This window comes from Paraburkholderia sp. JHI2823, from assembly GCF_038900695.1.
GTDB classification, from domain to species: Bacteria; Pseudomonadota; Gammaproteobacteria; order Burkholderiales; family Burkholderiaceae; genus Paraburkholderia; species Paraburkholderia mimosarum.
The window spans coordinates 1-55,699 of record NZ_JAYMRY010000038.1; the positions used below are offsets into that span (position 1 = coordinate 1).

At 62.7% G+C, this 55,699-nt stretch carries 57 protein-coding genes and 1 pseudogene (1 of these 58 cut by a window edge); 48 read left to right on the plus strand and 10 right to left on the minus strand.

Annotated features, from left to right (window positions below; genetic code table 11):
* The first annotated feature begins 1,006 nt into the window (after positions 1-1,006).
* From VSR34_RS29675 to VSR34_RS29710, 8 genes and pseudogenes are all read left to right on the plus strand, one after another.
* Positions 1,007-1,987, plus strand: a complete 981-nt coding sequence (locus tag VSR34_RS29675; RefSeq protein ID WP_342964239.1) for a hypothetical protein — start codon at positions 1,007-1,009, stop codon at positions 1,985-1,987.
* A gap of 167 nt (positions 1,988-2,154) precedes the next feature.
* On the plus strand, positions 2,155-4,332 hold the full coding sequence (locus VSR34_RS29680) for an iron-containing redox enzyme family protein (protein ID WP_342964240.1): 2,178 nt from the start codon (positions 2,155-2,157) through the stop codon (positions 4,330-4,332).
* Positions 4,254-5,417 carry an inosamine-phosphate amidinotransferase 1 gene (locus tag VSR34_RS29685; RefSeq protein ID WP_342964241.1) on the plus strand — a complete coding sequence of 388 codons (1,164 nt, stop codon included), beginning with the start codon at positions 4,254-4,256 and terminating at the stop codon, positions 5,415-5,417. The genes VSR34_RS29680 and VSR34_RS29685 overlap by 79 nt, the downstream gene beginning before the upstream one ends.
* Before the next feature lie 19 nt (positions 5,418-5,436).
* Positions 5,437-6,126: a LysE family translocator gene (locus VSR34_RS29690; RefSeq protein ID WP_342964242.1), complete on the plus strand. Its 690-nt coding sequence runs from the start codon at positions 5,437-5,439 to the stop codon at positions 6,124-6,126.
* Positions 6,127-6,180: 54 nt separating this feature from the next.
* Complete coding sequence (locus tag VSR34_RS29695; protein WP_342964243.1) at positions 6,181-8,022, plus strand: carbamoyltransferase; 1,842 nt, start codon at positions 6,181-6,183, stop codon at positions 8,020-8,022.
* A 31-nt stretch (positions 8,023-8,053) separates the two neighbouring features.
* Positions 8,054-8,254, plus strand: coding sequence for a hypothetical protein (locus VSR34_RS29700; RefSeq protein ID WP_342964244.1), 201 nt, complete (start codon positions 8,054-8,056; stop codon positions 8,252-8,254).
* The gene (locus tag VSR34_RS29705; RefSeq protein ID WP_342964245.1) at positions 8,227-9,603 is read left to right on the plus strand and encodes an aspartate aminotransferase family protein; all 1,377 of its coding nucleotides are present in this window, start codon (positions 8,227-8,229) and stop codon (positions 9,601-9,603) included. The genes VSR34_RS29700 and VSR34_RS29705 overlap by 28 nt, the downstream gene beginning before the upstream one ends.
* Positions 9,604-9,647: 44 nt before the next feature.
* Positions 9,648-9,866, plus strand: a pseudogene (locus VSR34_RS29710) (IS6 family transposase); the annotation flags it as partial.
* Positions 9,867-9,961: 95 nt separating this feature from the next.
* Here the strand turns inward: VSR34_RS29710 and fabF are convergent.
* Complete coding sequence (gene fabF, locus VSR34_RS29715; protein WP_342964306.1) at positions 9,962-11,203, minus strand: beta-ketoacyl-ACP synthase II; 1,242 nt, start codon at positions 11,201-11,203, stop codon at positions 9,962-9,964.
* Positions 11,204-11,556: 353 nt separating this feature from the next.
* Positions 11,557-11,913, minus strand: a complete 357-nt coding sequence (locus tag VSR34_RS29720) for a hypothetical protein (protein WP_342964246.1) — start codon at positions 11,911-11,913, stop codon at positions 11,557-11,559.
* Between the two features lie 764 nt (positions 11,914-12,677).
* Here VSR34_RS29720 and VSR34_RS29725 point away from each other — a divergent pair.
* Entirely contained in the window at positions 12,678-13,826 is a 1,149-nt protein-coding gene (locus VSR34_RS29725; RefSeq protein ID WP_342964247.1) for an IS110 family transposase, read from the plus strand.
* Positions 13,827-13,956: 130 nt separating this feature from the next.
* Positions 13,957-14,714 (plus strand): IS5 family transposase gene (locus VSR34_RS29730; RefSeq protein ID WP_342964248.1). Its coding sequence is split into 2 segments (ribosomal slippage): positions 13,957-14,272 and positions 14,272-14,714, totalling 759 coding nucleotides; the frame shifts between segments, so codons are not numbered across the junction.
* Positions 14,715-14,760: 46 nt separating this feature from the next.
* Here VSR34_RS29730 and VSR34_RS29735 read toward each other — a convergent pair.
* Positions 14,761-15,447 (minus strand): hypothetical protein, encoded by a 687-nt coding sequence (locus VSR34_RS29735; protein WP_342964249.1) that lies wholly within the window; start codon positions 15,445-15,447, stop codon positions 14,761-14,763.
* Positions 15,448-15,475: 28 nt separating this feature from the next.
* The gene (locus VSR34_RS29740; RefSeq protein WP_342964250.1) at positions 15,476-16,477 is read right to left on the minus strand and encodes a phage Gp37/Gp68 family protein; all 1,002 of its coding nucleotides are present in this window, start codon (positions 16,475-16,477) and stop codon (positions 15,476-15,478) included.
* Positions 16,478-16,942: 465 nt separating this feature from the next.
* Between VSR34_RS29740 and VSR34_RS29745 the strand changes: the two genes are divergently transcribed.
* From VSR34_RS29745 to VSR34_RS29765, 5 genes are all read left to right on the plus strand, one after another.
* The gene (locus VSR34_RS29745; RefSeq protein WP_342964251.1) at positions 16,943-17,434 is read left to right on the plus strand and encodes a hypothetical protein; all 492 of its coding nucleotides are present in this window, start codon (positions 16,943-16,945) and stop codon (positions 17,432-17,434) included.
* Between the two features lie 68 nt (positions 17,435-17,502).
* Positions 17,503-18,060, plus strand: a complete 558-nt coding sequence (locus tag VSR34_RS29750) for a hypothetical protein (protein WP_342964252.1) — start codon at positions 17,503-17,505, stop codon at positions 18,058-18,060.
* A 15-nt stretch (positions 18,061-18,075) separates the two neighbouring features.
* On the plus strand, positions 18,076-19,305 hold the full coding sequence (locus tag VSR34_RS29755) for a hypothetical protein (protein ID WP_342964253.1): 1,230 nt from the start codon (positions 18,076-18,078) through the stop codon (positions 19,303-19,305).
* A 71-nt stretch (positions 19,306-19,376) separates the two neighbouring features.
* The gene (locus VSR34_RS29760; RefSeq protein WP_342964254.1) at positions 19,377-19,826 is read left to right on the plus strand and encodes a hypothetical protein; all 450 of its coding nucleotides are present in this window, start codon (positions 19,377-19,379) and stop codon (positions 19,824-19,826) included.
* Positions 19,774-20,355 (plus strand): hypothetical protein, encoded by a 582-nt coding sequence (locus tag VSR34_RS29765; RefSeq protein WP_342964255.1) that lies wholly within the window; start codon positions 19,774-19,776, stop codon positions 20,353-20,355. The genes VSR34_RS29760 and VSR34_RS29765 overlap by 53 nt, the downstream gene beginning before the upstream one ends.
* A gap of 61 nt (positions 20,356-20,416) precedes the next feature.
* Here VSR34_RS29765 and VSR34_RS29770 read toward each other — a convergent pair whose 3' ends face one another.
* The 3 genes from VSR34_RS29770 to VSR34_RS29780 form a co-directional block, all read right to left on the minus strand.
* On the minus strand, positions 20,417-21,661 hold the full coding sequence (locus VSR34_RS29770) for a DUF1173 family protein (RefSeq protein WP_342964256.1): 1,245 nt from the start codon (positions 21,659-21,661) through the stop codon (positions 20,417-20,419).
* A 51-nt stretch (positions 21,662-21,712) separates the two neighbouring features.
* On the minus strand, positions 21,713-21,910 hold the full coding sequence (locus VSR34_RS29775; protein WP_342964257.1) for a hypothetical protein: 198 nt from the start codon (positions 21,908-21,910) through the stop codon (positions 21,713-21,715).
* 168 nt (positions 21,911-22,078) lie between these two features.
* On the minus strand, positions 22,079-22,798 hold the full coding sequence (locus tag VSR34_RS29780) for a hypothetical protein (protein ID WP_342964258.1): 720 nt from the start codon (positions 22,796-22,798) through the stop codon (positions 22,079-22,081).
* A gap of 363 nt (positions 22,799-23,161) precedes the next feature.
* Between VSR34_RS29780 and VSR34_RS29785 the strand changes: the two genes are divergently transcribed.
* The 10 genes from VSR34_RS29785 to VSR34_RS29830 all read left to right on the plus strand — a co-directional run bounded on the left by VSR34_RS29785 (position 23,162) and on the right by VSR34_RS29830 (position 31,731).
* Positions 23,162-24,184: an N-6 DNA methylase gene (locus VSR34_RS29785; RefSeq protein ID WP_342964259.1), complete on the plus strand. Its 1,023-nt coding sequence runs from the start codon at positions 23,162-23,164 to the stop codon at positions 24,182-24,184.
* A 224-nt stretch (positions 24,185-24,408) separates the two neighbouring features.
* Positions 24,409-24,918, plus strand: a complete 510-nt coding sequence (locus VSR34_RS29790; RefSeq protein ID WP_342964260.1) for a hypothetical protein — start codon at positions 24,409-24,411, stop codon at positions 24,916-24,918.
* Between the two features lie 322 nt (positions 24,919-25,240).
* Entirely contained in the window at positions 25,241-26,926 is a 1,686-nt protein-coding gene (locus VSR34_RS29795; RefSeq protein ID WP_342964261.1) for a PRTRC system ParB family protein, read from the plus strand.
* An 85-nt stretch (positions 26,927-27,011) separates the two neighbouring features.
* Positions 27,012-27,479, plus strand: a complete 468-nt coding sequence (locus VSR34_RS29800; RefSeq protein ID WP_342964262.1) for a PRTRC system protein E — start codon at positions 27,012-27,014, stop codon at positions 27,477-27,479.
* A gap of 10 nt (positions 27,480-27,489) precedes the next feature.
* Positions 27,490-27,708, plus strand: coding sequence for a PRTRC system protein C (locus VSR34_RS29805; RefSeq protein ID WP_028231608.1), 219 nt, complete (start codon positions 27,490-27,492; stop codon positions 27,706-27,708).
* Positions 27,709-27,808: 100 nt separating this feature from the next.
* A complete protein-coding gene (locus VSR34_RS29810; RefSeq protein ID WP_342964263.1) occupies positions 27,809-28,951 on the plus strand; it encodes a PRTRC system protein F in 1,143 nt (380 codons plus the stop codon).
* 14 nt (positions 28,952-28,965) lie between these two features.
* Positions 28,966-29,694, plus strand: coding sequence for a PRTRC system protein B (locus tag VSR34_RS29815; protein ID WP_342964264.1), 729 nt, complete (start codon positions 28,966-28,968; stop codon positions 29,692-29,694).
* Entirely contained in the window at positions 29,691-30,326 is a 636-nt protein-coding gene (locus tag VSR34_RS29820) for a PRTRC system protein A (protein ID WP_342964265.1), read from the plus strand. The genes VSR34_RS29815 and VSR34_RS29820 overlap by 4 nt, the downstream gene beginning before the upstream one ends.
* Complete coding sequence (locus tag VSR34_RS29825; protein WP_342964266.1) at positions 30,323-31,135, plus strand: PRTRC system ThiF family protein; 813 nt, start codon at positions 30,323-30,325, stop codon at positions 31,133-31,135. The genes VSR34_RS29820 and VSR34_RS29825 overlap by 4 nt, the downstream gene beginning before the upstream one ends.
* Positions 31,136-31,266: 131 nt before the next feature.
* Positions 31,267-31,731 carry a hypothetical protein gene (locus VSR34_RS29830; protein WP_342964267.1) on the plus strand — a complete coding sequence of 155 codons (465 nt, stop codon included), beginning with the start codon at positions 31,267-31,269 and terminating at the stop codon, positions 31,729-31,731.
* Between the two features lie 106 nt (positions 31,732-31,837).
* Here the strand turns inward: VSR34_RS29830 and VSR34_RS29835 are convergent, their stop codons facing one another.
* Positions 31,838-32,539 carry an A24 family peptidase gene (locus VSR34_RS29835; protein WP_342964268.1) on the minus strand — a complete coding sequence of 234 codons (702 nt, stop codon included), beginning with the start codon at positions 32,537-32,539 and terminating at the stop codon, positions 31,838-31,840.
* 326 nt (positions 32,540-32,865) lie between these two features.
* Between VSR34_RS29835 and VSR34_RS29840 the strand changes: the two genes are divergently transcribed.
* The 23 genes from VSR34_RS29840 to VSR34_RS29950 all read left to right on the plus strand — a co-directional run bounded on the left by VSR34_RS29840 (position 32,866) and on the right by VSR34_RS29950 (position 54,410).
* On the plus strand, positions 32,866-33,111 hold the full coding sequence (locus VSR34_RS29840) for a hypothetical protein (protein WP_342964269.1): 246 nt from the start codon (positions 32,866-32,868) through the stop codon (positions 33,109-33,111).
* A gap of 114 nt (positions 33,112-33,225) precedes the next feature.
* A complete protein-coding gene (locus tag VSR34_RS29845) occupies positions 33,226-33,690 on the plus strand; it encodes a hypothetical protein (protein WP_342964270.1) in 465 nt (154 codons plus the stop codon).
* 104 nt (positions 33,691-33,794) lie between these two features.
* Positions 33,795-34,187 carry a hypothetical protein gene (locus VSR34_RS29850; protein ID WP_342964271.1) on the plus strand — a complete coding sequence of 131 codons (393 nt, stop codon included), beginning with the start codon at positions 33,795-33,797 and terminating at the stop codon, positions 34,185-34,187.
* 11 nt (positions 34,188-34,198) lie between these two features.
* A complete protein-coding gene (locus VSR34_RS29855; protein ID WP_342964272.1) occupies positions 34,199-34,360 on the plus strand; it encodes a hypothetical protein in 162 nt (53 codons plus the stop codon).
* An 83-nt stretch (positions 34,361-34,443) separates the two neighbouring features.
* Entirely contained in the window at positions 34,444-35,964 is a 1,521-nt protein-coding gene (locus VSR34_RS29860) for a hypothetical protein (protein ID WP_342964273.1), read from the plus strand.
* A 266-nt stretch (positions 35,965-36,230) separates the two neighbouring features.
* On the plus strand, positions 36,231-36,455 hold the full coding sequence (locus VSR34_RS29865) for a DUF3717 domain-containing protein (RefSeq protein WP_028231619.1): 225 nt from the start codon (positions 36,231-36,233) through the stop codon (positions 36,453-36,455).
* Positions 36,456-36,581: 126 nt separating this feature from the next.
* Complete coding sequence (locus tag VSR34_RS29870; protein ID WP_342964274.1) at positions 36,582-37,607, plus strand: ATP-binding protein; 1,026 nt, start codon at positions 36,582-36,584, stop codon at positions 37,605-37,607.
* Between the two features lie 107 nt (positions 37,608-37,714).
* Positions 37,715-38,629 (plus strand): hypothetical protein, encoded by a 915-nt coding sequence (locus VSR34_RS29875; protein WP_342964275.1) that lies wholly within the window; start codon positions 37,715-37,717, stop codon positions 38,627-38,629.
* A 7-nt stretch (positions 38,630-38,636) separates the two neighbouring features.
* Positions 38,637-39,830, plus strand: a complete 1,194-nt coding sequence (locus tag VSR34_RS29880; RefSeq protein ID WP_342964276.1) for a VWA-like domain-containing protein — start codon at positions 38,637-38,639, stop codon at positions 39,828-39,830.
* A 246-nt stretch (positions 39,831-40,076) separates the two neighbouring features.
* Entirely contained in the window at positions 40,077-41,123 is a 1,047-nt protein-coding gene (locus VSR34_RS29885) for an ATPase, T2SS/T4P/T4SS family (RefSeq protein WP_342964277.1), read from the plus strand.
* Positions 41,124-41,144: 21 nt separating this feature from the next.
* Positions 41,145-41,531 carry a conjugal transfer protein TrbC gene (locus VSR34_RS29890; protein WP_342964278.1) on the plus strand — a complete coding sequence of 129 codons (387 nt, stop codon included), beginning with the start codon at positions 41,145-41,147 and terminating at the stop codon, positions 41,529-41,531.
* On the plus strand, positions 41,518-41,862 hold the full coding sequence (locus tag VSR34_RS29895; protein WP_342964279.1) for a VirB3 family type IV secretion system protein: 345 nt from the start codon (positions 41,518-41,520) through the stop codon (positions 41,860-41,862). The genes VSR34_RS29890 and VSR34_RS29895 overlap by 14 nt, the downstream gene beginning before the upstream one ends.
* Positions 41,856-44,339: a type IV secretion system protein VirB4 gene (locus VSR34_RS29900; protein ID WP_342964280.1), complete on the plus strand. Its 2,484-nt coding sequence runs from the start codon at positions 41,856-41,858 to the stop codon at positions 44,337-44,339. The genes VSR34_RS29895 and VSR34_RS29900 overlap by 7 nt, the downstream gene beginning before the upstream one ends.
* 19 nt (positions 44,340-44,358) lie before the next feature.
* Positions 44,359-45,096: a type VI secretion protein gene (locus VSR34_RS29905; protein WP_342964307.1), complete on the plus strand. Its 738-nt coding sequence runs from the start codon at positions 44,359-44,361 to the stop codon at positions 45,094-45,096.
* A gap of 8 nt (positions 45,097-45,104) precedes the next feature.
* On the plus strand, positions 45,105-46,151 hold the full coding sequence (locus tag VSR34_RS29910) for a type IV secretion system protein (protein WP_342964281.1): 1,047 nt from the start codon (positions 45,105-45,107) through the stop codon (positions 46,149-46,151).
* A 62-nt stretch (positions 46,152-46,213) separates the two neighbouring features.
* Positions 46,214-47,521 (plus strand): TraI domain-containing protein, encoded by a 1,308-nt coding sequence (locus VSR34_RS29915; RefSeq protein WP_342964282.1) that lies wholly within the window; start codon positions 46,214-46,216, stop codon positions 47,519-47,521.
* Positions 47,518-49,398 (plus strand): conjugative transfer system coupling protein TraD, encoded by a 1,881-nt coding sequence (traD, locus tag VSR34_RS29920; RefSeq protein WP_342964283.1) that lies wholly within the window; start codon positions 47,518-47,520, stop codon positions 49,396-49,398. The genes VSR34_RS29915 and traD overlap by 4 nt, the downstream gene beginning before the upstream one ends.
* Before the next feature lie 10 nt (positions 49,399-49,408).
* A complete protein-coding gene (locus VSR34_RS29925; protein ID WP_342964284.1) occupies positions 49,409-49,930 on the plus strand; it encodes a hypothetical protein in 522 nt (173 codons plus the stop codon).
* The gene (locus VSR34_RS29930) at positions 49,887-50,147 is read left to right on the plus strand and encodes a hypothetical protein (RefSeq protein WP_342964285.1); all 261 of its coding nucleotides are present in this window, start codon (positions 49,887-49,889) and stop codon (positions 50,145-50,147) included. Before VSR34_RS29925 ends, VSR34_RS29930 begins: the two co-directional genes overlap by 44 nt.
* Positions 50,140-50,742: a DUF4400 domain-containing protein gene (locus tag VSR34_RS29935; RefSeq protein WP_342964286.1), complete on the plus strand. Its 603-nt coding sequence runs from the start codon at positions 50,140-50,142 to the stop codon at positions 50,740-50,742. Before VSR34_RS29930 ends, VSR34_RS29935 begins: the two co-directional genes overlap by 8 nt.
* 233 nt (positions 50,743-50,975) lie before the next feature.
* The gene (locus VSR34_RS29940) at positions 50,976-51,866 is read left to right on the plus strand and encodes an ATPase (protein ID WP_342964308.1); all 891 of its coding nucleotides are present in this window, start codon (positions 50,976-50,978) and stop codon (positions 51,864-51,866) included.
* 10 nt (positions 51,867-51,876) lie between these two features.
* Positions 51,877-53,589 (plus strand): ATP-dependent helicase, encoded by a 1,713-nt coding sequence (locus VSR34_RS29945; protein ID WP_342964287.1) that lies wholly within the window; start codon positions 51,877-51,879, stop codon positions 53,587-53,589.
* A gap of 434 nt (positions 53,590-54,023) precedes the next feature.
* Positions 54,024-54,410, plus strand: coding sequence for a hypothetical protein (locus VSR34_RS29950; protein ID WP_342964288.1), 387 nt, complete (start codon positions 54,024-54,026; stop codon positions 54,408-54,410).
* Positions 54,411-54,921: 511 nt separating this feature from the next.
* Here VSR34_RS29950 and VSR34_RS29955 read toward each other — a convergent pair.
* Both VSR34_RS29955 and VSR34_RS29960 read right to left on the minus strand, forming a co-directional pair.
* Entirely contained in the window at positions 54,922-55,353 is a 432-nt protein-coding gene (locus VSR34_RS29955) for a hypothetical protein (protein WP_342964289.1), read from the minus strand.
* A gap of 82 nt (positions 55,354-55,435) precedes the next feature.
* Positions 55,436-55,699, minus strand: the 3' portion of a protein-coding gene (locus VSR34_RS29960; RefSeq protein WP_342964290.1) for a hypothetical protein. Its footprint extends 147 nt past the window's final position; the window shows 264 of its 411 coding nt (coding positions 148-411); the start codon falls outside the window, past its right edge; its stop codon occupies positions 55,436-55,438.

Consider the following 55,699-nt stretch of genomic DNA (forward strand, 5'->3'; position numbering starts at 1 on the left):
CCTCCGTCTCGGAAATCGCCGGGTGTGGGCCCTGTCCACACCGTGCGGCTCTGGCAGTCATGCTAACCCGCGTTTGACTTCCTACGGCAGGCCAGCCTCCGCCTCACGGAAAATCATTCTGACTTACCACGTTCCCGATTCTGCCGACCCGAATGCCCCCGGGCCTATCCGTTTAGCGCCCGTCTATTCCCTGGCAGCGTTATGACGGCGTACCCCCAAATACAAGTGGAGCAACCGGCTGCATACCTTTTGGTTTGGGCCCATTAGCCGCTTCGGCCCATCATCCGTCACGAGGTTTATCGACGATTCACATTTGTTGCGCATGCGGAACTTGCCTAGTCTCGACGCCGCATTGCGGCTCGCAGCGTCACCACATATCGTCGCCGAGCGTGGTGTCTTTCGACGAGTACATTGTCCTTGGAGCTTCAGACCCGGCAGTCCGGCCCGGTTGAGAATCAACGCGGGTCGAAACCGCTTTCGGAAGCGCGCAAGCGGGCACGTGCAATAGCTCGGCAAGTTCCAACGCAGGCCTGCATCAACGGTCGGTGCGCACACGGCAGGCTACCGCGCATCAACGAATGCTGGGCTTCATGTCACCCTTCGAAGCCCGTCAGGCACGGATGTTTAAACAGGCCGCCTGAGTCCCAAAACCGTGTCCAAACAATCCGGGCTCGTCCCTGTAACGCAAAAATCGCGTGTTTTGAACTACGCCCGGCCGGGCATGGGTAGATTAGGGGGGGGGGCGTCGATTTTTTTGATAGAACACCACGAAATAATTAATTGGACAAGTTGATCGATGTCCTCCAAATTTAGATCAACGGAACTAAGCGTACGCGTGCTCTCCACGCTGCCCTGAAGTGTTTGACGATTAAGACTGACTTGACGGTATTTGACGTCGGTGAAATTGCGTTATCCAATTTATTTTCTGTGCAACTTGTGGTTTGATTGATGGTCTATCGATCGCCGGCCTGCGCATGAACCTGAGAGAGCGTCAATGAGTGCAAGATTGGAGCTGACGCCGCAAATGGCGGATTACGAGAGGAAATTCACCGACGCGGGCGAGGTACGGTGGCTGCCGTACATGATGTACTTCCATCCGGTCAATTACCGTTCCACAGTGGTCAATACGGACTGTAGCGGATTTCGTTACTCTGATCGCGGCGGCATCCGCTATTCGGTTTCTGATCGCGCGGGCATGCACTCGGGGCGCCTGCTTGTTGGCAGCTCGACGGTGTTCGGCATCGGTGCGAGCGCCGATCGTTGGACGTTGTCGTCGCGGCTCTCTGAGAACGATCTGCGCGCCACCCCGTGGCTCAACTTTGGCGGGCGCAGCTTCAACTCAGCGCAGGAGGTGATCCTTCTCGCGCTCTATCGGCACTTGTTGCCGAAAATCGAGGAGATCGTGCTGTTCTCTGGGTTTAATAACCTCGGGCTCGCACGGCAGCCTGCCCGCAACCGTCTCGAGCACGGAGCATTTTTCAACTGCGGCCAGTTCTTCAACGTGTTCAGTTCTGGGCCCGTGGCTGGCAAGCGCAAGGGGTGGCCGCTCTTCGGTCGCGCCCGCGATGCCGGGCCGCCGCCCCCGATGGCCGACCAGATTGATTTCGCTGCGGACCTGACGCTGCGTCACCTCGACGTGTGGCGCGCGATCGCGGTAGATCTCGGCGCGAAGCTCACCTTCATCCTGCAGCCGCTGGCGGGCTGGGTACGTGCGAAGGGTTGCCCGCAGGAGGAGGCTCTCTTTGCAGAGCTTGATCGTGTTGGCCGCTTCAGCGACGCCTACGGCGATATCCTGCATCGCGATGTCTGCGCCGCCTACGCGGCGAAACTCGAAGAAGGTGCGAAGAAGCTCAACGTAAATTTCGTCAACATCACGCCAATCATTTCGGAAATGCTTCAGCCCGATCAATGGCTCTTTGTCGATCGTATCCACTTTACGGATTGGGGGCACGAGTTCGTTTCGAAGCTCATTCTTGACGTCATTTGAAAGGAGGAGTTATGCGTCTCATCAAACGTTTGTTGGCTCATTGGTTCTACAAGAAAAAGAAGAAGGCCGATTCGTCGATCTATCCGATGTTTTAACCGCTCGAGCGGTCCCCGAGAAACGCGGCTCTCGGGTTGCCGTCTGGACCGTTGCATCCTCAAGAGGCAAATATGTGGCGAGAGATTTATCGACGGGCGATGGATCCGGAGTCGTTCCTGGATAGCGACGGCATCCGTGCGCTAACGAAGTTAGACGGATTGGCCGACGCGCCGAGCGGGGCGGATTGGCGTTCTCTCGCCGGGAATATCGGCGCTTGGAGCACTACGCGGCCCGCCGACTATCTGCGGATTTACGACGAGGCTCTGCGCACGGCCGGTATTGAAGTGTTCGTCGGCGCGCTGCTCGTTCAGTCGACGCCGCTCGCCTCGTCGCTCGGCTGCTGGCTCCAGGGAATGAGCGCGCCAGGCGTGTTTGAGGACGAAGTGCATCTACGCATGATGGCGCTGTTTGCGGGCGACGTCGGTGTCGGCCTTCCGGAGGCGTCGCGCTACGACCACTTTAAGGCGTTGCTGCGGCAAGCCGGTCACTCGCGCTTCGCGCTTGAGCCCTTCGAGTTGTCAACACTGCCGGCGATTCCCGACGAGGCGTTTCGATTGCCAGCTCTCCTGCTTGCGATGAGCCGTCGAAGCGACGCGTTCGGGCCAGAACTCGCCGGCATCGATCTCGCATTTCGCGCGATGGGGCTAGCGCCTTGCTGGACTGCGCTGCGCGATGCGCCGGAGGTCCTATTCGATTCACACGGGCTAGATTTGCGCACGTTCGTCGGTCTCATGGACGAGACAGCGCCGCAGTCGATCTCGCAATGGGTCGTCGAACGGTTCGTCGCGCGAAGCGAGAAGTGGCGCCAGCGCATTGAGCGCGCGATCGCGTGGGCGGGCGTTGCACTGCGCGAGTGGGACGAAGTCGTGATCGAGGCTGCGCGACGCGCAGTGTCGCCGCGCGCGGCGATGGCCCAGCTAATGCGGGCGAAGGCGCGCGAAGGCGCCGTCTATCATCACGAGTACCGGCTTGAGGGCCGCGCATTGGCCGAGTGGTTCGAGGAAGCGATGCGTAATCCGCTACCGCTCGTCGATGCGCTCGCGAGAAGCCGACTTGTCGTGCCGGGGTTTGCCGACCGCAGCCTTCTCGTCACAACGCTGATTGGTCCAAGCGGCCGAATGTTCCGTGTGTTCAGCGACGACGACCTGGCGATCATCAGGCGCTGGATCAACTGTTTGCCCGAGTCGCGGCTTGGGTCTCCAGAAGCCGTGCCCGACGCACAACCGGCCCTCGCAGGCGCCGGCCCCGGCACCCCGGCTATCGCTTACCGCGTCGATGACATGGCGCGCAGCCCCGCGCCCTCGAATTTGCGCGACCTCTACTTCGCACTGCAAGGCCGCGCGCTCGCGCCTCACATGCAGCGGCTTGCGATCGACTATGCCAACCGCTGGATCGCCCGCGCGCGGCGCTCCCTCAATCGTTCGCAACGCGGCTTGCCGCGCGCTTGGCGCGTCGGCGCGCTGCGCGAATGGCTGCTCGATCAGCACGACTGGCAGGGACTCGCGTTCGAGCGGAGCGACCCTGAGGACATGCCGTCGCGCGAAGCGGTGGTCGACGCCACATTACAGCTCGCGCCACTTACGCTGATCGACGGCTCGTGGCTGCAGGGCTTCAGCGATTGGCGCCTCGCCGCGTCGCAGGTCGGCTTCGCGTTGTTTCAAACGTACTGGGACGAGCTCGGCAACGGCTGCTATCAACTGAACCATCCGAGGATCTTCCGCGACGGCCTGCGCGAAATGGGTATTGAGCTACCGCCGACGGGCACGCGTGCGTTCGCATGCGATCCTCGCTTGTTGGACGAGTCGTTCCGGTTGCCCGTCTACTGGCTCTGTCTCGGCAAGCTGCCACGCAGATTCATGCCGGAAATCGTCGGTATGAACCTCGCGATGGAACTTTCCGGCGTCGGCGGCAGCTATCGCTCCGCGCGGCGTTTTCTCCAACACTACGGCTTCAGCACTGACTTCGTCGACATTCACAACTCGATCGACAACGTGTCGACTGGACATTCGGCGTGGGCTGTCGACGCGATAGACGTGTACATGCGACAGGCCGCTTCGGTTGAGACGGGGGCGGCGCGTGCGAGCTGGGAAAGGATCCGCGTCGGCTACGAATCGCTTGCGCCGTTGCCGAGCCGCGGCGAACGGATGCTCGGCGCGCTGGGGCTGCGGCCTTGGATGCGCATCGCGCCCGATGCCGGCAGGGCGCCGCTCTTGCTCAATCAGCACATGCCGGTCGCGGCGCCCGCCTGAGCGCCGTCCGGGATTTCGATTTCAAACAGCATGGAGGAACGATGTCGCTCGTCAACGTACATAACGAATGGGATCCGCTCGAAGAGATGATTGTGGGGATCGCGGACGGCGCGCAAGTGCCGCGTGCCGATCCGGGACTCTTTGCACTCGATTACGCCGACCATCACGAGCGCGCTGACCAGATTCCGTCCGGCCCGTATCCGGCGCATGTAATCGCCGAGGCGAACGAAGACCTCGACAGGTTCGCACAATTCCTGCGCAACCACGGCGTGACAGTCAGGCGTCCTGAGCCGGTCGATCATACGGTGACGTTCGGCGCACCGGGCTGGCAGACTGACGGCGAGTACAACTATTGCCCGCGCGATGTGCTGCTGCCTATAGGCGACCTGATTATCGAAGCGCCGATGACGCTGCGAAGTCGCTACTTCGAATCGCATGCCTATCACTCGCACCTGCTCGACTACTTCGCTAGCGGCGCCAAATGGATCTCGGCGCCTAAGCCTCGCTTGCCCGACAGCGCGTACCGCGTCAAGGCCGCCGACGGCGAAATCCTCGCCAATCACGAGCCGATTTTCGACGCGGCAAACGTGATCCGGATGGGGCGCGATATTCTCTACCTTGTCTCGCGCAGCGGCAACCGGCTCGGGTACGAATGGCTGCAACGTACCCTAGGTGAGGGTTATCGCGTGCATCCGATCGAGGGAGTCTACGACGGCACGCACATCGACACTACGATTACGCTCGTGCGCCCGGGACTCGTTGTCTTAAGTCCCGAACGGATATCGCGCGCGCAAGTGCCAGCGATTTTCCGCAACTGGGAAGTAATCTGGTGCCCGGGGATGGTTGATACCGGCTACTGCTGGTCCTATCCACGCGCATCGATCTGGCAGGGAATGAACTTCATCATGGTCAACCCGTCTCTTGCCGTGGTCAACGACCGGCAGATTGAGCTGATCCGTGCGCTCGAAAAGCACCGCATCGACGTTGCACCGCTGCCAATGCGGCATGCGCGCAGCTTGAGCGGCGGGTTCCATTGCGTGTCGGTCGACGTCCGCCGCCGCGGCCAACTCGAAGACTATCGCTGAGCGCCCACAAGGAGCGGCAATGGACTATCTGTCGATCATCCTATTCGTAATTTCGACCTGTGTGACGCCGGGGCCAAACAATGTGATGCTGATGTCATCCGGTGTCAACTTCGGCGCCGCGCGCACAATGCGCCACGTCGCGGGGATCAATGTCGGCTTTCCGCTTATGCTGACCGCGGTCGGGCTCGGGGCTGGGGCTGTCTTCCGCCGTTTCCCGGCGCTGCACGACGTATTGCAGTTCGCCGGCGCCGCCTACATGCTGTACCTCGCATACCGGATTGCGACGTCGCCGACGGTGAGCTTCGATGCGAAGGCGGCATCGCCTCTAGGCTTTCTGTCGGCAGCATTGTTCCAGTGGATCAATCCGAAAGCGTGGGTAATGGCGGTCGGCGCGGTGCTCACGTATGCGTCGACATCGGACTCGTACGCGTTGGATGTACTCGCGATCGCGCTACTGTTTTTTGCATTCGGCTCGCCGTGCTCGATGGTATGGGTGCTCTTCGGGACGTTCCTACGCCGCTTCTTGACGAAACCGCATGCGTTGCGCGCATTCAACCTCGCGATGAGCGTGGTGCTTGTTGCGTCGCTAGTACCGGCTCTCGCCGGACTCGTCAAGAAAGGGCGAAGCGACGCGTTCGTACATCTGTCGCGGCAACCTGCAGCCGGGCGCGCCGAGACACCGCTAGCGCAACTCACAAGGCAGTCCTAGTGACGCGCAGCGCCCCTCGTTTTTCGGAATCGAACTACGGACGGTCCTTCTAGCATGGCCAACCATATTCTGGGCATCTCGGCGTTTTATCACGACAGCGCGGCCGCGCTAGTCTGTGATGGCGTGCCTATCGCGGCGGCGCAGGAAGAACGTTTCACAAGGATCCGCCACGATAGCGGATTTCCGGCGAACGGCATTCGCTATTGCCTTGGCGAAGCAGGCATCCGGCTAGACGATCTCGCCGCGATCGTCTACTACGAAGACCCGAAGGAAAAATTCTCACGCGTCATGTCTTCATTTGCGAGCGCCGGCATCGGCGGCGCAGCTGCGTTTTCACGCACCATGCCGGAATGGTTGCGCTGGAAGCGCCGCGTGCTCGAACACGTCGACAAGGAAATCGCCCAGCTTGGCTGCGGTTGCGCGCCGAAGGTCATCGCTTGCCGGCACCATCGTTCGCACGCGGCGGCGGCGTTCTTTCCATCGCCGTATGAGCGGGCCGCCGTGCTCTGTATCGACGGAATCGGCGAATGGCATTCGACGACCGTGTGGCGCGGGTCGGGCACATCGCTCGAACTGTGCAACTCAATCTCGTATCCGCACTCCGTCGGATTATTCTATTCGGCGTTCACGTATTACTGCGGGTTCAAGGTCGATTCTGGCGAGTACAAGCTGATGGGGCTCGCCCCGTACGGCAAGCCGGTCTATGCGCAGAAGATTCGCGACGAGCTGATCCACATCCGGCCGGACGGCTCATTTACGCTAAATATGCGTTATTTCGAGTACGTGAAGGGCGACCGGATGATCGGCGAGCGATTCGAGCGGTTTTTCGGCGGCCCAGCCCGCAAGCCGGAAAGTCCGATCTCGCAGCGCGAATGTGATCTGGCCGCGTCGGTACAAAAGGTGACCGAGGAACTCGTGCTAGGTCTCGCGAGATCGGCCGTCGAGCAGACCGGCGAGCGGAATCTGTGCCTCGCCGGCGGTGTCGCGCTCAACTGCGTCGCAAACGGCGTGTTGAGCCGTTCCGGCGAATTCGATTCCATCTGGGTGCAGCCAGCAGCCGGCGACGCGGGCTGCGCGCTGGGCGCTGCGATGGACCTCGCGGTCAGACTCGACGGTCGCCCACATCTCGACGCGAGCGGTTCGGACGCGATGCGCGGCGCGCTGCTTGGACCGAGCTTCAGCGATGATGAGATCGCCGCGTTCCTCGACGCAAACCGGTACTGCTACAAGTCGTTTGAGGGCGACGCCCTCTATGACGAGGTGGCGACGCATATCGCCGACGGGGCCGTGGTTGGCTGGTTTCAGGGTCGGATGGAATTCGGTCCGCGGGCACTTGGTGCGCGTTCGATCCTCGGCGATCCGCGCGATCGCGAAATGCAACGCAAAATGAACCTTAAGATCAAATATCGCGAGTCGTTCCGGCCCTTCGCGCCCGCCGTACTTCTCGAGGATGTGAGACGCTACTTCGACTCGCGCGAAGAGAGCCCGTATATGCTGATCGTGTCTCAGATCGCCGATGCGATCAAGACCGACCTCACGCGGGGCCCCGGCGATCATTGCCGCGACCTCGGCAGTATCAACGACGTGCGGTCGACATTGCCCGCGATCACGCACGTCGATCTGTCCGCGCGCGTCCAGACCGTGACCGCGCAAAACAACGCACCGTTCACCAAGCTGTTGCGCGCATTTAAGCGCAGAACGGGCTGCTCCGTGCTCGTTAACACATCGTTCAACGTACGCGGCGAGCCGATAGTCTGCAAGCCCGAAGAAGCATACGCTTGCTTCATGCGCACACAGATGGACGTGCTCGTGCTCGGTTCGCATGTACTCGTGCGAAGCGAGCAGCCAGTGTTTCAGGAAGCGACCGACTGGCGCGTTGAGATTCCGCTTGATTGAGCCAATGTCCGAAACTCGAAAGGAGAAGGCGATGCTGCTCAGCGTGCTGTTCTATTCGCTGCACATGCTGGTGCTCGTACCTGTAGGCTGGGTGCGTCGGATCGGCAATTTTTCGCGTTTCAGCCCGAGCTTTCATCGCGCGCCCACATCATGGGATCGCTACTGCCGTCTTGACCCATCAAATGAAAACTGGGGAAAAATGCCATGTCGGCGCTCGTATACAAAAATCTGAACTCATCCCCGATCGTCGCAGTGAGGGGCTCGGGTGTCTGGATCGAGGACGCTTCGGGCAAGCGCTATCTAGATACGTGCGGAGGCGTTGCCGTCTCGAGCCTCGGCCATGCGCATCCGCGCATCGTCGCGGCGATGGAGCGCGAGGCGCGCAAGATTGCGTGGACGCATGCGGGCAGCTTCACTACGCCTGCGGCGGAGGAGTTGGCCGAGCGGCTGGTCGCGGCATCGAATGGGCTCGCGAAAGCGCAGTTCCTGTCAGGCGGCTCAGAGGTGATGGAGCTCGCGATGAAGATCGCCTATCAGTATCAGTGCGAGCGCGGCAAGCCGTCGAAATCGATCTTCATCGCGCGCCGACAAGGCTATCACGGCAGCACGTTGGGGACGCTCGCGATCTCCGGCAATCCGCAGCGCCGCTCGGTGTTCGAGCCGCTGCTGCCGCGCGCCGAGTTTGTGTCGCCGTGCTATGCCTACCGGCACCGGCGCGCGGGTGAGAGCGATGAGCAGTACGCGGGACGCCTCGCACAGGAGCTCGACGACAAGATTCGCACGCTCGGCGCGGAAAACGTAGCGGCGTTCGTCGCCGAGACGGTAGTCGGGTCAACCAACGGCGCGGTGCCTCCTGTCCCGGGCTACCTGAAGAAGATCCGCGAAGTCTGCGAACGTCATGACGTGCTCCTGCTGCTCGACGAGGTGATGGCCGGCATGGGGCGGACCGGTCCAGTGTACGCCTATCTCGAGGACGGCGTCGTTCCTGATCTTGTGGCAATTGGCAAGGGTCTTGCGGCCGGCTATCAGCCGATCGCCGCGGTGCTGATGTCGGCCGCCGTGCACGATGCGATCGCACAGGGCACGGGCGTGCTCGGCAATGGGCAAACGCACGTCAATCACCCGTTCGCGTGCGCCGTCGCGCTCGAAGTACAGCGCACAATCGAGGACGATCATTTGCTCGACGCAGTTGTCGTGCGCGGGCATCAGTTGCGCGCACGGCTGAAGGAGCGATTCGCAAATGTCGGAATCGTCGGGGACGTGCGGGGCCGGGGGCTGTTTGTCGGCGTGGAGTTCGTCGAGGACCGCGACTCAAAGGAACCGTATTCTGGCGGTGCGACGTTCGCTGCGCGCCTCAAGCGGGAAGCGCTCCAACACGGCCTGCTGATCTATCCCGGTTCGGCTACGGCTGACGGCGTGGAGGGCAACCATGTGCTGTTCGCGCCACCTTTCATCTCGTCGGCGTCTGAAATCGACGAAATGGCTGAACGTTTCGAGGACATCGTGCGGGCGTGCATGGTCCGCGAGCAGCCGGGTGCATCACACGCGCCGGCCGGACTATCCACGGTTTTCTCGCGATAGGCCGAGCTGCTATGCTGGCAGCGTGAAGGCGAACGCTTTGATCGATGAAACAGAAACTGAATCCGGTCGCGGCAAAGGTGCTCAAGCGCCTGCACTACCCGCTCGACGTGATCCTGATGTGCGCGCGGTGGTACGTGGCGTAGCCGCTGAGCCTGCGCCATCTTGAACAGATGATGGGCCAGCGCGGGATTGCAGTCGATCATTCGACCGTGCACCGCTGGGCCATGAAGCTGTTGCCGGTACTGGAGAAATCGTTTCGCCGTCGCGTGCAGCTATCTCCGACCAATAGAGATTCTTTACGTTGACTTGCCTTCAAGATCTGCTTCGCGAACTTGACAGATCCCTCTGTCCTAGCCATTCACTCGATCCGGCGGAATACTAGCGTGCCGTTGGTGCCGCCGAACCCGAACGAATTTGAAATGGCAACATCAATCGGCATGCGTCGAGCTACGAGGGGTACATAGTCGAGGTCGCATTCCGGGTCGGGCCTTGTCAGGTTGGCGGTCGGCGGCGCAATCTGGTGGTGCACGGTGAGCGCGGTGTAGACGGCCTCGACACCACCCGCAGCGGCAAGCAGGTGCCCGGTCACTGATTTTGTCGAGCTGATCGCGAGGTCCTTGGCGTGTGAGCCAAAGGCTGCCTTCAGCGCGAGCGATTCCGCGCGGTCGCCGAGCGGCGTTGAAGTGCCGTGCGCATTGATGTATTGCACGCTGTCGGCCGCGACGCCTGCATTGCGCAAGGCATTGCGTATGCAGCGGGCCGCGCCTTCCCCGTCTTCCGACGGGCTAGTAATATGGAATGCGTCACCGCTCAGTCCGAACCCGGCCAATTCCGCGTAAATCCGTGCGCCGCGCCGGCGCGCGTGCTTCATCTCCTCGAGCACGATGATGCCCGCTCCTTCACCTAACACGAAGCCGTCGCGCTCCGCGTCCCACGGGCGGCTCGCTGTCTCGGGACTTTCGTTGCGCGTCGAGAGCGCCTTGGCCCGGCCAAAGCCCGCGAGGCTGCTCTCAGTGATCGCCGCCTCCGCAGCCCCTGCAATCATGACATCGGCGTCACCATACTCGATCAGCCGGGCGGCGTCTCCGATCGCATGAGTGGCGGTCGAGCACGCCGTCGCCATGGCGAGATTCGGTCCCTTGAGCCCGTACCGGATCGAGAGATGCCCCGCGATCATGTTGATGATGGATGAGGGCACGTAAAATGGGGACACCCGACGCGGCCCTTTGTCCCTTATCGTGAAGGCAGTATCGACGAGGGTCTGAACTCCGCCGGTTCCGGACCCGACATGAACGCCGATCCGGGAGGCATTTGCCTCGGTCACTTTGAGGCCGCTGTCGACGAATGCCTCCATGCCGGCCACGACACCGAGTTGGATGAAGCGATCCATATGGCGGACCTCTTTTTCCGAAATGAAGCGAGTCGCGTCGAACCCCTTGACTTCGCCAGCGATTTGCGCCGGGAAATCGGTCGTATCGAAAAAGGTAACCCGGCCGATTCCACTGCGGCCGGCAATGACATTCGACCAATTTTCCTCGACGCCAATCCCGACTGGGGAAATGGCACCAAGACCGGTGACGACGACTCTTCGCTTGTCCATTTTTTTCTTATTTGATATCGAAAATCGAGCAATACCGCGCGAAACGCTAAAGCTTTCATCGACCCGTGCGATCGATAGGGGCTTTACGGTTTGATCCGATAGTAGCCATGTGGCCTTCATTGCCAAAGCCGGCACCCACTATCACAATCGATACAGTCATTGCCACGGCTCCGATGGTTGTTCTTATCCGCTCCCGCAGAAAATCGATTTCGACGTTCAGATGGATATTCGCTCCGATAGCGTCGCTTGCATCGGGGCAGGTCAGGAAAGTCCACTTTCCGGCACGGATAGTCGGAAACTGTGCCGCGCGTCGCAGGAAGCGACTATGCGGCATCTCGCCTCAAGCTACAAAATCAATTGTTTGGATAACACTGATTCGCGTCGCAAATGAATGTCCGCGAACGACCAGCATGACGAACGCGCGCATCGTCGATATTCTGCGCAGCGATAAAGGACGACTGGCGGTTTACTTCCGCATTGTTGATCAGCAACGTAGTATCCAGGGTGGCACGCGCGGCATGCGTCACGCTCTCGTCGTCGCACAGATCGAGAGTAACTGGAACCACGCGCGCGTCCTTGATATCAACTGGACCGGCGCGCGATGCTGCGTAGACCTTACCTGCCCCGCGTGGGAGCAAGCGCGCGACGAACTGCGCGCCGGGCCCGCGATTCGCGCCCGAAACAAAGACGACGGTCGCGCGATCGATCATGACAGGGCGTTTAAGAGCGTGACGGGCTGGTATTGCTGCAGGAGATTTTCGGCATCAATTTCTACATACGTGCGATGGCAGACCACTTCCCCAGTGTTCTGCCCCAGAAATAACTTTGCATAAGTCCAGATTATTCTATGATCGAGTCATGGAGTGCAGGAGACGATCATGGGGTGCAAAGGAGTCGAGGTTGTCTCCTCGGAACTGGAGCGAGAACAATTCCCTTCAATGAGCCGCTTGCGTTCGCTGCCTTGTTCTCTGGTCCGCCGTGCAAAGGTTGTCTTGATGACCGCTGACGGTCATGCGAGTCAAGAAATTGCAATGCAGTGCGAAGTGATACCGCCGGCAATTACGCAATGGAAGAAGCGGTTTATTGTCCATACACTTGCCGGACTCTGCATGAGAAGCCGGACGGGGCAATGCACTGGTGCGTGCGGTCCGCTGCTGCAGCGTCAGGGATTTTGAAGAGTTCGGTGGCCCGATAACTATCGTTTTTCTGTGTATAACCCTCATCGGTCAAAAAGCGTCAAGCTGTAAAACAATCCCTACTTTCTAGAGCCTTTCTAGCAGGTTGCTGAAGTACCGCTGAAACACGTCATCGCGCAAAGTTCGTGAACCTTTGATAGATGAACCACCACTTGCCCACTGGAAATCATGCGCGGCGCCGACACGTACACCGAGATGCTATGTGAGAGGGCAGTGACAGAAGCCCGACTGGAGTAAAACGGGAGTTGCACACTCGTTTTCTCCGAAGGAGCACGCAAATGAATACGCCTGACACAGCCCTCCGTGGACAGGATACGACGGCAGCTGGCCGCCTGTACATGGCCTTTGAACTGGGTGAGAAGAACTGGAAGCTTTCGCTGGGTGATGGCCAGCGTGCGCCCAGCCACTGCACGGTTATCGCGGGTGACACCACGGCGGTTCTCGCCAGCATCGCGAACGCCAGTGTGCGCTGCCATCTCACTGCCGACGCACCGGTCTACAGCTGCTATGAGGCGGGTCGCGACGGTTTCTGGCTGCACCGCTGGCTGACGGAACAGGGTATCGTCAATCTCGTGGTGGATTCGGCCAGTATCGAGGTGAACCGGCGTGCCCGTCGAGCGAAGACGGACCGGCTTGACAGCGACAAGCTGCTGTCGATGCTGATGCGCTACCACGCCGGCGAGCAAAGGGTATGGGCGGTTGCCCGGATTCCCACGCCTGAGCAGGAGGACGACCGCCGCCTGCACCGCGAACTTGAGCGTCTGCGGCACGAGCGTACCGCACATACGAACCGTATCCGCTCCCTGCTGGTGCTGCACAACCTGCGCGTCCGGAATATCGGTGGCCGCGTCTGGTCGCGCAGCTGGGCCCAGCTGCGCGAGTCGGTCGCACCGGGTCTGCGCGCCGAGATTGAGCGCGAATGCGAGCGGCTGGAACTGGTACGCAAGCAGGTCCGTCTGCTCCAAACACAGCAGGAGCAGCAGGTACGCAGTGGCGCACATCCCGCCATGACGGTGCTCACACAGCTCGCTGGCATCGGTACGGGCAGCGCATGGACGCTGGTCCAGGAACTGTTCGGGTGGCGCAAGTTTCGCAATCGCCGGGAACTTGCCGGCTGCCTGGGCCTGACTCCCACGCCCTTCGCCAGCGGCACCACTGAGATTGAACAGGGTATCAGCAAGGCGGGCAACCGCCGATGCCGGTGGCTGCCGGTCGAGCTTGCATGGAGCTGGTTGCGCCTGCAGCCCGGCAGCCAGCTCAGTCACTGGTTCAACAAGCATTTTGCCGGCACGGGCAAGCGGCTGCGGCGCATCGGTATCGTGGCGCTCGCCCGACGTCTGGCCATCGCCCTGTGGCGCTTGCTCGAGCACGGTGAGATTCCCGCTGGAGCCAGACTCAAGCCGCGGGAAGCCAGATACGGTGAGTGACTAAACCATCCAGATGCAGTGACAGCATACAAGGTCAACGCGCCCGAAACAGACTCGGGCCACCCCATTGCGGGCGGCCGTTTCCCTAGGGCGTGTTCACACTAATTGTGTTTGATCGTATACTTCGGTGATGGAAATCACCGAAGCCCAATATCAACGGATCGAGCATTGCCTGCCACGACAGCGGGGCAATGTCAGCTTGACGAACCTGCAGGTGCTGAATGCGATCCTTTACGTCGCCGAGCACGGCTGCAAATGGCGCGGACTGCCCAAGCGTTTTGGCCGATGGCACACGATCTACACGCGAATGAACCGCTGGTCCAGGAGTGGTGTTCTGGATCGCGTGTTTACGGAGTTGCAGCGTGAGCAGATCGTTCGCGTCAGGATCGAAGCGGTCTCGCTGGATAGCACGGTGGTAAAGGTTCATCCTGATGGTACCGGCGCATTAAAAAAAACGGCCCCCAATCAATTGGAAAATCCCGTGGCGGATGGACCACCAAGATTCATATGGTTGCCGCGGATGCTCGAACAGCCATAACGTTCGCGCTGTCCCCCGGCCAGGCTGGCGATGCACCAGAAGGACGCGCGCTGCTGCAAAGCCTTGGGCGGCCCAACCGACCACTGCACCTCATCATGGACAAGGCGTATGAAGGTGACGAGACACGGCAACTCGCGCTCGACCTGGGTTTCATTCCCGTCGTGCCGCCCAAAAGCAACCGCCTTGAACCATGGGAATATGATCGGGAAATGTACAAGCGCAGAAACGAAGTTGAGCGCCTGTTTCGCCGCCTCAAAGGCTTCCGCCGCATCTTTTCGCGGTTCGAAAAACTGGACGTGATGTTCCTCGCCTTTATCAATTTCGCGCTCATCGTTGATGGGCTCAGATAGTGTGAACACGCCCTAGACCATGCACGCTCGGGAAGCGAACGCGAGATCAGCGATTTCCCTCGGGGTGGTCGGCCAGGGTAAGCACCTGACGCACCAAGGGCGCCGGCATCCCCAACGCTCTCGCCATCGAACCCACATTCGCCCAGATTTTCTCTTTCAGGCACGTGGTATAGAACAAAGCGAATTCCGCGATCTCGCAGTTCCCGTGCATCATGGTTTTGTGATTGGCAATGGATGAGCGTCTGAGATGCGCGAGCCCGAATTCCTTCACCAGTTCGAAACGGGGCGCGTTCGGCGGGGGAGGATCTTCGACCACACTCAATACGGCCCGAACCTTTTCATCGAAGGTCGCGTTCGGCGGCATCAGCGCTGCGCGCTCGAGCAACCGTGACGGACCACTGTGGCCGCAGTAACGCAGGGCGAAATCCACGGTCTCGGCGAGCGAACCGGTAATCCGTGCGCGACCGAAGAAGTCCGCGAGCGCCTGAGGGACCACAGTCAGCCTGCATTTTACGTAGACGCGACTCGCCTGAATCTTCAGATCCCGGGCCATTTCGGCACCGCTCGCCCATACGCCGGCCACGAGCATGCTTTCGTAAAACAGCCCGAAATCATATGAAGTGCTGCCCGTCTCGGTCATTCTGGTATGAAGGGCAATCGCCGCTTCTTTGTTAAGACAGGGCGCCGCGGCGGCTTCATGGAACGCTGCCGTATTGGATTCCATCCCTTGCAAAACTGTTCTCCTCACGGATAGTGCTTGATTAAAAAACGTGCTTCCCGTCTCCGGCGCGAGCGTCGGTACCAGGCTCGCCGTCTTCCGGAAAGCTGTTGTGCGTGACGCCGCCGAGCAAGCGGCCCGCGTGCTTCTTGCCGACCTTCAGCATGTATGCGTCGTCGCCCGACAGGATCACCGCGTCGGCTCCGTCGCGTAACAGGCCAAAGCATGACATCGACCCGGCGGCTTTCGCGCGAGCGTGTTGCTCGGCGCTCGCATGAAGTGCGGGCAGCCATTCGCCCCATTGTTTGAAGAAGAAGGGCACACCCGCCGCAGCACACTGCGCTTGAAGCGACGAGGCCCAGCCGGGATGCATAGGCCTGGCGTAAGGACCACTCTCTCCGCCGACGATCACCCAGTCGATCGACGCCGATGCGTTGGTCTGGTTGTGTCCGGCGGCCAGCATGTTCCATTGCGCGACGCGATCGAAAGGAAGGGTTACCGGCCCGAGCAGCGGCTCCATCGAGACGAAGCGCACACGCGCTGGCGTAGCAAGCAGCTTTGGAACGTCGCGGTCAGCCTCGATCTGGTCGACTACCGTTGCACCAAGCCATACGTTGCCGCCGGCGATGAGGTCGAACGCGAGTCCGTCACGCTGCATGTACGCTCGCACGTTCCCGATACGTTTCGTGAGCAGCAACCAGTCGAGGTTGGGCGTTTTGGCGATCATCTGGAAGAGGTCGATGCGCCACGCATCCGGCACGGCGTTGTCGAACACGTCCGCAAGGGAAGCGCAGAAGACACGCTGTCGACGTTTGTGTGTCGCGAAGAACGCCTCATGCTTCGCGTTCCATCGCCGCGCGTGATCCCACGTCGCCGGTGCGGTACGTCGTCGCGGGGCGCCCGGCCCCCAGTTCGGCGCGACGCCGCGGGAGAACCGGGCGTTGCGCGCCTGAGCGTAGCAGTTGTCGCATCCGCGGCTCACGCTCTGGCAACCTTCCCACGGGTTCAGCGTGTGGTCAGCCCACTCGATCGTTGTGTTTTCCATCTCTAGTTCCTCGCGGTCTGCATGGCCTGGCGGCGCGCGGGCGACGCGCGAGGCGGGATTTCGTTCGGGGCTGGCTGCGAACAGGTTCGGGCAGGCATATACGGTGTGTGTGAAAAGGGAAGATATTTCACGACGTTCAGTCATCTCTTCGAGACTACAGCGCGAGGGCGGAAGTCAAGTCCTCTGGCGTGGGGCGAGTAAGTTCGGCGTGTACGCCGACACAACCGGTCGACTGTTCCGTCGGTGCCGTCCACGTCACCGATGATGGACCTTGATCGGGTATCCTGCCTTGCGCAAAGAGACCGCGATTTGAGCATCATTTCCGGCTGACCGGCCTGGGTATCGGGGTTACGCTGTTGATTCACCCGCGCTTATCGCGCATCGACCGTCCGGCACTGCCGGCATCTTTTTTCCTCACGGGAGCCTCTCCCGAAGGGGAAGGCTCCTGTTCTTTCTGGAGCCGTCATGAAAAACACCACTCACAGCCCGCGACGTTACGTGTCCGCTTCCTGGGCACGTGTCAGCAAAGCGTCCTGCCGCGGCCTTCCGGAGGACTTCGCGCGTCACTTGCGCGAAGTCGCACGTCCACTACAGATCGCCTATCAGCAACTGATGGCTGCCTTTGACGGTAAGCCGATTGGAGTTGAATGCCGGATGAAGGATCGCCAGTCATGGGCCTTCGTGCTCCCGGACGCGTCCGGCGAAAGGACGTGGCGGATACAGCAGTTCGATATTGATGGATTCGTTGGCCATCTCTGCTTCGACTCCGTTGAGGAGGCGGTCGAAGAGATGCTGCGAATGGGATACAGCGTCACCGATTGCGGAGCGCTCGATCGCATCGCATCGACTGCCCGGTGGACGCGAGGTGTTCGCCGCTCGGCTGTCATGCAAAGGCATCAGGAAGGCCTCATCACCTATCGCCAGATGATCGAGGAGATGGCGGCGCTGACTGACTGATTTTTTTTCACCCTCTGCGGGAGCCGCCCTCCCGCACGGGGGGCGCTCCGCTAACTACTGGAGCGATCATGTTTGACGAAATCATTCTCAAGATGGAAGCCGCAATCGCGGCGCTCATGGCGCTTGTCCGAGCGGGCCACCCGCTATGTGGCACCGTAAGCGGGAAGGATTCGACCTGCGGCACCATTCTCATGCTCGAGGCAGTCCGCCGTATCGGCCTCGCCGGCGATGCCCAACCGGGTCACTTCATCTCGACCGCCGACACAACGATCGAGAACAGCAGTCTCGCCCGCCATATCCAGACGATGCTCGAAGAGATTGACGACTTTGCCGACAGGCAGGCGTTGGCTGTGTCGACCCACGTCGCTACGCCATCGCTTGCGGCGCAATTCGTGGTATCGACCATCGGTCGCGGCACGCTGGTACGGACGCCGCAAAACGGCGTGCGAAACGGCAAGCGCACCCGCGCATGCGCGACAGACTGGAAGTTGATACCACAGGGGCGTTTGCGAGCGGCGCTCGAACGCGATGCGGCCGCGCGTGGCGATCGCGAGATCGTGACGGTGCTGGGAAACCGGCTGGTCGAGAGCGCTTCGCGCGGTGCTGCGATGCGTGAGCGCGGTTAAAGCGCGACCACAGCCGTGCGTGACACACGCGGCGCGCTCGCCGTGTCCCCGCTTCGTGACTGGAGCGCCGACGACGTGTGGACGATGCTTACGCTGTTTTCCGAGGAAGCGAAGCGGCCTTTCCCGTGTCCATTCTCGCAACGGACGATCGAGCGCCTGTCCGATCTTTACCGTGCGGCCAACGATGGAATGTGCGGGGTGGTACTCGGCGAGGACGGCCAGCGTGCGGCCTGCGGGTCCAGGTTCGGCTGCGTCTTCTGTTGCGTCGCTGGCGAGCGCGACCGGTCGCTCGAATCGATGGTGCGTGAGCCTGAGCATGAATACATGTCGGGTCTTAACGACTTCCGTAACTACCTGCTTGCAACGCAATGGGATCTCGGCAGGCGTGAGCTGGTCGGCCGGTCGTTGAGCGAGAACGGCTACATCCGGGTTCAGCCCGACGTTCTTTCGTTTCAGGAGAGGATGAGCCTTCTGAGGTATCTGCTCACACTCGACGCGCTTGAAGTGGAGCGCGCCGAGCAACACGATGCGGACCTCGCGAGTGGCCGCATCCCCGATACACCGGCAAACCGCGACCTGTGCGACGTGCAGTTCGAAATGATCACGCCGGCTCAACTGGTGGCGATCGACTTCATGCTGTCGATGCATCACTACGCGCCGCACGCGTTTCCGGCCGTATCAGCGTGGTTCGAAGTCCATCGCCTCGGGCGCCGCTACCGTGTTCCACAGGTCGAGGCGTTTCCGAAAGTACCAATCCCGCTGCACGGCTGGTACTGCGTTGGCCGCTTCGATGCTGAGGCGCCGACCGATGGGCTTCGCGACTACGTGGCTGAGCAATGGAACCCGTATCGGTACCCGGAGCGGGTGTCGGCCTATGCGCAGACCACCGGTGGAGAGCGCACTGTCTACTTCGAGGAGACGGACCACCTCGACGTCGACGCTTCAAGGGCATGCGAGTTCGTAACCTGCTCTTTCGACCACACGTGGTATGCCCGCGTTCAGGGCCATGCTGCGATCGAATCGGCGCGTTTCTGGCTTAACGAAACGATTCTCACACTGCCTGCCGGTGGGTCGCAGCGCTATCAGGAGATGGCACGGCGCGGCCAGTACTTCGCGCGCCTTGCCGAGCGTTTGAACCTGACGCCCGCTGAACTCGATGGCCACCTGGTCGAGAACGCGATCAGCGATGCACAGATGCGCGGCATCGAAGGCAACCAGATGCATCTCTTCCCGTTGGCCGCGTAAGCGGCCTTCTTCCTTTCACCCATGCGGGGCGGCCCGCGTGGGCTGTTCCGCGCTTGCAATGGAGCACTCGTATGCCGATTGAAACGCAGCACGGCCGCATGCCGATGTGGCAGCTGAACGCGCACGTCGATGACGGTCTTTTAATACGTGGGGGCATACCTCACAGTGGCGGGAAACTGGCATTTCATGCCTTTGAGAGAGGCTTCGCGGGGATGGTGTCCGCGTCTGCTTTCTGGAACCCGAAGACGGGACGGTTTCGCATTCCTCAGGCTAGCGACCTGACGGAGATCGACTTCGCGCTGGACAGTGCGGGTTTTACCGCGATGAAGCTGTTCCAGTCGAAGGGCAGACAGCCGGGGATTGCAGGCATCTATCCCTGGACGATGGAACAGTTCGTTGAACTGGCCTCGTTCTCCGGGGCGGCGTGGGGCCTCGCAGCCCGATATGTGCTGCGAGCCCGAGCTAGCGGTGGACCAGCAGGCGATCGACTACAGGGTGAATGCGACGGCAACGCTGCTTGAGGGCATGCTGCGAGTCGTGTATGCATGGCAGGACGAGCTCGCCCGAACCTCGAGTGCGAATGCGGTGCAGAACATGGTCCGCATTCCCGTACCCGTGGCGCAGGGCTGGGCGGTGGACGATTACCGTCGAAGTATCGACCTGATGATGCAGGTGTGGGAGCGCTGGATGCCGTGGATCGCTCCGCCGGCGCTGATCGGTCTGGGCTCCGTCTGTCGGCGACACCTGACAGATCAACGTCACGGCCTGTTCGCAATTCTCGAAGGCCTCGAGGGGCATCTCCCGCCTGGCGCGAAAATTCACTGCTTCGGCGTGAAGGGGCAGGCGCTGGAACGCCTCAAAATGTACGAGTGGGTGGCCAGCGTCGACTCAATGGCCGCCGATTTCGCTGCGCGAGTGAAGGCACGCCAGGCCGGAGTATCAAATACGGTCGCGCACCGTGCGGCCGAAGTAGATCGGTGGATGGCCGCTGCGTCGTGCCGGGTGCAACCGGCGCGCGGAGACCAGTTTCGCCTCACCTTCAAACCTTGAAACCAGCCCACGCGTTCTTCGGAGCCGTGGGCGTTTTTTTTGGCCGGCTCTGGCTGAACCTTCAGTCGGCGCGCTTGACACCGACCTGTCCGCGCCGACTCGGGGCGGGCAGGCGCACGTCGGCAAGCAGTTCCCTATCGGTATTCCATACGACAGCAGGGATACGATTTGCTTCGCGCAGCGCCTGCTTTTCCAGCTTGCGTCGTTCGTAGCTCGCGAGTCCGTTCATGCCGTAGACCTCGATGTGCGTCGTGGGCCTGGTGTCCAGCAGGTAGAAGTCCGGCAGCATCACGTCGCCTTCCGCCATACTCATGGGCTTTCCAAAGATGCGGCGCTCAGCGACAAGCCGGTTGGCCATCGCGACTTCGTGCATCGAATCGCATGGCAGAAAAGCAGAGGAGCACAGCATCACGGCAAGGTCGACCGCGCGCAGATGTCCTTTCGGTGTGCGCTCAACGAGAAGGAGCGCCACGACACGGGCGTTCGCCTCGCCGATCGCGCGCCAGGCGTGTCCATACTTTTTCGCGGCCTCCTCGATGAGCGCCGTGGTCGTGAAGTAGCGTTGACTGCGCTGGCGAAGCGAGATCGATTTGCCGTACGGCGTGTCCGCCACTTCTCCGATCTCGCCGACGATCAGCGCGCGCCGCGACACAGCGCCGTCGTCGGTGATCCGGCCGACGAACGCCTCGAACTCGAAATTGATCGCATCGCGCTCAGTTTCCTCGTAACGGCGCATCACGTGCAACACATTCTGAGCGGCAACGCCGTTGATACGCGTGTCTTCGCCGAGCCCTCGGAGCAGCATGGCTTGCACCGCGCTCCATCCGCGGCTCTGGGGCGAGCCGTCCCAGGCGTTCAGCCGCCCGTTGGCCCATAGCGCCTGCAGAAAGGCAAGCAGCGGGGCCGCGCGCCGGGAAGTGCCCGGCGAGCCTGCGGTGGCACGCGGGCGAGAGCGGCGGGATGCCGCCTCGCGTTGAATGAGTGAGGCGTCCAGGCGCACGTTGAGCCCGTTGGGGCCTTCGAGAATCGCCGCGCGGCTGTCGGAGCTGCGGCCGCTGCCGTCGCCCGGCGTCTTTCGGAATTCGCACCCTTCGGCATGCATAGGACCGTCATCGGGCCAACCGGCGAGGAAATATAGAGAGCCGTACCTGCGAATCACCAGCTTACGCGGCTCGTCGGTTCGGCACAGGCAGCGCGCGTATCCGGTGGTGACTCTCGTGCGCTCGAGGCGTTGCGCGAAGCGGGCTGGATACTCCTCCAGGTCGGACAGGGCAAACCTGCTGCCATCGAAGGATACGTTGGTCATGGACGAATCTCCTTGGTCACGTTGGGGTCGTGGCGGATCAGCTGCTGCGGTTCAGGCCAGAACCTGAACGTCATCTGCGCGGCCACGCCAGAACGTGCCGTCTTCGGTGTCGAGAACGGTCACCATGCCGCGATCCAGTTCGTGTTCGATGACGACGCCGGATCGGATTCCGGCGGGGAGTGTGGGATAGAGAACACGTCGCAGGCGGAGCGACGAGGTGCCGTCATGTTGTGCGGCCGCGAAGTCCATGGCCACATGATGAGGCAGCCACCGCGGAGTCAACGGGCGAAAGAGGCGGGATTTGGCGGTCTTTCCGCGAGGCTTTGGAAAGACCGAAAAGCTCCACAAAAAGTTCAGCTTTCCGCGAAAAGCCGTGCAGGCGCCTGCACGAAGGGAGTGAAGCGGGCGCGGTGAGCGTCACGCAGCCCGCGCGCGGCGCAGCGACACGTCGCCCGCCGCCCGGGTGCCGACGATCAGACACACACGGCGGTGGAGGTCGGCACGAAAGGCACCCGATACCGAAACCGGAGCGCCAAAGGTCAAGCGCGCGCACATTACCAGCATGAAGAGCATCGCATAGATGCAGGCGACGGCGGCTGCGACCGCGTGCAGTTCCGCCGCGAGCGCGTCGACGGGAACGGAATGCGCGCTGCTCGCGGCGATGAACGCCAGGATCGCGTGCGCGAAAGCATCCGGACACACGAGACATTGCCATGCGAGCCAGATCGCCAGCAGAGCGGCGGTGATGGTTAGCGCGAGGACAGCGTGACGCCAGATCGCAGCGATGGCGGTCGAGAACTGCGTCACGTAATTACGTGCGTCATTGGCGACGACGAGCTTCATATTGGCGAAGTCCGGCTCCGGGACCTCGCCGACCTCGACGCCGTTCACCGAGATTTTGACGACGGCCTGATCGTCGGCGTCGGCGAGTTCCTTGCGAAGCTGGGCGATCCGCAAGCGTCGGATGGCTTCGAGTGCAAGTGCGGCGGCGACTGACACGGCCGCGGTCCTCGCGACGTTCGGCTGCCGCGCTCCCGCAGCGACGAACAGCCAGAAGAAGGCGAAGGAGAGTGCAGAGAGGGCGGCAACGAACGTAAGCGAGCCCGCCCACGCCCGGGGTTTTGCAAGATCCAGCATCAGTATCTCCGTTGAGCGTGGGCAGGATTGCCCGCGCGCGTCAATTGTCGGCCGCGCGAGGTGACGGTATTGGCCCAAAAGCCCGCGGATTCGGGCTTCATAGGGGGCGGCCGACTTGTTCCGCACGACGTTCTCCACAGTGTTGCCAACAGAATCTGTGGATAACGCGTCGAGGACGTCAGGCGAAAGCTGGTGCAGTTTTGCGTGCTTTGCGGACGTCGGCCCGCGTGGTTCGCGCTTACCATGGCGTCATCACCTGCGTCATCGACGCATCGACCTGCACCGGCTTTGCCGGCTTTCCTTTCTATCCCTGTGGGGCATCGCGCCCGCAGGGGCCATGCCCTTCTTACATTTGGAGTGGGCATGAGCAAGAAGAGCGCACAGCGCAAGCATGATCTGACGGCGGACGCACACCAGCGCAATGTCGTCGCCCTGTTCAATGAATTCTCGTACGGCCACCACATCAATACGGTGTTCCGCGATTTTGTTGAACTGGCGGCGCTCGCGATCAGCAACAGCGTGGATCGCGCACAGTGCGACACGCGCGAGAAGCGCTATCTGGAGATCGTCGGGAAATACAAGCCTGAAGAGGTCGCGCGCTTCCCGAGGATGCTGGGCGAGCTCACTTTGTCCTTCGAAAAGCGCGTTGAGGTGATGGTCGCGGCACGCTCTGTTGGTGCACGCGGCGGCGGATTGACCGACGTGCTCGGCGAGACATACATGATGCTCGACCTGGGCAACGACCGCAGCGGGCAGTTTTTCACGCCGTACCATGTCTCGCATCTTATGGCCTCGATGCTGGTTGGAGCTACGATCGACTCGGCGCGCTCACGCGGCTTCGAACGTGTTCACGAACCCGCGTGCGGGGCCGGGGGCATGGTCATCGCTACGGCAGAGGCGTTCCACGACGCGGGCCTCAACTACCAGCAGGCGATGCACGCAACGTGTATCGACATCGACCCCTGCTGCGTTCATATGGCCTATCTGCAACTCTCGTTGCTGCACATTCCGGCCATCGTCGTACATGGCAACGCGCTTTCGATGGAGATGTGGGGGCACTGGTTCACGCCGGCGCACGTGCTCGGCGGCTGGAGCCATCGTCTGCGTGCCCGCCGCTCGGAGGATGCCATGCGCGAATTGCTCGGTAGCGAACCCGAACCGGCATCTGACGATGCCGTACCGGCTTTCGCCGCGGTTGCTGCGCCATGCGAGTCGCCCGCGCATCTACCGGCTCTGCCTCTCGTGGTCGAAGACGGTGATGTCGCAGTGCTCGACCAACCCGAGGTGGACACGGCTGGCCTTGCGGACCTGTTCGATGAAGCGGTGACGGGTCAGCCGCGTGCACAACCGTTCCTTGAACTGATCGACCAGATGACCTTGTTCTGAACGAAGGCCCGGATACCACTCCGGGCCCTTTTTTTAAAAGCCAGCCGGTATCGTAGATCTTTCCGCGGCCTCGAAGCGCCATTGCGCGGTATCGTCTCCTCTACCATCCGCGCTTCAAGCGCATCGACCGGCCCTATATCTGGGCCCATTTCTTTCCTCTTCACCCTTCGGGAGCCCAACTCCCGACAGGGGCGGTGCTCCCTCATTCCTTTGGGAGTCACCTCATGTTTTCGAATGAATCTCTGACGTGTGGCGGGGCCAGCCAGCAAACGGTCGATGAGCCACAGCCGCAGTTCACCAGCGCGAAACTGCCTATCGATCGCGAGAGCATCCGCTCCCGGCGGCTGCTCGACATGATCGAGCAGGTCGAAGCCCTCAACGCACCGGGCAACCGGACAGTCTTCGAGATGCTGCTCGACGCCGGCGCGGATTCGGATCGCCTGCAATATCGCGATCCGAAGGATGACGGCCATGCGGTGTTCTCTGCAGCGCTGCAATTCCGCGTCGCTACAGCGAAGCTCAAGGGATTTGTTGTGCTCGAGGACGAGCCGGAAAATCGCTGCTATTGCCTGCTCGTGCAACGGGAAGGCTCTATCGGCTTCGAAGTCGTCCCGAGGCGAGTCACGATCAAGTCGCTCGCGGCAGATCTGCACAAGCTCGTCGATGACGGCGAGCGTCGCTGGAGTGACATCGCCTTCAATGTCACGCCGGTGATCATCGCGGAAACCGAATAGCGTCCTTCCGCGGTCTGATGGGCTGCACTCGCGTTTTGCCCTCTTTAGCTATCCACGAGAATTTGATGCAGAAGCGTTGAGCGCCCTGCGCATACGCCTGACCAGACGATGAACTACGGCCCGGATCGCTCCGGACCATTTTTTTTTTAAAAGCCACCCCGTATCGGCGATCTTTTCGGCATCTCGATCCGCTACCGCGCGGTATCGTCTGTTTACCTACCGCGCTTCATGCGCATCGACACCGGCCCTCGCGGCCATCTTTTTTTACCCTTCGGGAATCCTCTTCCCGTTGGGGAACGGGTTCCCCTTCTGGAGACCCGCAATGCAACAGCAACCTACCCTCAGGCTCGGCGACATCAAGCTCGGCCGCAACCCCCGTCAGTATTTCGACCCCGCGAAGATGGCGGAGATGGTCGAGTCCGTGCGTGTGCAGGGCGTGATGCAGCCGGTTATCGTGCGTCCGCTCGACGATGGCTCTCACGAGCTCGTCGCCGGGGGTCGCCGATATCGCGCTGCGATGGAAGCCCACGGCGCTGACTATCCGATGCCCGTCGTCGTCAAGCCGTTGGACGAATTCGAGGCGCGCTCGGTCGCGCTGATTGAAAACATCCAGCGCGACGATATGGCGCCGTCTGAAGAAGCCATCGCGGCGGCAGAGATTGTCGGCCTGTGCAAGGGCGACCGGGACGAGGCCGCGGCCCAGCTTGGCTGGAGTCGCCCGGTGCTCGACTCGCGTCTCGCGCTCATGAACTGCAGTGCGGCGGTGCTGGATGCGCTCAACACGCGCACCATCAAGCTCGGCCACGCCGAACTCTTCGCCGCCTTTACTAAGGAGCAGCAGGACAAGCTTCTGCCTGTCGTCGTGAAGGAAAGCCGCACGGTCGCGGATCTGAAGAAGACGCTCGAACAGGTCTCGTGCTCGTTGCCCGCTGCGATCTTCGACAAGACCGATTGCGCCGGGTGTCAGCACAATTCGGCCGCCCAGGCCGAGATGTTCGGCGAGTCGATCGGCACGGGCAGCTGTACGAACCGCGCCTGCTACAACGAGAAAACGGAAAAGCAGCTCGAAGCGACGGCCGCAGGCCTGCGCGACGAGTACCAGACCGTTCGTATCGTTCGCCCGGGCGACAACCACACGCGTATCCAGCTTGTGGCGGATGGCTCCAAGGGCGTCGGCGCCGAACAGATGAAAGCCTGCTACGCGTGCCAGAACTTTGGCGCGGCGGTCAGCGGCCTGCCTGACTCGATGGGCAAGGTCTACAAGGGCCAGTGCTTCGACACCGTCTGCAACATGAAGAAGGTGGCGGCGCGCATCAAGAGCGAGAAGGCTCCTGACACGGCTGCGGCGAAGGCCGCCTCGGCGACAGGCGCCTCCAAAGCGACCAGTGCGACGAGTGCGGCGAGCGCTGCGAAGGGCAGCAAGCCGTCCACGACGGCCAATCCCGAAGCAACCGTCGTCGCCGAGTCCGATCGCGTCAAGACGTACCGCGTCGCGCTCTGGCGCAAAGCGTTGCGTCGCGAGGTCAGCACGGACGTCGCGCTCGCGCGCCAGTACCTGATCGCGGTCGTTGCGACCGGTCAGGCACGTAGCATCGCGGCGGAACCGGTCAACACGATCTGGGAGCGCCTCATCGATGACAAGCCTTCAGTGGGTGACTTCTCGAAGGCCGCCTCGGCGGCAGGCGAGCTGGAGTCCGACGTGCAGGTCAAGCTGCTCGTGGCGCTCGTGATGTCTGCGATCCAGGGTGTGGACGTGCCGTATCTCGTCCCGATGTGCCGCCATCACAAGCTCGATCTCGCGAAGCACTGGAAACTCGACAAGGAGTTTCTGGAGCTGATCACCAAGTCCGAGATGAAGGTGGTAGCCGACGAACTGGGCCTGCGCGCCGCGATGGGCGAGGACTTCAAAAAGGTCTTCGCGAAATCGAAGGCCGAAGTCATCGACGCTCTGCTGTCCGTCGAGGGATTCGACTACAGCGGCAAGGTGCTCAAGGTCCTGAAGTTCTGATGCTGGCCGCGGCGTCTGCCGCGGCTCCTTTCTTTTTTTTTTTCGCCGCCTTCGCGCGGCGTTTTTCATTTTCGTGAGGTTCGATATGTTCCAGCAACTCGAAGCGTTCGTGCGCGAGACCGGCAAGGTCACGCTCACGCTCAAGATGGCCGGTGAGCAGATGGCGGTGGTTGTGATGCCGGGCGGCGACTCGAAAGAGACTGCCCTGCGTCAGCCGCTCGTGCTGACAGCAACGCCGGCCGCACTCGATGAGGGATTTGTCGATGCGCTACGCACGTTCGAAGGCGCGCACCGCTCCCTCGCGGAGCAGGTGAGCGCCACGACCGAGATTCTGCAGGCGGCCGAAAAGTCGCAGGCGGGCAAGGCGCAGAAGGCGTTGTCGAAGGGCTCGAAGCCGGCGCTCCCCGCGCCCGCATCGACGGCCGACGGCAACGACGAAGGCGACGAAGAGGAGCAGACGGAAGAGGGCGGCGGCAAACCGCAACCCGTTACGTCGACGGTGGCACCGGCAGCAGCCGATGCTGGCCAGACCGATCTCCTGAGCCTTCTGTGAGGGGAACGTCATGGCTATCGCAATCGCAACGCTCACCCGCGAGTTCACCTACAACGGCATGCGTCTGCCTGATCCCGGCCCGGCGTTCACGCCGGATCAGGTACGCGATCTCTACTCGGCGCAGTACCCGGAGCTGACGACCGCAACGGTCGATGGCCCCGAATATGCCGGTGAGGTGGCGTCCTTCAAGTTTGTACGCGCAGCCGGTGCCAAGGGCGGCCATGCGTAAGGAAACCCTGCTCAAGGCCCTCGCCGATCCGGCGAGCGGCTTCAACTCTCAGGAACCGCCCCGAAAGGGCGGTTTTTTTATATGACGACGAGGTTCGCCAATGCTGTTCGATCCTTCATTCGCTGATCGAACGGTCGATGCAACAGCCGGCGGGGCATGGCAACCGCCACGCGCTGCCGCTGCCCGACATCGATCTTCCGATTGTGTTCTGACGCTGCCGCAGTTCAGTCCCGATGTGCCGCGCGAGGCCACCATCCGGTGGCGCGCTGACGTGGAGCTGGAGGGAACCGTGCTCGAGCAGTTCCGGCACGGGCCCCTGCGCGCCTCTGACGTCGACGATCCGGCCAGTCCGGTCGATGCGTGCCAGCAGGCGTTCTATGCATGGGTGCAGCGGCAGATCCGTCAGCCGCTTCGCTTCATTTCGTTGGGCCTCGACCTGTGCGACACGAACGCCGTGATGGACATCATCCAGCATCAGTACGAGCACGATGAGTTCAAGCCAGGCGGCCCGCTGCATCTGGGCGTGAAGCTGGAGAACGAGTGGGTCCATGAGGTGGGTGCACTGGCCCAGCCGTTACGGGAGGCGCATCCGCTGCTTTTGAACACGCTCTTCAATCTTGTCGATCGCGTCTCGGGCAAGACCGTGCTCATCCGTACGCCTGGCTGGTTCCTCTGCGAGGCGGCCTGCCGTCACTGGGAGGGCGACGAAAGCGCGACGGACAAGGACGTCAGCCAATGGATGATGGACTTCTACGGGGACGACAAGGAGACGGTGGAGCGGTACCTGCCGTCCGTGCTCCGTCCGCAGCTATGCCCCGACGAGATCCGCACTCCCGCGAAGGTGCCGGGCCGCCGATCCCGCAATCAGGTGCTGTCGGAGAACGAGCTGCGTCGTCTGCAGACGGGTTCCACACCGCTTGTGAAACGGGTCTGCGTGGAGCTTGCGGCGCTGCACCGGCTCCTTCGGCGGGCGGGAAACCGTCCGTTGCTCGACGACGGCTATGACGCGCGGCCGATGTATTCGGGCTGCACGTTCGTGCTGGAGAACAACGAGCGGATCAGCGAGACGCTCGACGACTTCATGAACGGTGAGTACCAGGGTGGTGAAGCCACCGAGTACAGCCGCTTCCTCACATTTTCCAACCAGATACAGGGCATCCGTGCGCAGTACGCGCAATGGGGCCTTGCCCTTCAGATGCTTGGCCACCTCGATCGCCTGCTGGCGCTTGTGGTGAGCCCTTGACTAGGAGTTCTTCCATGAAAGGTGTTCATATTGGCCAGACCGGGCATGACGTTGCCCTGTCTTCGGCTCTCTTGCTGTATTCGGCACGGGATGGTTCGTGTTACGCGACGGTGCATGCCGTAGCAGCGGAGCGTCAAACCGGGCGACCGGTGATCGGTGCGGGACGGCCGTTAAGCCGCCGCGCTCTCATCGATGCATTGGTGCAACTCGATCGCAACGCAGCGCCGCGCGCCGAGTTCCTGCCGGGCAATGTGCTGGGCGTGACGTCGGCCGCGGTGACCTGGTGGACTCCACCTGCGCGTCGACGTGTCTTCTTCCAGCGCAGAAAGGTGGGCGAGCGCACCGCGGTCGTGCCGCATCCGGGCCTCGTGTTTCAGGCTGGCGCGGGCGGTTTCCGCGTCTTTGCGGTGAAGGGCGACGCGCGTCCCGAGGCGGGCACGGCACTCTTTGAGCCGCCGTACTTCAACACCTGGGACCACGGCCAGATCTGCATCGGGTCGGCCAAAGTGCCACGGCGCATTGAAGTTTCTGCCATCGACGGCTGGGAAGAGGGCTTCTTCACCTCAGCCTTCACGCACCCGAATCCCGGTGGCAAACGCGTTGAGTACAAGGACGGGTTTCACGCGTTCTGGACCGACATGCTGGACGGGAAGTTCGAGGCCTTTCCGCTCGAAGTGCTCGTCCCCATGAAGGATGCGACGGTCGGCAAGCTGGTCGCAGGTCAGATCGGAGGGGCCAAATGAATCCCGTCGATAACGTCCTGCAGGGCTCGTTCCCTTCGGTCATGGTGCCCACGCGCGAACCGGTGGCGCCGATGTCCGGTCCCGGCGAGCGCCTGCTCATCGCGTCGAACGGCGTGTTTCTCGAGATCGACCGTCCGTGGATCCGGCTGGTTCGGCGCCTTGGCTCATTCGACTGGCATACGCCGGTGCCGTATGGCCAGGCGCAGGAACTGACGGAGCTGCGGTGCGGCGCGATTCCCGCCGCGCTCGTTGTGGAGTTCGCCCGCCTCTCGCGGGCGGCACTACCCAACGAGGTGGGTGCGTGGATCGTATGGGACTCGGTGACGGGGCGCTTTCGCATCGAGCGCCTCGCATCGCTCTCGCACGGTCCGGGCCATCTGCACTATGAGCGTCCGCAATTGCGCGAGGGCGAGTGGCTTGTCGTTGACTGCCATTCGCACGGCCACGGGAAGGCGTTTTTCTCGCTGACCGATGATCGCGATGACCTGCACGACGTGAAGCTCGCGCTCGTGCTGGGCCACTGCGATCGCACGCCGTCGGTTGCCTTGCGTCTGTGTGCGAAGGGCCGCTTCGAGGTTCAGGCGGGCGCCCCGGCGCACTGGCTGTCGGCGCTGGCCGGGGAGGTCGTATGAGCACCCCGGTTCTGCATGCTACCCCCGAGCACATGACGCGGGGCGCCTGGAAAGTCGTCGTGGTCGGAGCGGGCGGGACCGGCAGCGCATTGTTGCCGTCGCTCGCGCGCCTGCATCACGCGATGGTGGAGCTTGGTCACCCCGGTGGTATCGAGTGCACGGTCTACGACGATGACACGGTAAGCGAGTTCAACGTCGGCAGGCAGGGGTTCTATCCGAACGACGTCGGCCAGTACAAGGCGACGCTGCTCGTGAACCGGCTGAACCTGCTGATGGGCACGGACTGGATTGCCGAGCCTCGACGCGTCGATTCGCAGATCAACCTGCATGCCGATCTCGTGATTGGCTGCGTCGATTCGCGACGCGCGCGCCACGCCATCGTGCAGGCCGCAAAGCGGGGCAAGTGTCGTTACTACCTCGATTGCGGCAACGAGACGGATCGCGGCCAGGTCATCCTCGGCGAATTCGGCAAGCCCCGGCACGACCGGTTGCCCCACGTGGGCGACCTGTTCCCGGACCTGCTGAATCCGAAGAACGACAAGGGCGACGATACGCCTTCATGCTCGATGGCGGACGCGCTGCGCAAGCAGTCGCTCGTCATCAATCAGGCGATTTCAGTGCAGGCGTTCAACCTGCTCTGGTCGCTGTTTCGAAACGGCGGTCTGTCGTATTCGGCTGTGTTCGTGAATCTCGCAACGGGACGCACGAATCCGGTTCCGATCGACCCCGCGGCATGGGCGCGTTTCGGTTACGAAGCGCCGCCTGCAAAGAAGCCTGCACGCCGCCGAAAGGCGACACGCAAGGGCTGACCTCATCGAGTCACCGGCCATCAGGCCAGCGCAACGCTATACGCGTGCGTGTGACTCATGTCTCCACTGCAAGGACTTCGCCCCTCACTGGGAGGGGCGGTCCTTGCGCATACCTCAAAAGGAAGTTCGTGATGTTGAAAAAACTGTTTGACCGAGATACGAAGCTGGCAGCGCACACGCTCGTGTTCATGCTGTACGGCGTCGTGCCGATGTTCGTCTTTGGCTGGCTGCTCGCCACCATCGCACGCCATCCCGAAGCCGTCGCTGCTCTGCAGGACGAATACGCGTATCGCTACACGATGTACTGGCTCGGCGGCGAGAAGTGGCTGCCGCTGCTCCTCGGTGCGACGGCGTTCGGTTCGCTCTTCTGCGGCGCCGAATACCTCGCCCGTGCAGCGCTCCGGTACGCAGAGCCGAAGTTCATGCCCGCGGTGCGCACGAAGGTGCAGGAGTGGACGCTCAAGCCGTTCGTGAGTGCGCTGGCGTTTGTCGATGGCCTGCTCATCGATGACATCCGGGCGTGCATCGCCGTTTTCATCCTGGGCGTCGTGCTCGCTTTCTGGTCGTTGCACCTGCTGAAGGTGAGCGAATCCTGAGCGCCGGCCCGCTGATGCGGTATCGGCTGTTGTCTTGACCCAAGCGCCGCCCCTTCAAACGGGCGGCGTTTTTTTGTCCGTTGTAGCTCTGCGTGCGCGGCGAGCGTCACCAGTGCCGCAGTGACGGTACGAACAGAACGAATATCCCGGCGGCCGCGAGCGACGGCCCGAACGCGATGCGCGGGAGCGTGCGCGCCCGGATCGATGCAGCATGCAACAGTCCGGTGAGGACCGCGAGCGCGGCGGCGATGAACAGGATGGCCGGCAGCGCCTGCCAGCCCAGCCACGCACCCAGCGCGGCAACGAGCTTGAAGTCGCCGTGGCCGATGCCTTCCGAACGGCTCGCGGCCGCGACGCCCCACGATAGGGTGCGAAGCCCGAGGTAGCCCGTCACTGCGCCGATGACGGCATCGTTTAGCGGCGTGACGATGGCGCCAAGATTGAGCAAGAGGCCGACCCAGAGCAGCGGAATCGTGATCAGGTCGGGCAGCAGATGGTGGCGGCGATCGATGTCCGCTGCGACAAGCAACGGGAGGCACAGCAGGCAGGCGGCAAGGGCGATCAGCGACAGCCCGGTCGTTGTGAGCGCCACGATCCCGACGCTCGCGCACGCGAGCGCACCGAGCACGCGCTCATGCCGCCGCACGGAACGTGTATGTGTGTCCTCGCCGAGCGAACGCAGGACCGTGCTGGCGATCGCTGCAGAAAGATCCGGCATGATCGCACCGAGCGCACCTGCAACGCCGGTCAGATCGGCGAGCAGCCCGATACTGGCGATCGGCGGCGTGGACTGGATAAAGCTGGGCATGGTGGGTCGTCGAGAGTTGGTGCTGAGTCCGGGGCGATACAACGACGTCGCGGTACAGCGAACATCGTGCGCGAGGTGAGCGCGGCCCCGCGAGACGAAAGCCAGGTGGTTTTCGCGATCATTCCGGTCGGCGCAGCGACCGCCGACCCGTAGACTGTCCCTATTCCCCGCGCTTTTGGCGCATCGACCTGACCACAGCGGCTTGCCGTTGTGCCTTCTGCTTGTCTCACCGGCCGGACGACTGTCCTGCCTCCATCTTTTGATCCCCCTGGGAGCCCACTCCCGGAAGGGATGCGGCTCCCCTTTTTCCTTTCAGGAGCCGCACCATGCTGAACGTTTCCGCTCAACCCGCTTTCAAGGTTTCGGAACTGAATGGTTTTTCTGAGAAGCAACGTGTCATGGCACAGGACGTTCAGGCCAGCCCACCCCAGCTTCACCCCGGTACGATTGTCTCCGTCTGGAGCGACCGCACCGCCACGGTAATCTGGGACTACGACCTGCCGTTTGATGCCGAACGCCGTCTCGTCTCGAGCGGCCACGTCGAGCTTCACGACCTGAATCGCCTGTCCTGAGGACAGCCATACGCAGACCGGTTTGTCCGGTCTGCGCCTTTCGCTTCATCCATCTCTTCCCGACAGGGCAAACGCCCCTGACGGGACGGTTGCCCGCAATTTCGTGAGGCAACCATGATCCGTACTCTCTTCTCCATCCTTCTCCTCTCCACGCTCGCCGCCTGCGCGAACATGACTGACTTCGGCTCGCCCGACGTCTACCAGCGTTCCGACGTTCAACGAACAGGTAGCCTGGAGGAAGTCACGGTGGTTCGCGTGCGCAACATCACGATCCAGACGCGGGGCGATGGCACGGGACTGGTCAGCCTCATCACAGCGGGCGCGAGTGCGTTTCTCGGTTCACAGGTGATCGGCAATGGCAACGGCCGCTACATCGCAGGCGCGATCTCGGGCGCAGGCGCAGGCGTCATCGCACAACGCGTAGGCGCTGCGCTCTCGCGCACCGCTGGCCTCGAAATCGTGGTGCGCAAGGCCAACGGTTCGATGCTCGTGATCACGCAGCCTGACGACCAGCGCTTCAAGCCGGGCGACCAGGTTCTGCTCGTCACCAGCAGCTCGGGCGTGCGCGTCACGCACTGAGGCGCTTCTTACGTTCGCCGGCGACATGCCGGCCTTCCTCTCCAGCACGGCGAGGCGTTTCCCTTTCCGGGACGCCTCGCCATTTTTTTTGTTTCGAGGTTTCCATGAATCACATTACGAAAGTACTCCATGCCGACCGCCGCAGTGCGGGCGCGGCACGCGAGACTGAAATCACACGCCGCGCCCGCGGTTTCCTGCGCCGCGTGGCAGGTGACCTGCGTCTGCGCGCGGGCGAACACGACATCACCGAGCATCCGGCCGCACAGGGTCAGGGTTGCCGCGTGAGGCTCAACACCGGGCGTCTCATCGTTGAAGTGGCAGACGCACCGGCGCGCAACAGTGTGGCCGTCTCCTTCCGCACCCGCCGTGGCCGCGCCGACCTCTCGGGCGGTGGCGAAAACGCGGTCAGTCTCGAACAGATCTCGTCCCGCGAGGGCTATGAAGCGATGCTCGGCTCACTGCGGCTCGCCAACGGGCTCGATCACGAGCGGCGCTAGGAGGGTGTCCGATGGAGATCATCGAGATAGAGATCGAGTATGCGGGCGGCCTGAAGATCTTTGATAAGGCGACGTGGAGTAAAGAGACCGGTGAGGTGCTTGTTTCGGAGCGTCTCAAGCAGATTGTGCGCGAGGTCGCTGCGGTCGTGTCGCGCCTGCTCGATATCGATTGACCTTCAACTTTTCCGTTTTTTTCTTCCCTTGCGGGGCATCGCCCCGGACGGGTGATGCTTCGCCTCACAGGAGCCTCTCATCCATGTACACGCTTTCCATTCCCGACGCCGTTCTCTCGACCCGCACTCTCGCCGGTCTCTTCAATCTGTTCCGCGACGAGCGCGTGCGGGTAACCGACACGGCCCTCATCGAGCTTCGCGGTGCGCCGGCCGACGTGAGCGTCACCCGCTACAACGGCGAACTGGCGCTTCGTCAGTCCGGCAGCGCGGAGTCGATCGTCACCACCATGCTCGAGGAGGTGCGCAGCGCCGGATTCCTCGATGACGAAGGCGCGCAGCGCGAGTCGTGGCAGATCCGCGCAGCGGACTGGGACGGCCTGTTCGAGTTCGTGGACGTGTGCCGTAAGCCGCAGCTGCTGCTCTCGACCAACCAGGTCGAGGCGGCCACTTCGCAAGCGCGCGAGCGCGGTCGCCGGTTCGAGCTTTGCGAACTCTGCATCGAGACCATGACGCGCCTTTTCAGCTTCGGCTACTGCGGTCCCGCGATTCCCGGAACCCGCGACGTCAACAGCCGCCACGAAGTGCAGGTCGCCTATGCACTGCTCGCGAACCTGCCGGTGCCCGAGGCGGTGCTCGATGACTACCGGCAAAACGCCGGAGCATTCCGCTACGGCCCGTACTGGGCGCAAACGCTCATCCGCGTGCCGGAATTGCGCGGCGCCATGCCTGGTGCCAAGCTGGAACCGGTCGTCTCCGTGATGAAGCACAACGGCAAGACGATCGACGCACAGAATGCCGACATCCTGACCATGGTCGCGCGGCTGCTGCCCGACCGCCCGAGCCACCCCGAGGTCGAGGACGTGCTGCATGCCAACGGCCTCATCGACGATCTGCCACTGCCTGCCACGTTCGACCAGCCGGTCGATGTGGGCGAACCGGTCTCGCCACTCGCGAAGCGCGTGCGCGAGCTCGTTGCCGACACCGTGCGCAAGCGTGCGATCGACTACGCCGACAGGGAGCTGGCCGCGGGCAACATCAGCCGGCGCTTGCACCGGCATCGCTGCAACATCGCGCGGCTCGAGCACGGGCGCCATACCTTCGCGTACGGCAACCGTCTCTCTCGCGCGCTGGACGAACGCAATGTCGGCTTGCTGCTCGACGTGCTGGACACCTCGGACGAGCATAACCGTTCGAGCAAGATGGCGTTCCACGAGGTCCTCGGCGCGAAGGTTCTCGGACTGCGTTCCGCCGCCCGTCGCCGCGCCGTGTTTCACCTTTGCGGCTTCAACGAAGATGAGCAGGCGCAGTGGGAGCGCGACGCGGCGCAGGCGAAGGCCGAACGCGATGCCGAGCGCGACCTGAAGGAAGCCCGCGAGGTAGCGGCCCGCGCCCGCTACATCGGACCGGGCCAAGGCGAGCTGACTGGCGTCGAGCACGTCGATCGCGCGATCAGCGAGGGCTATTGCACGATCCAGAGCTTCCGGCACGGTGCGACGCTGCGCTACGCGCTCGTGCGCGGCAACGAAAGTGCCGCTCGTCGCCCGAGCGCGAAGGACGGCACGCTCGCGTATGCGCGCGCCGTGCTGGACCGGCGCGCTGCGTGAGCCGGTATCCCAACTTCTGAAACCCGCCGACGCCCTGTGCGTCGGCTTTTTTTTGTCCGTAGAAAACGCGAGCAGCGCGAAAGCTGTATCGATTTCGCGAGCATTGCACCGCCCGGACGAGAGGCACGCGCCTAAACTGGCTTCTATCCCCCGCGTCCCTGACGCATCGACCCAGCCGGCGCAGCCGGCAATCCAACCCGCCTGACGGGGGCATCGTCCCCGAAAGGGCGTGCTCTCCTGCCAGGCTCTCCGAAAGGACCTGTGCCATGAACCCGCAACCCGCCGAGGTGCCAGTCGCGCAGCTTGAATGCGCAATCAATCACTGGCGAGAACGCCGGCCGTCTGCCGATCCCGAAAAGCCGTCGCTGTGCGCAGAAGCACGCGCACTGGCCGACGTGTATGGTCTCGCGATCTACCACGGTTGGGCGGGCGTCTCGCGCGCCTCGCTGAGCGAACAACAGCGCGCAGCGCTCGACGCAGCCCTGCTGTAAAAACGAATTACCGCGTCTCACGACGCATCGCATCGCCGCCACCGCGGCATTCTCAATGACCCCGCCTGGACAAAGCTCCCGCCGGGGAGTTTGCTCGCGCGGGGTTTCTCTTTTTCAGGAAACCTCATGCAAGTCAACGCTTCCCAACTTAATGCTCTCCTCACGGCCTTTGTCCCGCAGCGTCTGCCGGTGCTCATCACCGGGCGCCCGGGTATCGGCAAGAGCGACATCGTCGCGCAGGTTGCCGACACGCTCGAGCACGACCTGCTGATCAGCCATCCAGTCGTTGAAGACCCGACCGACTCCAAGGGCCTGCCGTTTGCGGCGACCGACGGGCAGTCGGCGCGCTTCCTGCCGTTTGGCGATCTGGAGCGTGCGCTGCAACCGCGCAAGCGCCCGCTCATCTGGTTCCTGGATGATCTCGGGCAGGCATCGCCCGCTGTTCAAGCCGCCAAGATGCAGCTGCTGCTCGCACGCCGTATCGGCGAGCACAAGCTGCCGGAGAACGTCACGTTCCTCGCGGCCACCAACCGCCGCAACGACAACGCGGGCGTGAGCGGCATCCTCGATCCGCTGATTTCACGCTTCGCGACGGTCGTGGAGCTTGAGGCGACCATCGAGGAATGGACCGCCTGGGCCGTGGCGAACGATGTGAAGCCCGAACTCATCGCGTTCCTGCGCTTTCGCCCGGATCTGCTGTCGGTCCAGAAGACCTCGCGCGACATCGAGGCCACGCCGAGTCCCCGCAGCTGGGGGTTTGTCGCAAAGACGATGGGTGTGCTGCCGAAGGAACTGGAACTCATCTCCTACGCAGGATCGGTGGGCGAGGGGCCGGCGACAGAGTTGATGGCGTTCGTGCAGATCTACCGCGAACTGCCGTCGCCCGCGGCTGTCCTCGCGGCACCCGACGTGGCGCCGATCCCCGAGAAGCCGTCGGCCCTGTATGCAATCAGCGCGGCGCTGGCCATGTACGCGAACGAAAGCAATTTCGAGCGCGTCGTGACCTACACCGAACGCCTGATCGGCTCGGGGCTCAACGAGTTCGCCGCGCTGCTGGTGACGGACGCGCTGCGCAAGACGCCTGCCATTGCGAGCACCCATGCCTTCATCAAGGCACAGGGCGGTCCCATCGGCAAGCTGATCCACGGCTAACCGTCATACCTTCCTTTCGTTGTTCCGGGTCGCGCGCAACGCGCTTCCCGCTTCGCAGTTCCCTTTCCTGATTCATCCCATTCCATACTTTTTTCTGGAGTCTCTCCATGAACATCACCGATATTCAGTCGCGCGTCATGCTCTGCTCGGTCACCATCTCGTCGTGGGTCGCACGACGCTTCGACCTGAAGGTCACCGAGGAAGTCGAAAGCCGTCACGACACGAAGGGCATCGGACGCTTCAACAAGCGCCTGCTGCCCGAGAACGCCGCAAGCTTCAAGGAAGTCGTGTCGCTGGGCGGGCGCATTCGCCGCTACTTCTACGACCACACGCTGGAATACAACCAGCTCTCCGTGCGTCTGTTGCCGACCGACATCTATATGGAATTCTCGGCGCAGATGCGAAAAATGAAGGACGAGTTCGATCTCGCCGTGCAGGTGTTCCTGACCGACTACCTGGATCTCAAGGAACAGGCCAGGCAGGAGATGAACGGCCTGTTCAACGAGGCGGACTACCCGACCCTCGCGCAGCTTGGCGAGAAGTTCGGCGTGCGCATGGCCGTGTTGCCGTTCCCGGACGCGAGTCAGTTTGGTGTCGATCTGCCCGAGGACGTGCTCACGACCTTGCGCTCCGAAATTGACCAGCACGTCATGCGCTCCATCGAGCACGCCAATCAGGACATCGTGCAGCGTCTCTACGAAGCGGTGTCCGCGATGGCCAACCGGCTGTATGCGGCGGGCAATGTGCGCATCGACGTGGCCGACAACGTGCGCGAGCTGTGCGGGCTGCTGCCGAAGCTGAATTTCAGCAACGACCCGCAGCTCAACCACATCCTGGAACAGGCGAAGCGACACCTGGCCGTGCACACCGGCAACGACCTGAAGGAATCCGAGGTGCTTCGCTCGCAGGTGGCCGCCAAGGCGACCGAGATCGAGGAACTGATGGAAGCCTTCATGGGCGGCAAGCCGCAGGCGGCAATGCCTGCGGCCGGCCATGCGCCGCATCTGCGTATCGCTGCGTGAGGTGCCCATGGATCCCCGTATCTCGAAGCAGCGTTCGGCACTGGTGCTGGACCAGCCGTTCTTCGGTTCGCTGGCACTGCGGCTGAAGGTGGTCGAGGATCCGGCCTGCAAGACGTTCTGGGTGGATGGGGAGTCGCTGGGGTACAACCCGGCGTTTCTCGCCACCCTGAACGATCTTGAATGCCGGGGCATCCTCGCACACGAGATCCTGCACGTCGCCAACGGCCACTGCTTCCGGCAGGGGCCGCGTGACGCTGACCGGTGGAACGACGCCTGCGACTATGCGATCAACCCGGTCGTGAAGCAGGCGGGTTTTCTGCTCCCATCGCCGCACCTCGACGATGTGCGCTTTCATGGCAAGTCGGCCGAGGAGATTTACGCGGTCCTCACGCAGGAGGCGAGGCAGAAGGAGAAGGAGAAGTCTGGCGGCAAGCCTGGCGCGAATGCGCCGGATGGCCAGAAGACACCCGCGGACGGCGCGAACTCTCCGTCAGCGGCTCCCGAACCCGATGCCCCGCCGTCCTGCGGCGAGGTCCGCCCCTATCCAGGCCCGGACATGCCCGTGAAGGAGGCCGAGTGGAAGGTCGCCACGCTGCAGGCCGCGAAGGCGGCAAAGATGCGTGGCGCGCTGCCCGGTAGCCTCGCGTCTCTTGTGGAGGTGGCGAGCGCGCCCTCGGTGGACTGGCGTGCGATCCTGATGCGCTTCGCGCAGCAGGTGACCAACGACGACTACAGCTGGGCGATGCCGAACCGCCGGTATCTGCATCTGGGGCTCTACCTGCCGTCGCTGCATTCGCCAGCCGTTGGAGACGCGGTGTTCGTGCGCGACAGCAGCGGTTCGGTATTCGACGAGACGCAGGCGCAGTTTGCGGCCGAGGTCATCAACGTGGCCGAGGTTGTGCGCCCCGCGCGGCTCATCGTGATGGACTGCGACACGCGCGTCAACCAGGTTCAGGTGTTCGAGCGCGGCGACCCGATCGAGCTTGCACCGGTCAAGGGCGGCGGCGGCACGTCGTTTGTCGATCCGTTTCGGCGGCTGGAAGAGGAGGGCATCAGCCCGGCATTCCTCGTCTACCTGACGGACATGGACGGCGCTTTCCCCGACGTGACGCCTTTGTATCCGGTGCTGTGGGCGTCCACCACGCCATTGAACCGGGCACGCCCCGCACCGTTTGGCGAGATGGTCGAGGTGATTGTCTGACCGTCCAATCTTCCTGCACCCGACCCGGCTCATTGAGCCGGGTTTTTTTTTGTCTGTCGCGACGTTGGCGAGACCGGAAAGCTCAACAAAAAGTGCAGCTTTCCGGGAAAAGACGTGCAGGCGCCTGCACGGCGATCCGGCGTCATGCTGGTTCCCATCGCGTCGCTGCACACGCACCAAAATGCTGACAAATATCGCGGGGCTTTTGCCGGGCCGCGTACGCAGGCGCGCCAGAACAATACAGGCATGTCCGATGCCGCAGAAAACTCCGCCCTGAAATTCAACCGCCTCGAAGAGAGCGCGGTGAGGATGTTCTTCGCCTCGCTTCGGCCGTTGCAGGAGTTTTTGGACGCGCCGGACATCGCGGAAATACTCGTCAACCATCCCAACGATATCTGGATCGAGCGCCGCGGCATGCTCACGCGCGTGCCGCTGGAACTGAATCCCTCGACGCTCTCCGGTGCGATCCATTCGCTGGCCTCGTCGGTTGAGAAGTCCGCGAAGGCGGGGACGAACCAGGGCATCCTGAACGCGGGCCACGGCAACCTGCGTATCGCCGCGGTCATGCGGCCTACCTCCATCGACGGCGACGCCCTCGCGATCCGCAAGCATCGCGACAAACACCTGTCGCTCGAGGACTACGTGCGCGCTGGCGCGTTCTCGCGGCTGCGCGCGCGCCAGGACGAAGATGTCGACTACTTCCCGCCCGGCGCCGAGAACGACGACCTGCGCCAGGCACTGCGCGACATCGTGCGCGCGAAGAAGAACATTCTCGTTGCCGGCGGCACTTCTTCGGGCAAGACCACCTTCCTCAATGCGATCGGTTCGGAGATTCCGGATGAGGATCGGGTGATCACCATCGAGGACACGAAGGAACTGAAGCTCCCGGTGCCGAACCTGCTGCGCCTGCTCTCGAACACCGACACGGGCGTGACGACGCAGATGCTTGTCGCACTGTGCCTGCGCTTTCGGCCCGACCGGATCCTCGTGGGCGAAGTGCGTGGGGGCGAAGCCTACGACTTCATCCAGGCACTGAACACGGGCCATGACGGCGGCCTCGGCTCCATCCACTCGAGCACGGCGCGCGGCGGCCTTCGGCGGCTGGAGAGCCTCGCCATGCTGGGCGTCCCGTCCGGTACGCGCTGGGACATCGGCGACCTGCGCCAGAACATCGCCAGCTGTTTTCACTACGTCGTGCACATGAAGCGCACGGGCGAGATGCGCCACCTCTCCGAAATCCTCGAAGTGCGGGGCTATGACAACGGGGATTACATCCTCAAACGCGTTTTCTAAACCACTGGAGTGGACCACCCCATGAAGCAACGCCTGACCACCATCCGACGACGTATCGCGCAGCGCGCGCACGCAGCGTTCGCGCGATTCTTCAGCCGGCACGAACTGCGCACCACGCTCGTTGCGCTCGCACTGAGCGCCGTCGCGCCGATCGCCTCGGCAAGCTCCACCGACCTGAGCGACCTGGGGTCGGCAACCGACGTGATCTGCCTCGTCTCCAACTGGATCAGCGGGCCTTGGCTTTTCGGCATTGGCCTCGTGATCATGATCGTGGCGTGTATCGCCATTGCGACCTCGGAAAGCACGATCGCCAAGGTGCTCTCCGGGGCATTCGTCGGTATCGGCTTCGCCGCCTGTGCGATTCCCGTGCTGAAGGACCACTTCAAGATCAGCTATGTCTGCACCTAAATCTGGACGTCAGCCCGTCAAGGTCAGCCGCTCGCTCTCGCTCCCGCGCCAGATCGGCGGGGCCGACCGGGTGCTCGCGCTCGCCAACGGGCTTGTCACCGTCATGCTGTGCTATTCGACCGGTTTCGACCTGGGTAGCTGCGTCGGCTTCATCGCGATGGGCATGTGCATGCATTTCTTCCTGCGCTGGATGAGCTCGCGCGATCCCTGGTGGCGCGTCGTCATGCTCGTCTACAACCGGTACCCGGACGTTCACGAGCCCTCGCCGTCGATCAGGGCATCGGCACGCTTTCGCCGGCCATACGGATTCGATCAGGACCTGCCATGCTGAAGCCCGGAAAGCGGCGCGCGCTCGCGCGCCGGCCCGTCCACGAAATCGCACCCTGGGCCACGATGGTGACGCCGGAACTCGTGCTCGACAAGGACGGGTCGCTGCTCACGTCCTTCACGTTCGAGGGCATCGACATCGATACGCCGAACGCAGGCGATATCACGGCGGCGCGCAACAACCTTGATCAGGCCTGCAAGAATTTCGACCATCGCGTCACGGCCTGGTGGCGGGTGGCCCATCGCCGGGTGAAAGGCGATATCGACGGCGAATTCGCCTCGCCGCTCGACGCGCAGCTCGATGAGATCAACCGCCGCAACGTGGGCAGCGGAAGATTCTTTCGCAACTCCCACTCGTTGTCGCTCGCCTTCACGCCCGAGACGGGCATCAACAAGTTCTTCGAGAAGGTCGGCTACCACCTGAAGGTCGGCGGCAAGTCCATGCCGCTCGCGCTCTTCGAGGCCGTGCGCGACCAGCTTCTCACACGCAATGCCTTCGTCTTCGATATCGACCAGCTCACCGCAGACATCCGGCGCTTCGAGGGCGTGCTCGATGCCTTCCGTGGCGGAGTCGGTCGGCTCAGGATGAAGCGGCTGGAATTGCAGAACGCGCTTGCCTACCTGCATCAGACGGCCAACCCCTCCGTGCCGCCGCGGCGTGTGCGCTACCCGGTCACGATGCTCGACACGCACCTGACCGAAACGTTCGTCACATATGGCGCCGAACACCTGCTGTTCGAGTCGGCGCACGGCAAACGCTTCGCGAAGGTCGTTGCGGTCAAGGAGTGGCTCGGCTTTCAGGAAGCGGCCCTCGACGTCCTGTGCGATGTCGATGCGGAACTCGACATCTGCGTGATGTTCCGGTTCCTGAGCACCAGCCGCGCGGAGCAGTTCATCAAATCGGTGCGCAAGTTCTTCAAGGCGGCGGCGTTCAATCCCTGGGCGATCGCCAAAGCGTATTTCGCCAAGGAAGAGCAAAAGAACGACAAGGATCGTGAGACGCTGGCCGACGAGGCCGAGGATGCGCTCAAACGCCTGAATGCGGAAGGGGCGCAGTTCGGCTACGCCAACATATCGGTGGTCGTGTACGGCGACACGCAGGATGAGTGCGATCAGGCAACGTCCGAGGTCGTGGGGCGCCTGAGCAACGCGGGCTTTGGACTCATCCTCGAAAAGGACAACCTGCCCGCGGCCTGGGCGAGCACCCTGCCGGGTCGCTGGGACCAGCAAAAGCGCCTGCAGTTCGTGGAAACCGCGGCGGTGTCAGACGTGGCGCCCGTGCGCGGCGTGCCCGAAGGCCCGGAAGTCAACGAGTGGCTGACGCAGCAGTTCGGTCGCAGGACGGGGCCGACGACGATCCTGCCCACGCGCCACCGCACGCTTCAGCGCGTGGTTCTCCATCATCCGAGCGGCCGCGCGCACCTGCTCGTGGTGGGGCCGAACGGTGCGGGCAAGACGATGCTGCTCAACTATCTGCTCTCGCAGATGGGGCGGCACGACGCGCGGCGCGTGCGCTTTGACAAGGAGCGCTCCACGCGCATCCCGACCGTGCTCTCGGGCGGCCACTTCATCGACGTGACCGGCCGCTACTCAGCAGCAACGCCGATCAACCCGCTTTCGCTGCTCGACGAAGAGCGCCATTACGTCTATGTCGCCAACTGGGTGCAGATGGCGATCGAGGACGACGAGGGCAACGGCTTCCGGTGCTCGCCCGCGCAGGAGCGCGAAATCTACGAGAAGGTGCAGCTGCTCGCGACCGGCTACGACCGTGAGTACTGGACGCTGTCGTACCTGACGACGCTGCTGTCGGCGGAGCTTCGCGAGCGCCTGCGGATCTGGACGAAGGGCGAAAAGAACGGCCAGTTCTTCGACCATGCGGAGGATGCGTTCGCGCTCTCGGAAAACCTCTCCATCGAGTGCGGCGACCTGTTCCAGAACCATCCCGAGGCGGCGTTCCTCTTCATGGATTACGCCTTCTACCGCGTCTCGCAGTGGCTGGACGGCAAACGCTTCACCGTCATCGAGATCGAGGAGTGCGGCTTCTACTTCCTGTATCCGCGCTTTTATGCGCGACTCGAACTGTGGGCGGTCACGATCCGGCGCCTGAACGGCATGCTCGCGCTCGCCACGCAGTCGCTCAAGCAGCTTGAGCGCGTGGCGAACTTCGAGATCCTGAAAGAACAGCTTCAGAACATCGTCTATCTCGCCAATGCTGACGCGCGCAGTAACCGCAAGCTGTACGCGGACGTGTTTGGCCTAACGGAGAGCCAGATCGACATGATCGCGGACGCCGTGCCCAACCGCGACTACCTGTGGGTGACGCCCACGCATACCCGCATGTTGCAGGCGAGCTTCGACCGCGAGACGCTCGCCGCGCTTCGCGCCGATGGCCGCGCGCAGAACGTGCTCGACCGGCATTTTGCGTCAGGCGACGAGCACTGGCGCGAGAACTACATGCGCGAGATGCTCGCGCACGACTAGGAGAGTGATCTTGAAAAAGCTGATTGCAGGTGTTCTCTGTGTTACGGCAGGCGTGTTGGGCCTCGTCCAGACAGCGTCGGCCCAGTTGACCGTGTTCGACCCGGCGAACTTCGGGCAAAACATCATTACAGCCGCCAAGGCCGTGCGTGGCGAGATTTACCAGAACACGAACATCGCCTACCAGTACCAGATGATGGCCAACCAGCTGCTGCAGGCGACGAACCTGAATCCGACGGCGATGAAGGCGCAGTACGATCAGATCACGGGCGACATCGCCAAGGTCAGCGCGTATAACAGCAACCTTCAGAGCCTCTACGGGAGCCTCACGCAGGGCAGCTCCTACATCACGCATGTGCAGAACCTGATTTCCACGTCGGGCAAGTCGCCGACCCAGTGGCTCTCGGACATGAACGCGCTCTACAAGCAGGGCGACGCAACCGCGACGAGCCTCTTTCAGATGGGCAACGACGTCAACCAGCACGTCCAGACGCTGGCCACGCGGCGCGCCGAGCTTCAGTCGCAACTGTCGATGACGCCCACCCAGGAAGCGACGGCCTCCCTAACAACGCACTATCTGGATATCGTCACCAGCCAGAACAGCGACCTGTTGCAGATGATGGCCGCAAAGACCCAGAACGACGCGCAGCAGTCCGCGATTGACAACGCGATGGCGAAGGACCGGTCGGCGGCAGCGCAGAGCTTCCAGGCGAAGCAGGACGCGGAGCGCGCCGCGCTCAACGCGCTGCCGACGAACTGAGGTCGCGGATGAACGCAAGACGCAACTGGCTCGCTCTTCTGGCCTTCTGCCTGACGCTGTTTGTGTCGATGGGCGCGCGCGCCGACGACACACCCGCCGAGGGGCAGCAGATCACGCCACCCAGTGACACGACGGTCACCGTGACGTCGTCGGGTAAGGACACGTTCTCCTCGACGATCAAGAGCGGCGAGATCGCGCAGGGCAACGCGTCCGCCATCGCGAAAATGAACGCCCTGTTCAACGCGGTGATCCCGGCCGCGGTGTCGGCAAGCCAGAGTGTGAAACCGGAAGCCGACAAGTTCGCCGCGGGCCTTGGCGTCATCACCCTGGTGCTGGCCTGGGTGCGCTTTGCCGGTACGCGCGACCCCGTCAATGCGTGGGTGGTCGTGTTCGAGGAACTGGCGATGCTGGGGGTGTTTGCGTCGATCTATGTCGGCTACCAGACGTTCTCCGCCGGTTTCTTCGGATGGTTCCAGACACTCGCCGGAATGATCCAGTCGGGCGCCGGGACGGGCGTGGCGGCCTCGATCGGCGCGGCGGGCGGGGCCGCGTTCGAAGCAGTGGTGCAGGCGTACAAGGGTACCCACTGGTACGAATACATCGCACTGACGATTTCGCTGATTCCGCTCCTGATTGGCTACGGTGTGCTGATGCTCACCAGCATCATCTTTGCGTTCATGAATAATCTGGGATTGATCCAGGCAGCCGTGGGCATCGTCATGGGTCAGATTGCGATCGCGCTGGGATTCTCGTCCTTCACGCGCGGTTATTTCAAGACGTGGCTCGACTACATGATCAGCGCGGGCATGTACTGCGTCGTAAGCGCCATCCTTTCCCGACTGGTCACCGGTTCGCTGACGCAGGCTATCTCTGCAGCGACGTCGAAGGGGCTGTCCACGGCGCAAGGGGCAACGTACGTGATGGATCTGGCGTTTTTCGTCTTCCTCATTTCGTTCGAGATTCCGAAGTTCGCGGGCATGTTCGGCGGCGGCGCCAATGCCTCCGGCTCGATCATGAAGAAAGCGGCGAGCGTCGCGACCGGGGGCGTCCTGTGACAGCCAGCGCGTTGCATCAGCCGATGGAAGCTGCGGGGCTCGTCGCCCTGCACGAGCGTCGCGTGGCACTTATCCAGCAGGCCGCCAACGAGGCAAGCGAAGCGGAGTACCGTTTGCGCTGGGGCGATGTGCTCGCGCGCTGCGCGGCGTGGTTCTCGAGCCTGCCATGGTCGCCGGCGCTATACCGTGAGCCGGGCGGTGCATTTCGTTGCACGGTGGAAACCGCGTTCTACGCCATGCGTCTGGCCGGTGGTCAGAAGTTCGGCACGAACCTGCCCTCCGAACACCGGCGCCGCGTCGAGCCGCAGTACACCCACGCCGTCTTCCTCGCCGCGGTCTGCTCGGGCCTCGATGAACCGTACCGGCATTTCGCGGTGCTGCGAGAGCGCGATCGGGCCGAGTGGAATCCGGCCGCCCACGGGGCGCTCGGGCCGTGGCTCGCGGGCAGCGCCTACGCCGTGCAACGGCGCGCCGCGCCGCTGCCCGTCGAGCGCATGCGCACCGCGCTCTTCGCGCAGAACCTCATCGGCCATGACCTGCTCACGGGCTACGAGGCCGATGTGCTTTCGCAGCTTTTCGGGGCGATCAACCCGGTCCCGAACCCCCAGGGCGCCGAATCGCTCGTGCACAAGGTCGTGCGCCAGGCGGTGAGCGTGGCGGCCGACTTTGATCGCAAGGCGCAGCAGGGCGTGTACGAAGCGGTCCAGTATCCCGTGCCTGCGGCGATTCACGTTGCGGCCGCTGTTCAGCCGGTCGTTACGCCGGCCATGACACCGCCTGCCGCTCAACCGGTGGCGGCCCAGGCTCCGGGTCCGGCTGGATCGGCTTCGCCCGAGTCTCATATCGCCGCCAAACCTGCCGCGGTACCGTCAGCAGCCGTGCCCTCGATGGCATCGCCAGAGGCGGAGGCGGTGGCAGACGCACCCCCGTCCGCACCCCTGCCGTCATCTGATCCTGAGGGCGCGGAGCCCACAGCTGGCCCGAAGCACGATCCGCAACTCGGCCTGCCGTTTCAGGGGAACGCCGACCCCGCACCCGCGCCCATCGACCCGGCCGCGATGCGTCCGCGCGCACCACGCCAGGAGCGCTCGGGCGTGCCGGGGACCTTTGATCAGGTGCTCGAGGGTCAGCCGAACATGATTCGCGAGTTCTTCCGGGCGCTCGCCGAAGACGTTGCCGCCGGCAGGGCCAAGGTGGCGTGGACGGACAAAGGGCTGTCGGTGCCGAAACGACTCGTGGGCAGCTACGGCGTGGCAAGCGACACGCTCGTTGAACATCTGCGCAAGAAGGGCCTGCTCGTCGCGAACGTGCAGGCGGAAATCGTGCTCGCGCCGCGCGCGGGCGAACTCATCGTGGAGCGCCATGCATGAACGCCACGACCCCCTACATCAATCATTTCCGGCCGATCTACGAGGTCCGCGCCACGCTTTTCTGGTTCATTGCGCTCGCGTTCCTGCCGTTCTCAGGCATGCCGTACGGGTGGGCCTTCGCACTGGTGATTCTGGTACCGTTGCTCGTGCGCGGCTCCCAGGTGTGGAAGGCCCTGCGTTTTCGCCTTGCGATCTCGACCAAGTGGCTGACGACGCTGCCAGTGCCGCAGCTCATGGCCGTCCAGAAGAAGATGCGCGAGGACAGCAACTCGATGTACCTCGGCACCGGATTCGAGTGGACGCAGAAGCATTGCCAGATCGCCCACGACATCCTGCGCATGCCCACCACCGACATTCCCGGCCTGCCCAAGTGGCTTGGGAAGACTCGCCGCGGGCGCGAGATTGAGGCCGCCATCGAGCGACTGTTCGTTCCGGCCGACAGCATCCGCGACCGTGAGCCTCAGGGTGTGTCGTGGATCCACGGCATGGAGCCGGACAAGGTCCGTGTGCCGTTTCACTACAAGGCAATGAGCGCGCACACCGCAGTCGGCGGCACCACCGGCTCAGGCAAGACGCGGACCTACGAGGTCATCTCGACGCAGGTCATCCACTGCGGCGACGTGCTGATCGTGATCGACCCGAAGAACGACAAGGACTGGAAGGCGCGCGTGGAGCGCGAATGCGCGCGCATGGGGCGCAAGTTCCTGTATTTCAGCCAGGCCAAGCCGCTCGAATCGATCCGGCTCAACCCGCTGGAGAACTGGTCTCAGCCATCCGAAATTCCCGGGCGCATCGCGCAGCTGATGGAGGAGGGGCCGTTTCGCGACTTCGCTTTCCTCTTCATCGATCGCGCGGTCAAGGGCGAACTGTACATCGGCGACAAGCCGAACCTGCGCTCGATCCTCAAATACGCGCAGGCAGGCGTGGCCAAGCTGCTCGAACGCAGTCTCGAGCGGTTTTTCCGGGAGAAGGGACTCGACAACTGGGAAGAGCTGGTCGCGACGACGATCACGCAGATCGGGGGCAAGCCCGGCAGCACGTCCCGGGTCGACGCGATGGCGCTGCTCTACAACGAGCGGTACGCGCACGACGACCTCGGTCACGAGGCGATCGACGGGCTCATTGCGACCCACACGCACGACCGCGACCACTACACACGCGTCATCGCGTCCGTCATGCCGCTGCTTCAGATGCTCTCCACGGGAGAGACGGGTCTCTTGCTCGCGCCCAAGGTCGAGGACTTCGATGACGAGCGCGAAATCTGGGACATCGACCGCATCATCAAGCAGAAGGCCGTGCTCTACATGGGCTTCGACTCGCTGTCCAACAGCATCGTGCAGAAGGCGATCGCGTCGCTCGTGCTGGCCGACGTGGCCGCTGTATGCGGCGCGATCTACAACTTCTACAAGGAAACGCCCGACGTCGTGCTGATCATCGACGAGGTGGCCGAAGCCATTAACGAGCAGGTGATCCAGATCCTCAACAAGGGGCGCGGCGCGGGCTTCAAGGCGTTCGTCGCATTCCAGACCCGCTCGGACCTCGAAGCGAAACTCGGAAACGCTGCGAAGATGCTGCAGGTTTTGGGCAATCTCAATAACCAGGTCATCCTAAGATTGGAGGACAGCGACACGGCGCAGTGGTTCTCGGACAAGGTCGGGGAGACTGCCATACGCAATATCCAGGTGTCCGGTGGCACGAGTCGCGGCAGCGAAGGGCACATCGGCGAGTTCAACGGAACCATCACCCGGTCGCTGCAACTGGAGAAGGCGCCGCTCATTCCGGTGGCGCTGATCCAGCGATTACCGAACCTGCAGTACTTTCTGCGCATCTCAGGGGGCGCTGTGTATCAGGGCCGCATTCCAATCCTGCAAGGCTAAAAAAACAGGCATGACTTCCACCTTGTTCAAAAAAATCATTCGCGAACACAAGCTCTCGTCGCATCTGGTGCCGGTGTTCACGCTTGCACCCGAGCTCGAACTCGCCTGTTCGCGGCTTGCCGAATTCATCGGCGAGCGCTTCGTCGGCGAGTCAAAGCCGCTCATGTGCGAGATGCTGGAGGAGGGTATCGCGGGCTACAAGCGCGTGCGCAAGACGGGCGAACCGCATGTCGCGTTCATGCAGGGCCTGTTCCGCCGCTCGTATCTGCTCTATGCCAGGCGTTACGTGGTGACGGAGGGCGAGCGCGTGCACGTGTGGTGTCCGATGCTCGAACCGGTGACGGGCTTCGAGGCGCGATTTCCTGAGGGCGCCGCCGCCATGGTCCACGAGGCGTGTCCCGAGCGCATCACGCACAAGACGGCCGCATTCCAGCTTGCCGCGCGCGCGCTCACCGGTGAGGGATTCCGCCTTTACTTCGAGGACTACGATGTCGCTCACAGCTACCCTGATAGCGAAACTGTCGGGGCTTGATGCGGCCGACGCTGCGCGCGTGCTCTCGACGGTGCGCGCCCAGGACGATCTGGCCGCGCCTGCGCCGCGCGAATTTGCACGCGGACGAGCCGCCCGCGCGTATGGACTCGCGGTGGTGATCGTACGCAACCCCGTGCGGTTCTGGTTCGGGCTGGCAGGTCTCATCGCGTTCCCCGCCTACCTGCTCGTGTCCGTAGTGGAGTCGCTGAATGGCTAGCAGCCGCTTCGCACGTCACGTCAAATGGTGGTTTTTTGTTCTGCCGCTGCTGGCCGCCGTTGTGCTACCGGTCGTGCCGGACCGGGCACTCTTCGAGATCAGCGATCTCGAATCGCAGTCGGTCGTCGATACGCTGGGCGATGCGCGCGCAGGCGAGGCGGTTGACTCCACTAACGTGCTTTTCCGGCGCTGGTTTGTGGACTCGGGGGCCGTGCGCGCGACAATGAGTGCGCGCAGCCATGACGATCTGGACGCCGACGGCATGGGCGGTTTTGCGCGGGACTGGGCACGCCAGTTCTGGATGCTGGTGTACCGCGCGCTCTATCGCGCGCTGGTGATGCACGTCTGGCTCGCAGGAATTGTGGTGCTGGGCATGGCTGCCGCAATCGATGGGGCGGTTCGGCGCAAGATCCGGGCGGCCGCCGCCGGCATGGCGAGTCCGCTCTCCTTCCATCTGGCCATGCATGCGTTACTCATGCTGCTCGGCGGTGCCTTTGTCGTGCTGCTGCTGCCGGTACCGCTCATTGCGCAATGCTGGACGCTGCTGGCCGTCCTCCTGCCGTTGCTCATCTGGATCGTGAACTCTTCAGCCTGAAGCGTCGATCCGCTCCTTCATCCCTACCCCGGAAAGCTCACGATTTTTGTGAGCTTTCTGCCTTTTTACGTGCAGGCGCCTGCACGACACCGTGCGCTGCGTCTCTGCTGGACCCGCGTCGTCCTGAAAGCCCCCCGAATTGCCTGCGTTTCGCCCCTGTGCGCCGCTGGCGTCCCGCAACAATAGGTAGGTGCCGCGCGCTGGTGCGCGTGCAACTGATACGGGACCCAGACATGAGCACCATCAACGAAGATGTGACGATCGATCATGCGGCAGCCGCCACGGTGGCGGGCGCACCGGCAACCCGCCCGGCTGCGGCGGGCGAGGGCGAGGCAGCCAGTGCGGCCAACGGCGCGGATGCGCGCCAGCTGACTGACGGCGCAGACGATGCCGAACTGGAGAACGAACTCCAGCAGATGGAGAGCGACGCCGCGACGCTGCAGCGCGAAGGCATGATCAGCGAGACCGAAGCCAACGAGAAGCGCGAGCAGGTCGAGCGCACGCGCCGCTTCTTCCGTGACCTGCCCCCGGCTGAACGCAGGGCCATCGTGCTTCGCCGTCGCGAAATCGGCCGGCAGCTGCTCGACAAGCAACTTTCTGGCGCCGCCATTGTTCCCGCGCAGGTTCGCCTGAATCACACGCGGCTTCGCCCGCTTTTCGAGCAATGGTGGCCGTACCTGAACCGCATGAGCCTGAATATGCAGCGCTTTGGCCGTGCGACGTTCGGGGAGGAGGACAAGGAAACCGTCAACGCGTGGTTCGACAAGCAGCTCGACGCGCTCGAGGCCTACGTCGACGAGCAGTTCCAGGTGGCCGAGGCATTTCGTGAGCGCACCGAACGCGAGATGACGGCCCGAGGCGATATCGTGTTCAAGCCCACCGTCACCAAGCCTTCGCTTGATATCACGGTCGAAGCGTACTCGCGCTTCGCAATGCGACTGCTGTCGATCATCATGCGCTTTGACCGGGTGATGGATCACTTCGATTTTCTCGTCTGGAACAGCGCGCGTGACCAGTCAGACATCGACGAGGAAACCGGCCGCTTCCTGCGCAAGTTCCAGCCGGTCGGCGTGCGGGGTTACATGACCCACCTGCGCCTGATGACGGCCGTTCGCGGCCTTTGAGCGGCGCGTCATGCTCGACGGCCTGAACCCCCAGCAGCGCGAGGTCGCGCAGTCGCGCCAACACTGCCTGGCCGTCGCCTGCCCGGGCGCCGGCAAAACGAAGACGATCGCCACGAAGGCTGCGGCGCTGCTTCAGGAGCCGCATTCGTTGGTGGGCGCGGTCACGTTCAGCAAGGATGCCGCCGTCGAGCTACGCGAGCGCATTCTCAAGCTCGCGGGTGCCGCCGCGAAAACGCGGCTCATCGCGGGCACGTTCCACTCGCTCGGCTTCCGGCAGATCGGCCGCCAGGGCGGCAAGCGCCAGGACATCGCTTCCGACGGCGACCGCACGGGCCTGCTCATGCGCGCGCTGGCCGAGACGGGCCTGAACTGGAAGGTGGAAGAGGCCGTTCCGGTGATCGAGCAGCTCAAGACCGGCGTCACGCACGCCATCGAGGGCTCGCCCGAGGCGATTCTGTACGAGGCCTATCAGGAGGCGCTCGCGCGAAACGGCAAGATCGATTTCCAGGACATGCTGCGCCTGTCGATCGCGGGCATGGAGTCCGGTGACATCGAACCATACGCGTTCACCCATCTGCTCGTTGACGAGTTCCAGGATACCGACCCATTGCAATACCGCTGGGTCGAACTGCATGCGGCCGCAGGGGCGTGCGTGACGGTCGTCGGCGACGATGACCAGAGCATCTACGGCTTTCGGGCCGCAATGGGCTTTCGCGGCATGGAGGGGTTCGCTGCGAAATTCGAGGCGCAGCGCGTTGTCCTGGGTAGCAACTACCGGTGCCGCGCCGAAATCCTCACAGTCGCCGACCGGCTGATCCAGCACAACACCGACCGCATCCCCAAGGTTCTCCACGCCGAGAAGGGCGCGGGCGGTATCGTGCTCGCGCGCCGGTTCAACGACGAATACGAGGACGCGGCGGCAGCCGTCGAGGCATTCCAGCCAAAACTCGGTTCGGGTCAGTCGTGCGCCATTCTCTCCCGTACGAACCGCGTACTGGACGCCATTGAGGCCGTATGCCGCTCGTACGGCGTGAAGTATTACCGCGCGTCGGGGCGTTCTGTACTCGACCAGCCGGAGGGTGCGCTGATGTGCAACCTCCTGCAGATCGTGCAGCGCGTGAAGCTCAACGGGCTCGATGCCGTGCTCGGGTATGCGGGGATGAGCACGCGCGACCTGATGGCGCTGCACAACGCGATGGGCGCGACACTCGCGCAGAAACAGAAGAAGGATCTGGTCGCGCTCGGCCTCACCGAGGATACCGCCACGGCCTATCGCGGCTTCATGAAGCGTCTGGCCGAATGGCAGGCGCTGTGTGAGCGCCAGTTTTACTCGCTCGCGCTCGCGGGTGTACGCGAGTGGATGATGACATACGTGCGAAAAGAGGCTGCTGAGCGCGCGATCGTTGCGACGTATGACGTCATTTCGCGGCTCAATGGCTCGTTCAGCGAACGGATCGAGTTCCTCAAGCGCACCAACAACGAGCCTGCACCGGATGCGCTGGTCCTGACCACCATGCACAGTTCGAAGGGCCTGGAGTGGGACCACGTGTGGATCACGCGCGCCGAGGAAAACGTTGTGCCGGACCAGAAAAGCCCCGAATCCGAAGAGCGGCGCCTCTTTTACGTGGCCATGACGCGCGCCCGTGAGACGCTGACCATCTCGTCGGTGCGGAAGAATCCGCCGACGCGCTTCATCCATGAGTCACAGCTGCCGGAAGCCTGACGGCTTCGTCCACGTTGCATGCCCTGAGTCACCATGATGGCCGCAAAAAAATCCCCGCTGGGGAGCGGGGAGGCGGGGAGAGAGACGCAGCCGTTCGTTGCGAACGGCACGAGACGAAGTTTACGCACGTCCTCGCATCGCGTGAACCGGGCCGCAGGAAACTCACTGTTTCCGTGCGGGCAATTGCGAGCCATCTTCAGCGCCGGAGGTCCGCAATCATTTCTTCCCGCGCCGTCGTCGATGTGCCTTAAACAACGCGGCCCAATCTGGTCGACAGAACCCGAGCCGTTCCCACCGGCCACCATCTCCCGGACTGTTCGGCGCGTGTCGACCCGGAGCGGTCCATCGTTTTTCTCGGTAGCGGCCATTCGTTGTTGGGTTTGGGCGTTGGTATGATTCTGATTTGATTGAGAAGAAGCGAGAATGAACAGCGAATGAGACTCGACATCGAGGGCAAAGCGGCCATCAGCGCGCCCACCCACACACAGATCGCTCGTGCGCTCAAGTCACTGCGAAGCTACGGCAAGTCGTCTTATGCGTCATTGACTGACGATGCAGGAAACTACGTGCAGGTTGCTGGCGGAGGTGCGAGCTGTATGATCGAGCGCTTCGAATTCGGGAGACAACGATGGAGAGGGTTCCACGATAAGCCCTCGCCTGTACGCCCGGATGGCACGATCCTGATCTTTCGAGCGGGCAACGTCCCGATGCGCTCCGATGAATGGTTCATGGCTGACCAGGTCGTCGAAGTATTTCTGGCCTTCCTCAGCGGTACACCGTATCCGCCATTTATTCATTGGCGCTTAGCGCCGGGCTTTTGACCCTGAGACGCAAGTCGGGAGACACCTTCGACGGAGTTTCGCATTTCGAATTGTTGACTATTCGAACCTCCGGTGTTGCTGAACGGACAGGCCGGCTCCTGTCCCACGGTTCGTGAAGTTGAATTACCTCGGATCGTGTTCCGGCAACCAGCCCTCCTCGATCCGCTTTTTCAGCATCGTGCTAGCTCAGGGCGGCTCAAGTTACCGGCAAGCACTGAAAGCAGAGCAGCGTGGAATTCGTTATTGAAACTGGAAATATGTTGAAGCTGTTTTTGCTTCCCAATTCGAAGCGAGCCATTCGAGGTTTTCCCGCAATCGGTCCGTCAACTGGAGTGACATTCTGCATTCTCTGCGAAGTGAGCCAGCCTCCCGGCGACTCAGCGGTGGGTGCGTCCTTCGGATTGTGAACAATGTACCCGGCGGTGTCGAGTGTCCGGAACTGGCCGATCGTGACCACTACGGGCAGTCGTCGGCCTGCGGCGGACGTGACCTAACCAAAGTCAACTCGACATCAATCCTCGTCCTCGACCCAGAGACACCCTGACCGCAAGGCACCGATTACGATGACTCCCACATCGAACGTTGCGGCGGTAACTGGACAGCAGTTGTTGGTGAAGTACCGAGCTTGAGCGCCGAACTGTTCAAAAAACGTTCCCGTCAATTGTTCGGCCTGAGCCGCGGTCATTATCTCGACGCTGTATGCTTGGTCGCGATGCAGCACCTCGGCAACAAAAGAATGAGCCGTGCCCTCATCGATTTCGCGATAACAGGCGTCGTCATCGCGCAACTCGAACGCTTTCGCTACAGTTGCGGGAGTTGGCGCCGAATACGGTAAAACGCCGCAGCGCACTTCGCCGCAATCACGCAAGCGCTTGATGTCTTCGTTGATTCCCACGACAGTCCTCTTCGGTTCAAGGAAATTGTCGACGATCTGTGTCCGCATGTCGACTGACCGGTTCTGGCCGCACGCCGACCAACAATGCCGTACCGGCGGCCGGCGACGTGTCGACGGCGCACGACAATCCTTAGCCTCGAGACTCTCCGATGACTTGGTCGCGATATTTCCGCCACTTCTCCAGCCCGGTGGCAGGGTGCTCGGATTGGTCGAGCAAGCTACTGTCTGAAAGGTCTATGGCCTGGCAGGAAAGGCGCTCGCAGAGCTGAAGGATTCCACCAATGATCTCTGTGCTCGCCCGTACGTGAAGAGCTAGGCTTCGCACCGAATCGTCCTTTCCGAGGTTGAACTCAATCGAGCCGAACTCGCCGTCGTAGATGCCCCAGCCGGGATC

What these genes read in the sequence shown, in the direction of transcription:
- VSR34_RS29880 (WP_342964276.1), top strand. Translation starts at nt 38,637, where the DNA reads ATGGATCCCCGTATCTCGAAGCAGCGTTCGGCACTGGTGCTGGACCAG.
- VSR34_RS29940 (WP_342964308.1), top strand. Translation starts at nt 50,976, where the DNA reads ATGAGCACCATCAACGAAGATGTGACGATCGATCATGCGGCAGCCGCC.
- VSR34_RS29885 (WP_342964277.1), top strand. Translation starts at nt 40,077, where the DNA reads ATGTCCGATGCCGCAGAAAACTCCGCCCTGAAATTCAACCGCCTCGAA.
- VSR34_RS29705 (WP_342964245.1), top strand. Translation starts at nt 8,227, where the DNA reads ATGTCGGCGCTCGTATACAAAAATCTGAACTCATCCCCGATCGTCGCA.
- VSR34_RS29850 (WP_342964271.1), top strand. Translation starts at nt 33,795, where the DNA reads ATGAATCACATTACGAAAGTACTCCATGCCGACCGCCGCAGTGCGGGC.
- VSR34_RS29845 (WP_342964270.1), top strand. Translation starts at nt 33,226, where the DNA reads ATGATCCGTACTCTCTTCTCCATCCTTCTCCTCTCCACGCTCGCCGCC.
- VSR34_RS29875 (WP_342964275.1), top strand. Translation starts at nt 37,715, where the DNA reads ATGAACATCACCGATATTCAGTCGCGCGTCATGCTCTGCTCGGTCACC.
- VSR34_RS29895 (WP_342964279.1), top strand. Translation starts at nt 41,518, where the DNA reads ATGTCTGCACCTAAATCTGGACGTCAGCCCGTCAAGGTCAGCCGCTCG.
- VSR34_RS29855 (WP_342964272.1), top strand. Translation starts at nt 34,199, where the DNA reads ATGGAGATCATCGAGATAGAGATCGAGTATGCGGGCGGCCTGAAGATC.
- VSR34_RS29955 (WP_342964289.1), bottom strand. Translation starts at nt 55,353, where the DNA reads ATGCGGACACAGATCGTCGACAATTTCCTTGAACCGAAGAGGACTGTC.
- VSR34_RS29935 (WP_342964286.1), top strand. Translation starts at nt 50,140, where the DNA reads ATGGCTAGCAGCCGCTTCGCACGTCACGTCAAATGGTGGTTTTTTGTT.
- VSR34_RS29760 (WP_342964254.1), top strand. Translation starts at nt 19,377, where the DNA reads ATGCCGATTGAAACGCAGCACGGCCGCATGCCGATGTGGCAGCTGAAC.
- VSR34_RS29770 (WP_342964256.1), bottom strand. Translation starts at nt 21,661, where the DNA reads ATGACCAACGTATCCTTCGATGGCAGCAGGTTTGCCCTGTCCGACCTG.
- VSR34_RS29830 (WP_342964267.1), top strand. Translation starts at nt 31,267, where the DNA reads ATGTTGAAAAAACTGTTTGACCGAGATACGAAGCTGGCAGCGCACACG.
- VSR34_RS29745 (WP_342964251.1), top strand. Translation starts at nt 16,943, where the DNA reads ATGAAAAACACCACTCACAGCCCGCGACGTTACGTGTCCGCTTCCTGG.
- VSR34_RS29860 (WP_342964273.1), top strand. Translation starts at nt 34,444, where the DNA reads ATGTACACGCTTTCCATTCCCGACGCCGTTCTCTCGACCCGCACTCTC.
- VSR34_RS29870 (WP_342964274.1), top strand. Translation starts at nt 36,582, where the DNA reads ATGCAAGTCAACGCTTCCCAACTTAATGCTCTCCTCACGGCCTTTGTC.
- VSR34_RS29800 (WP_342964262.1), top strand. Translation starts at nt 27,012, where the DNA reads ATGTTCCAGCAACTCGAAGCGTTCGTGCGCGAGACCGGCAAGGTCACG.
- VSR34_RS29825 (WP_342964266.1), top strand. Translation starts at nt 30,323, where the DNA reads ATGAGCACCCCGGTTCTGCATGCTACCCCCGAGCACATGACGCGGGGC.
- VSR34_RS29865 (WP_028231619.1), top strand. Translation starts at nt 36,231, where the DNA reads ATGAACCCGCAACCCGCCGAGGTGCCAGTCGCGCAGCTTGAATGCGCA.
- VSR34_RS29810 (WP_342964263.1), top strand. Translation starts at nt 27,809, where the DNA reads ATGCTGTTCGATCCTTCATTCGCTGATCGAACGGTCGATGCAACAGCC.
- traD (WP_342964283.1), top strand. Translation starts at nt 47,518, where the DNA reads ATGAACGCCACGACCCCCTACATCAATCATTTCCGGCCGATCTACGAG.
- VSR34_RS29840 (WP_342964269.1), top strand. Translation starts at nt 32,866, where the DNA reads ATGCTGAACGTTTCCGCTCAACCCGCTTTCAAGGTTTCGGAACTGAAT.
- VSR34_RS29930 (WP_342964285.1), top strand. Translation starts at nt 49,887, where the DNA reads ATGTCGCTCACAGCTACCCTGATAGCGAAACTGTCGGGGCTTGATGCG.
- VSR34_RS29695 (WP_342964243.1), top strand. Translation starts at nt 6,181, where the DNA reads ATGGCCAACCATATTCTGGGCATCTCGGCGTTTTATCACGACAGCGCG.
- VSR34_RS29835 (WP_342964268.1), bottom strand. Translation starts at nt 32,539, where the DNA reads ATGCCCAGCTTTATCCAGTCCACGCCGCCGATCGCCAGTATCGGGCTG.
- VSR34_RS29925 (WP_342964284.1), top strand. Translation starts at nt 49,409, where the DNA reads ATGACTTCCACCTTGTTCAAAAAAATCATTCGCGAACACAAGCTCTCG.
- VSR34_RS29740 (WP_342964250.1), bottom strand. Translation starts at nt 16,477, where the DNA reads ATGGAAAACACAACGATCGAGTGGGCTGACCACACGCTGAACCCGTGG.
- VSR34_RS29680 (WP_342964240.1), top strand. Translation starts at nt 2,155, where the DNA reads ATGTGGCGAGAGATTTATCGACGGGCGATGGATCCGGAGTCGTTCCTG.
- VSR34_RS29820 (WP_342964265.1), top strand. Translation starts at nt 29,691, where the DNA reads ATGAATCCCGTCGATAACGTCCTGCAGGGCTCGTTCCCTTCGGTCATG.
- fabF (WP_342964306.1), bottom strand. Translation starts at nt 11,203, where the DNA reads ATGGACAAGCGAAGAGTCGTCGTCACCGGTCTTGGTGCCATTTCCCCA.
- VSR34_RS29720 (WP_342964246.1), bottom strand. Translation starts at nt 11,913, where the DNA reads ATGATCGATCGCGCGACCGTCGTCTTTGTTTCGGGCGCGAATCGCGGG.
- VSR34_RS29725 (WP_342964247.1), top strand. Translation starts at nt 12,678, where the DNA reads ATGAATACGCCTGACACAGCCCTCCGTGGACAGGATACGACGGCAGCT.
- VSR34_RS29795 (WP_342964261.1), top strand. Translation starts at nt 25,241, where the DNA reads ATGCAACAGCAACCTACCCTCAGGCTCGGCGACATCAAGCTCGGCCGC.
- VSR34_RS29890 (WP_342964278.1), top strand. Translation starts at nt 41,145, where the DNA reads ATGAAGCAACGCCTGACCACCATCCGACGACGTATCGCGCAGCGCGCG.
- VSR34_RS29785 (WP_342964259.1), top strand. Translation starts at nt 23,162, where the DNA reads ATGAGCAAGAAGAGCGCACAGCGCAAGCATGATCTGACGGCGGACGCA.
- VSR34_RS29945 (WP_342964287.1), top strand. Translation starts at nt 51,877, where the DNA reads ATGCTCGACGGCCTGAACCCCCAGCAGCGCGAGGTCGCGCAGTCGCGC.
- VSR34_RS29780 (WP_342964258.1), bottom strand. Translation starts at nt 22,798, where the DNA reads ATGCTGGATCTTGCAAAACCCCGGGCGTGGGCGGGCTCGCTTACGTTC.
- VSR34_RS29790 (WP_342964260.1), top strand. Translation starts at nt 24,409, where the DNA reads ATGTTTTCGAATGAATCTCTGACGTGTGGCGGGGCCAGCCAGCAAACG.
- VSR34_RS29690 (WP_342964242.1), top strand. Translation starts at nt 5,437, where the DNA reads ATGGACTATCTGTCGATCATCCTATTCGTAATTTCGACCTGTGTGACG.
- VSR34_RS29775 (WP_342964257.1), bottom strand. Translation starts at nt 21,910, where the DNA reads ATGGACTTCGCGGCCGCACAACATGACGGCACCTCGTCGCTCCGCCTG.
- VSR34_RS29700 (WP_342964244.1), top strand. Translation starts at nt 8,054, where the DNA reads ATGCTGCTCAGCGTGCTGTTCTATTCGCTGCACATGCTGGTGCTCGTA.
- VSR34_RS29950 (WP_342964288.1), top strand. Translation starts at nt 54,024, where the DNA reads ATGAGACTCGACATCGAGGGCAAAGCGGCCATCAGCGCGCCCACCCAC.
- VSR34_RS29815 (WP_342964264.1), top strand. Translation starts at nt 28,966, where the DNA reads ATGAAAGGTGTTCATATTGGCCAGACCGGGCATGACGTTGCCCTGTCT.
- VSR34_RS29750 (WP_342964252.1), top strand. Translation starts at nt 17,503, where the DNA reads ATGTTTGACGAAATCATTCTCAAGATGGAAGCCGCAATCGCGGCGCTC.
- VSR34_RS29805 (WP_028231608.1), top strand. Translation starts at nt 27,490, where the DNA reads ATGGCTATCGCAATCGCAACGCTCACCCGCGAGTTCACCTACAACGGC.
- VSR34_RS29900 (WP_342964280.1), top strand. Translation starts at nt 41,856, where the DNA reads ATGCTGAAGCCCGGAAAGCGGCGCGCGCTCGCGCGCCGGCCCGTCCAC.
- VSR34_RS29910 (WP_342964281.1), top strand. Translation starts at nt 45,105, where the DNA reads ATGAACGCAAGACGCAACTGGCTCGCTCTTCTGGCCTTCTGCCTGACG.